Consider the following 57,671-nt stretch of genomic DNA (forward strand, 5'->3'; position numbering starts at 1 on the left):
CGTTTCAGTACACCGGATGTCAGCGGCTGAAAATTACGCGCGTCCAGTCGGTGACCCGCGTCAAAATGATTCTTGACCGCGTAGAGCAGTTCAAGGCCAAGGTTGACCTCGCGCGCCAACGCCATTGCGGCATTATTCACGTCTTTATGCAGCTCCTTACGAATCGCCTCTTGCTCTTTTTGATACAATAAATGGGCGGTTAAGGCTGCAAATCCCACACCGATCAGTGCGGTTAATACAATTACGCTCCATGCTCTTCGCGGCATCAGTGTCGTCCTTATAAAGAATAATCCACGTGATAAAACAGAAGGTTCACTGACTCTCTCCCTCTATAAGCGTAGTGGGCAGACTAATAAACGATCAAATTTTTAACAAAATGGCAGGACGTGTCGCGGGTCTGTCAAAAGGCGGCAAGAAATGCGACTCACTGTGTGCAGTGAGTCGCAGCCTAGACGTTATTTAAGCTTTAATTGGTTGGTGAGTGGGTCGTACTCACAACCAATATCATCAAATTTACTTTGCAACTGATCGTGGTCGAGGTCTAAATGCGCCATCAGTGCTTCCAAACTATCACACTCTAGACGCAGTCTTTCATTCACAATGCCATAGAAGATAGCACCATCTAATCGGCTGATATTGTGGATATCCATACCCTCTCCTTGCACTGAATTCACGCACTTTGAGTATAGATCCTAGACGAAAAACTGCCCAATCAAGCAATGACAAGCCGTGTCAAACTGATATTGGCCAACAGCATAAATCCAAAGCCAACACTCACGCGCCAAAACACAGGCGATGTTTGTTTAAGCAGGTGCCAAATCTGTGCGGCCACCCCAAGCAAACCTAGGCCTGCACCAGCCATAATGGCATTGATGTCACTCGTTGCCGATGGGCTAACCGCTGACAACAGCGCGGCCATCATCATCACGCCCATAAAGGCTAATACACTGCTCACAGGGAGCAAACGATCAAAAGCTTGCAATCGCGAGCGCGCACGCACTAACAAACTATGGCCAAGGCTCGCCCCAAGAATCACTAGTTGCAAGGCTCCCATCATCAGCATCCCGCCACCGTGCGTGGCAAGTATGACAATCCATGCAACAAAACCCAATAAATTTGCGACATGAAGCAAAGGAATGGGACCGGAGTGACGTGTTTTGCCTGTTTTTGATCGAAACGCAAAAATCCCTAACAACAAAAAGGGTAAACTGGCGAACAACGTAAATGGAACTAAGATCAACCACGCAAAAACAGGCACCCAGAAAGCACGATGGAATCGGCCCCGCTGGCCTGGGCATATTTCTCCTTTCAATAGCGCCAGTGAGAGCACCAGCTGTGCCCCTAGAATTGCCGAGGCAACCGCAGGAGCAAGTAACGTATACATAGTGAAAAGCACCTTACGTATCTCAATAAAAAATGGTCAATTATTCGTTTCATTGCATTAAAAAGTTGGCTAGATCACATTGAATGCAAGAAACACAGTCAAAACAAACAACAAACTGGCATGTTTGCACGCTTATACCAACCTTTATGACAGAAAAAAATAACATGACCGCGCAGTAGGATAATACCAAAGCGGCGGACGCAACTGGAACCTTTGCACAGGCGGGAACAACAATGGGTGCAATGATGAGTGAAACCTTAGGCCATATTATCTACAAGCTGCAAATATCGTTCCTTGAGCTGTGGAGTGCTAAAAAGCACGCAAACAGCTTTAATAATACACGCAGCACTTATCTGCGCAGCCGCTTGTGCGTGTTGTGTTATGTATGGGCCGCCCTGACCATTGCATGGTCACCCGCTGATTTTTTGTTCCTCGCTGACAAAGCGGCCGCGGCGCAGCTCTCGCTACAACGCCTTTTGTTAGCGGGTATGCTTATTACCATTGGTTACGCGGTCAATCGCGCTAATAATCTCAAATCAGCGAAACTTGGCTTGGTCGCCATGGTGCTTGTTACCAACGCCTTTTATTTATCCGCCAGCCACACTTTAGGCTTTCCCACCGACAACGCGGCATTCTCTTACAGCTACACCTTGCTGCCCATTATTCAGATTGTCATGCTGACCATCTTCCCGCTCACAATGCGGGAAAGCATACTCTTGATGTCGATTACCCTGATTTGCCACTTATGGGTTGATTCATTCAGTGGCACCATGACCAGTCCGGATAATATTGCTTCGTATTGGCTACAAACCGTTATTGCGTTCATGGTGGTATGGTCACAGCTTTCTCAACTCCACATGATTTTGCGCCTTTACCGGCAGGCGACGCTGGACCCATTAACCGGTATCTATAACCGCCGAATGCTATTACAGCTGGCCATGCGCGCTCTGGCCGTTAGTGAAGAGAGGCACTCGCCATTCTCCGTCTTGCTGCTCGATTTGGATAAGTTCAAGCGCATTAATGACAAGTGGGGTCACTACGCAGGCGATGTGGTCTTGCAATCATTTACTCGCACCGTACAAGAGCGTTTGAGAAAGGCAGATATTTTCGGTCGCTTTGGTGGCGAGGAATTTATTGTCTTCCTCCCTAAATGTAATGGCGACATCACCGCACAAGTCGCCGAGCGTTTGCTGGGTGAAATTAGAGAGATGGATGTCTATATTGATGAAAGCCGTACTCCGTTGAAAGTCACCGCGTCGATAGGCCTTTCCACGCTACAACCAGGCGATACGCTTTCATCCTTGATAGAGCGCGCCGACAGTGCTCTCTACCAAGCAAAAGCCGAAGGGCGAAATTGCATACGTACTTACCAGCCAGGCAAACAGACGGGGTTTGACGCCAGAAACTCTGTCAGCCGTGACAATATCGATATGCCCACCGAAACATCGCTTTAGCGAAGCATTCGGTCGCAAAAAGACAATCAGAGACAGGCAGGAGAAAGTACAGTCATCGCGAGACGCTCTCTTGGATGGGCGTTGGGCAACGCCTTTTTCTCCGCGCCGAGTTAACGCTTAGGATGCCACAACAGACGTTTGGCGCTGGCTTTCGCGACGTCGGCGCATGACACGAGAAAGGCCAAATACCAGTCCCAATAAAATCGTGATAAGCACTAGGGCCGCGATCACCACGCCAGGCCATGCAAAGTGTTGCCAAGCTGCGATAAGATAAAACCCACCGAGACTACCACCAATATAATAATGCACCAGATATAAGGCTGTTGCCGTTGCTTTACCCTGCGCGGCTTGACGGCTTACCCATCCATAAGCGAGTGAGTGAGTAAAGAACGCGCCACCGCTTACAATTAATAACCCCACCACCATCCAAAGCACCTGACTGCTCAAGGTCACTAAAACCCCCAGCATGGCCACCCCTGTTCCAAAAGCCATGCCTTTGATCGCGCCAAAGTGCAGCACCCAGCGCCCGCTCAATCGTGATGTCACCGTGCCGGCGAGGTAACAAACAAACACCGAAGACACCAAACTGACTGGCAATTGGTAAGGCGCAGCCACCAAGCGAAACGCCATCACCGAAAACAAATTCACGAATAATGCAAAGTTGACACCGCCAATCAGCATCGCCATCCACAATTTGGGTGTGCGAAGATGCGTGAGTACCCCGCGAGAATGGGTCAGTAAGGAGGTATTGCCAGGCGAAAAATAACGCTGACGAGGCAAAAGTTTACTCACGATGGCCACACCTACCAAGGAGAGTACGGCCATCGCCATCACCGCGCCATGCCAGCCCCACCAATCTGTCATCATCCCACCGAATACACGCCCCGAGATCCCCCCCAGTGAGTTAGCACTGATATAGCTACCCACGGCAATTGCCAGCGCCTCCGGTGAGAATTCTTCTGCCATATACGCGACCGCGACCGCGGCAAACCCACCCAGCGCAATGCCGACTAAAGCCCGTAAACCGACGATGATCCAAAAAGAAGAGGTGCTGGCGATCATAAGGCCTATCACGGGAAGCATCCAAAGGCTCACCAGCATCACGGGGCGCCGACCAATTCGCTCCGACAGCACGGCCCAAGGCACCAGTGAAAAAGAAAGACCTAAAGTGGTGGCCGCAAGTAGCCAGTTCGCCCGTGTTTCACTGATCCCATCGGCCGCGGCAAAGACAGGTAGCATAGGTTGAAACAAGTAAAGGTTACAAAAAATCAAAAACGAGCCGAACGCGAGCGCAAACGCCGTCAGTCGGTAACGTGGTGAGCCAAGCTCTATCATGAAAACCTCACCAGTGGGCTAAGATGTGATCATGCTAACAACCGCTTTATAATTAATAAAATATATTAAATATATCCTCTTCATATATTTCATTTATAGTCATGGACGTCAAACAGCTCCGCCAGGTGATTGCTGTCGCTGAGACTAAAAGCTTTACGCTCGCCGCCCAGCGTCTGCATATCGCGCAACCAGCGCTCAGTATTGCGATTAAAAAGCTTGAGAATCAATTGGGTATGCCGATTTTTATTCGTAATGAAAAGCACATTCAGCTTACGCAAGAAGGGCAAGTATTACTGCAGCATGCCTATCGCGTCGTACAGCAAATGCAAGATGCAGCCACAGCCATGGATGAGCTTAAAGGGTTGCAAAAAGGCGAGGTACGTATCGGTGTACCGGGTATGCTCGGATCTTATTTTTTTCCTGAGTTGCTGATGGGGTTCCGCCGTCGCTATCCCGCGCTAAAACTCACGGTGGTAGAGGCTGGCACTCACTCCCTGCGGCAAATGCTGCTCGACGGTGAGCTGGATCTCGCCGTGATTAACGATAGAGAGGTGCCCGATTCGTTAGAAACCACGCATTTGATTTCCTCGCAGATGGTCGCCGTTGTCGCGACCGATCATACGCTCGCCACACATCATACGCTCGATTACCACACCTTTTTCGACCATGAGTTGATCATGTTCCGTCCGGGATACTTCCACCGTGATTACCTTGACCAGGTCTGCGATACGCATGCAATAACCCCCAAACTTTCATTAGAAACCAATTTACTGGCGATGATTTTGAATATCGTCCGTCATGGGTTTGCGATCAGTGCACTGCTCGATATGGTCACCGAACATGAAAGGGGGATTGTCGGGATCCCCTTTACACAACCGATCAAGCTCGATATTGCGATTGCCTGGCGTAAACAGGGCTACTTGTCCCTCGCCGATCGCGCCTTCATTGATTATGTGCAACAACACAATCCGTCTGCCAAGCCTTCTATGACATCCTGAGCCACCTTTCCCCAGATTTACCCCTATACTCGATGCAGGATTATCGCTAAAATCGCTGGCTAATTTATCGCCCGCCCTGGCGCACGATGCGCGTATCGTTGAATCGCCTGTCCTCATTGCAATGGGCTGACCAAGAGACCATAACGTGACACCGACTGCTATATACGATTACACCCCTTATTGGGCGGCCTGCTTTGGCCCCGCGCCTTTTTTGCCCACCAGCCGTGAAGAGATGGATATCTTAGGTTGGGATAGCTGCGATATCATCATCGTAACCGGTGATGCCTATGTCGATCATCCTAGCTTTGGCATGGCGGTGATTGGCCGCACATTGGAAGCACAAGGGTTTCGTGTTGGCATCATCTCGCAGCCTAACTGGCACAATAAAGATGATTTTATGGCATTAGGCGAGCCTAACCTATTCTTTGGCGTGACGGCTGGCAACATGGACTCGATGATCAACCGCTACACCGCAGACCGAAAACTGCGCCATGATGATGCCTATACGCCCAATAACGAGGGAGGTAAACGCCCTGATCGTGCGGTTTTGGTCTATTCTCAACGTTGTCGAGAGGCGTATAAGCAAACGCCGATCGTACTGGGCGGGATAGAGGCCAGCTTGCGCCGTTTAGCACACTACGACTATTGGTCAGACAAAGTCCGTCGCTCTGTGTTATGTGACGCGAAAGCAGACATATTGCTATTTGGCAACGCAGAACGCGCCTTAATAGAAGTGGCACATCGTTTATCTCGCGGTGACACCTTAGCCGATATGACTCGCATCGCGGGCACCGCAGTGATGATGAAAACACCGCCCGAAGGTATGGCAGAAGTCGATTCCACCCGCATTGATAAACCGGGAAAGAGCATGACCATGCCCAACCCCTATGCAACAGAAACCCAATGCGAAACCAGCAAAAAAGCAGAGCCGGATGCCGCGAAACCAATCACCATTCGCCCTTCTAGGCATGATGCAAAAAACACCTTTGTTCGCCTGCCCTCGTTTGAAAAACTCAAAAACGATCGGATTTTGTATGCCCATGTAAGCCGGGTGATGCATTTGGAAGCCAACCCCTACTCCGCGCGGGCGTTGGGTCAGCAGCATGGCGATCAACTCCTTTGGATTAATCCGCCTCCGGTGCCGCTCACCACTGAAGAAATGGACTATGTGTTTGGCCTCCCCTATGCGCGAGTACCTCATCCAAAGTACGGTACAGCCAAGATCCCTGCCTACGATATGATTAAAACCTCGGTGAACATTATGCGTGGCTGTTTCGGCGGTTGTTCATTTTGTTCAATTACCGAGCACGAAGGGCGGATCATCCAAAACCGCTCACAAGCGTCGATCATTGAAGAGCTCAATGATATTCGCGATAAAGTGCCTGGCTTTACTGGCACGATTTCAGACTTGGGTGGCCCAACCGCTAATATGTATCGACTCGGCTGTGCCGATCCTAAAGCAGAGCGTAACTGTCGTCGCCCCTCTTGTGTATTTCCAAAGATTTGTGACAAGCTCAATACCGATCATCGCCATACCATTGATCTTTACCGTAAAGCACGCCAGGTAGAGGGAATCAAAAAAGTCCTGATTGCCTCGGGAGTGCGGTACGATCTGGCGATTGAGTCACCGGAATATGTGAAAGAGTTGGTCACTCACCATGTCGGTGGCTATTTAAAAATCGCCCCAGAACATACTGAGAAAAATACGCTGGATTTAATGATGAAGCCCGGTATGGGTGCGTATGATCGCTTCAAGGCTCTATTTGAAAAATACAGTAAAGAAGCGGGCAAAAAACAGTATTTGATCCCCTACTTCATTGCCGCGCATCCAGGGTGTACGGATGAAGATATGGTGCATCTGGCATGCTGGCTGAAAGAGAATGCCTTTGAGTGCGACCAAGTGCAAAACTTTTACCCATCACCCATGTGTAATGCGACTGCCATGTACCATTCAGAAACCAACCCACTGAAGCGGGTACGCTATAAAAAGCGCGAAACACTGACAGTGGCAAAAGGAGAGCGCCAGCGACGCTTACACAAGGCGCTACTGCGTTACCATGATCCCGCTAACTGGCCACTGATCCGTGAAGCCTTGGTACGTATGGGGAAACAGCATTTGATTGGTAACGGGCCCAAGTGCCTGATCCCGAAAGAAGATGCCCCCGAAAAAACAGGCCGGCAGCGCCGCTCAGGCCGCCATGGCACCCAGCGCTTTGCCACTAAGCACCCCAAACAACCCGATATACGTCGGCCAAATAACAAAGGGCGAGGCAATAACCAGCGTGGAAAACGCGCATAGGCGCCTGATTTAAAAGGATGAAATAAAAAACGCCCGTCGTGGTACACCCCGTTGCGGGCATCTTACTACGGGCGTTTCACTACGAGCGTTTCACTACGAGCGCGGCGAGTTTGTTGGCGTTACGGTATCATCGTACTCATGGCGCGTCGGATACGCCACCACTAACGGAAAAGCTCAACACCAATCACACCAAGCGCCAGGACACCGGCGATGGCTCCGATCACCCACGCAATTTTCTTTTGCGTCCCCTCGTCCAAGTACTGGGCTGCCGTAATCCCGAGTAAAACCAGCAAGATGATAACAATCGTTTTAAGCATTTGTTTTACCTTAGCTTTCAGCTCTTTATTTTACTGTATGACAAAGCCACCCAGATGCAAGCTTTATAGTGATACGTTATCAACACGCGCACGATCAATTCGCGTACACGCTAGCCGCAACAAGATTTGCAAAGGATGTTGTAACTGCGTCTCACTAAACCGCTTCACTTGGCTACGGCACGAGTAACCGGTTGCGAGCACTCTCTCGCTAGGTAGGTTGGCCAACTGTGGCGACCAACTTAAATCATAGATCGCAGCTGACGTTTCACGTTTGTCTGCTTCATGGCCATAAGTGCCCGCCATACCACAACAACCGACAGAAATCGGTTTAAGCGTCGCACCAAAGTGCGCAAATAAAGCCACCCATTGTTGCTCAGCATGAGGCAACTGTGTTTTCTCGGTACAGTGGCCGAACAGATACCAGGGGTCAGCATCACGGCTCGTCACGACCGGCATGTCAGGCACAACACTGCTCAGCCACTCATGACTCAGCATCACATTAAAGTTACCTCGGTGCTTACCTAGCGCTTCTTGATACTCATCGCGATAACAAAGCACCAGCGCCGGATCAACGCCCACCATGGGAATATTCAACGCCGCCAGCTGGTTTAAAAAGCCAGCGGTGTTACGCGCCGTCTGGGCGAAACGACGGAGGAAACCTTTTACATGCTGGGCTTTCCCGTTGGGTTTAAAGGGTACCAGCATGGGCACCTTCCCGAGTTGTCGCGCCAGTTTGATCAAATCGTGAATCAGGGGCGCTTCATAAAAACTGGTAAAAGGGTCCTGCACGATCAACACATAGTGCTCACGCTCTTGCGCGGATAGAGCCTGCAGCCATGCTAAGTCAAACTTAAGCGCATGATCGCCCGCTAGAGACTGAGCCAGCGTCGGCACCGACAACGCCGGTGTGTCTGTGTAGCCAATTAGCTTCGCAGTGAGCCCTTGGGCCCATTGAGGCTGAGTCGCTGCATTCACCCATTTTGGTGCTTTGGCCATCAGCGGGAGCAAGGTTTCAATGTTCGCCACTAAGTGGTCTTTCACCGGGCGCGGATAGCGGCTGTAATAGAGCTGCATAAAGCGCGAGCGGAAACTCGGCACATCCACTTTGATCGGACACTGACTAGCACAAGCCTTACACGCCAAGCAACCGCTCATGGCTTCCATGACTTCATGGCTAAAATCATCTGCTTCTCTGCGGCGAGTAAAATAGCGTCCGAATTTGGCCATCACTTCACGGACTGACGGCGACTGGGTCATCAATGCCTGCTCAACCGCCAAGGGGTCGACACCTTGCTCAGACAGTAAACGCAACCATTCCCGCACGATCCCAGCGCGACCTTTTGGCGAATGGCGACGGTCATAACTGACCTTCATCGAAGGACACATGGGTGAGGCGGTGTCATAGTTAAAGCACAGCCCGTTGCCATTACACTCCATTGCCCCTTTAAAGCTATCACGCACTTCTACCGGAATTTGGCGGTCATAAAAGCCACGCTTGGTATCATCAACCTTCACCAAGGCATCTTGGCTATTAATCGGCGTACAAATCTTTCCTGGGTTCATTCGATTTTGCGGATCAAATGCCGCCTTGATATGGCGAAGCTGCGCAAACAAGGTCTCATCAAAAAACGCTGGGCCGTACTCCGAACGATACCCTTTACCATGCTCTCCCCACATCAAGCCGCCATACTTGGCAACCAAAGCAACCACTTGGTCAGAGAGGGTTTTCATTACGCGTTCTTGGTCAGGGTCACACAAATCCAGCGCTGGACGCACATGCAGTACCCCCGCATCGACATGACCAAACATGCCATAGTGCAAATGGTGGCTATCGAGCAATGCCCGAAATTCACTGATAAAGTCAGCAAGGTGTTCAGGCGGTACACAGGTATCTTCGGCAAAGGCAACGGGCTTGGCTTTACCTTTTGTGGCACCCAGCAGTCCGACCGCCTTTTTACGCATCGCGTAAATTTTGTTGATTGACGCGAGATCCCGACAAATCTGATAGCCAATCACCCCTTTTTGCTTGTGAGCAATCAAGCTATCCAGTTGCTGACAAAGTGCCGTAATCTGCTGCTCTATCTCACCCGGATCATTCCCCGCAAACTCCACCATATTAATGCCGTGCATGGTTTTGCCGGGCACCGCTTGCAACAGATCACTCACCGTATGCCAAACAATGTCATTACGCGCTAAATCAAGCACTTTGGCATCAATGGTTTCAACCGACAAGGCATTAGCGTCTACCATCATCGGTGCATTACGCAATGCTGAGTCAAAGCTGTCGTATTTAATATTTACCAAGGTACGCACAGTCGGGATCGGGGTGATATTTAGCTTGGCTTCGGCAATAAACGCTAAGGACCCTTCAGCGCCACACAGCACGCGACCAATGTCGAAGGCTGTGAGTGTGTCATCATAAACATGTTTAAGATCATACCCGGTTAAAAAGCGATTTAACGGTGGAAAGGTCTCGGTAATCAAGTCACGGTGCTCACGACAGACTGAGGACACCGTTTGCAGCGCCCGGCCACTGAGATCATCGCGCGACATCGCTTGCTGAAGCTGATCCGCATTGAGAGGCTGTGTATCGAGGACGCTACCATCCACGAGCACTGCTTTTAAACCCAGTACATGATCGGAGGTCTTGCCGTAACGTAGCGAGCCTTGACCGGAGGCATCGGTATTGATCATCCCGCCAATCGTGGCACGATTACTGGTCGATAAGTCAGGTGAGAAAAAGTAACCATACGGGCGCAAGACATCATTGAGTTGATCTTTAACCACGCCTGCTTGCACACGTACCCAGCCTTGCTCCGGGTTCACTTCCAGCACCTGTTGCATATGACGCGACACATCCACCACCACATGCTGGGTCAACGACTGGCCATTGGTGCCAGTGCCGCCACCACGGGGAGAAAACTTAATCTCACTAAAAGCTGGGGCTTGGACGGTCTGACCAATGAGCTGAAGATCATCAACTGATGCGGGAAAGAGGACGGCTTGTGGTAAGGCCTGATAAACACTGTTATCAGTGGCCACCGCAAGGCGGCTCGCATAGGTCGATTCAATGTCGCCTTGAAAACCTGCTGTTTGCAAAGCGGTGATAAAATCAACAACGGCGGACGACAGGCCCGCCTCTGGATGGATTGCCGGTATCATTGCTGTTCCTGTGCGCTATCTCACCATGCCTGGTGCAATTTTTGTTGTACTGTCACTTTACCTTAACTCTTGGCACAGCCAAAGCGATCACCTAGCAAATCCTTATCACCACTCGCGCCAACCTAGCCGCTTACCCGACCATTTAGCAAGCTCTGGGCTGGCAATCAGTACCCAAGGGCCCAAACTCCATGCCGCCATTGACACGACAATAAGCACAATCCAGCTTAGGCCTGTCAGCTGTGCCACTCCCCAGGCGGTGCCAATAATGGCGGCGATACCGAAAAAAATCCACGCCAGCGTTAACAGTTTGCCATTGAGCTGGCTGGCCGGTTTATGGCTAGGAAAGAGCTTATGCCAAACCTGACCGGTATAGACACCCGCTGCTAACGCTGACAGATACACCAAATTGGGTAATTTAAGCGCCAGCGCCAACAGCGCCATGATAAGGCACGCTAAGAACCAGATTCTGCCTGTCGTTAGCATGGGCCGTTCATTACCCACCGTTACCGCATCAAGCTTGACAGTCGCCCAGGCAACGCTGCTTCCTACTAGCGCCCCGATCACTACATCACTGGCAAAGTGCACACCGAGATACATGCGGTTCAGCCCCATAAGCACTATCACCAACAGCGTCATGGCGAGCGCACTATAAGCAGGTGGGTGTGTGACCCGACGTTTTAGATACCAAGCGGTCATGACAGCCGCTGCGAGTAAGGTGTGACCACTGGGTACCGTAAAGCCGCTTGCCTGGCCGATTTGTAACTCTGGCCACAAATAAAACGGCCTTGGCATGGCAAAGCCACTTTTTAGCGTCGTCGACACTGCCGCCGCGCTTATTAACAAAAAGAGAAGTGATAATGCGGATTTATGGCCACGAAAGACCAAAAATAGCGGCAGCAGTGCAATGTAAAAAGCGGTCTCGCCCAGCGTATTGACCAATCTAAATACCGCGGTCACGGTCGAGCTCGCCGCCTCGCTCATTTGCTGTACCGCGGTTTGTATCCCCGCGACCCATCGATATTGACTGACATAAAACACAGGCGCTAAGGCACTAAAATCGGCCAAGGCACTGACATCGCTGCTTGGCGTTCTCGCCGCTAGCGACCACAAAAGATCACGACGGTCGCGAAAACGATAGCGATAATCTTGCGCATGGGCGCGCGGTACCAGCCGTGCTTGCTCGACTTCAGAGGCAAAATGGGGCGCGCGCCAAGCCGGCAAAAGACCCACTCCCTCCGCCGTAGAGACAACGGGCAATGGTGCCTGGCTTTGACAGGCAAATAACACACCACGCTCATCTTGATGATAGACATTACCGACCGTGACGCGAATAGCCGTTTCTTCAAACACTTCACGCGCTAGCGCTCTACTCGGTGATTCGGCCAAGTTAACCCGCCCACCGGGCAAACCATACCGTCCGGTCACTGTGTCTTTCACTAGCAAGAGCCGTCCGGCTGGATCGCTAATAATGCATGCAACCCCAGCGATCCCTTGCTCGGTGGAGAACGTAGTTTCATTCTCAGCCAAGGCATAGCTCGACACTAATCCGCTAAAGACTGACAATAGTACAGCGATAATCCGTTTCATGCGGCGGCTCCTGAATGCACGTGTCCTGATGAAAGATAAGGAAAAGAATGACGCAGCCAGACCCTCTTAGTCCCTATTATTACCATCATAACTTTCAAAACTTGATGGATTTAGTCTGCGAACGTGACTGGGATCTTCTCACGCACAAAGAACGACATTGGCTGACGACCTTTCAACAGCTTAGCTTCAAAGCACAGTGTTTGCTGGTGCGTTTACTGATGCGCCGTCACGACTGGTTTTTGGCCGGCTCGCTGCACTACGATGAGCTGGGTGAAACGCCGCCGCTGCTCGACACCTTGGCTGAACATCAGTTTATTAGTCTTACCCATACTGCCCCTGCAGAGGTGGTATTCAAATTACTCACCAAAACACAACTTATGGCGGCTTTTCCTGATACAGGGCTCGCCAAAAGTGCGCCTAAAAGCCATTGGCAGCAGGCGATAGAGGCTCTCTACGGCAATACACTCAACAGCCCTTATGCGTTGGTGGTCTGCCACCAGCCAGACATCTTACCGGTATTAAGCCTGCTGTATTTTGGCAATTCACGCCAGGATTTGAGCCAGTTCGTGGTGGCCGAGCTGGGTATCCAACACTTTGAGCCCTATCCCATTCGGCAAGCCGATCGCTTATTTGAGCATCGGTCCCAAATAAATGACTGGCTGCACTTATCCGCATTAAACGAGATCGTGTGGCAAGCGCGCAAAAACAAGCAACCTAAAGAAGTCTTGGCGTTAGCACCCTGTTTGCCAGCCCCTTTTGACTGGGCACCGCTCGAGCGCAAGCGGCAGCGCTTGGTTAATCGCATTGCACGCGAATTTGAGCGCCAGGATGATTTATCGACCGCATTGTCGCTGTATCAAACCACCACTCAGCCACCCAGCCAAGAACGACGCGCACGTATCTTGATAAAGCAAGGTGACATTAAAGCGGCTGCAACGATCATCGCAACCATGCTCCAAGCCCCACACGATGAGGAAGAGCTTGACGTCGCTTATCGCTTGGCGAAACAAAAACCGGTTCGCGCACTCGGCCGCTTGGTTCCCTCAGCGCGTGCTAAACCGGCTACATTACCCACCGAGACGTTAGCTTTACCGCTGAATCAGCGCGTCGAAAATGAGGTTGCTGATTATTATCGTCAGCAAGGCTGGGATGTATGGTTCAGCGAGAACAGCTTGCTTAACGCGTTGTTTGGGCTGTTTTTTTGGGATGTTTTGTTTTTGCCGGTCCGTGGCGCCTTTCTTAACCCTTTTCAACGTGGGCCGCGCGATCTCCACAGCGACGACTTTGTCGCTAAACGACAGACAGTGATTGATAAGCGCCTCGCCGAGATTGATCGAGCACGCGATTGGGTGGCGCAACACTATCAGCAAAAGCACGGCATCACTAACGCGTGGGTAAATTGGTCGGTGATAGAGTGGCCGCTGCTTGAGGCTGCGTTAGTCATGCTTACAGACACACAGCTTCGCGCCTGTTTTCAACGTATTTTGTTCGACCGTCGCCATAACCGCCGCGGCCATCCAGACTTGTTTATGTGCAGAGGCGCATCCTACCAATGGGTGGAAGTAAAGGGGCCAGGCGATACGCTACAGCCTCACCAAACACGCTGGCTACAGTTTTTTCAACAGCATGAGATCCCAGCGAAAGTGACGTATGTGACATATGTGACGCCAGACCAATAATGCTCGCACTGAGACATGTCTATCACCTGCTCTCAATCTCGCGACAGCCACCGCGTCTTTAAAGTGACGTTGTCACTCTTTTCTTCTACATGTGGGTTAAAAATATAATAGGAACCATCGTAAACCAGCCGTTTAATCAACGCCTCGCAATGTTTGAGACCGCTGCGGTCAAACGACACGCCATAGCGTTGCATGCTTCATAAATGCCACGGCACGTAACCCTATGACGGTCTCTTCTCTCACCGTTTTGTATTTTTTGGCCTTAAGTTCAGGCAAGGACTGCATCATCGTTCGCTTTTATTGTGATGGATAACTAAGGGCACCGACGTCTCAAGTCAGTGCCCGTGCGGCATTTACATCAGCATAAACATGACAAACTGTACCAGCGGTACGGCAGAGCCATCAGAGGTGATGATTTGGTTTCCCTCAATTTTGGCAGACAGCACAGTATTTTTATCTGTTTGTGTGACAAAACCCGCTTTGGTCAGATCCTGTACTTTTGCTTGCCACGGTGACTGTGTCAGCACCCCATTGGGTACCGAAACATCAAGATCGCCGCTTACCTGATTGACCAGTTGCTGCAAATTAAACACGCCAGTTGGCTCACTGCCTTTTACATCGACGTGCATGTCGACACTGATATCCCCTTCTGGCACTGTTAAGCTGGCGGGCGACAAATCAATCGATAACCCCGACTGCAACAATTGCACCAAAGCTTGATCAAAGGCCTCCATACTCACTGGCGCGCCACCTTCTTGCCACTGCGACGAGAGTAACGCGATTTGGGACATGGCACTGTAATCAAGGTGATTGGCATCGAGTGCCACTACCAAGTTACGCCACTGCGTGTTGTTCGGTAACGCAATCGTTCCCACCGTCAGTTGGTTGGTGTTATTTAGCTCGCGGGTTGACGTTGACTCAGACGTAATCAACTTGTTCCCTATCTCAAGCTTGACGTCGCCCAGCTTTAACGATTGACCGCTCACATCACTGAAGTGCGCTTGCTCGAGCGATAAAGACTGTTCACCAATCCACAGACCATCTTGCAAATAGCCGCTTCCTGACCCCGACACGCTATCCACTTTCAGTTGCTGCCCACTATCGTCGTTGAAGGCCAGCGCGGGTAAAGAAAAGGTGGCGTTCACATGTCCTTTGCGGTCGATCTCGCCTTGTAGGCTTAACTCACTCGCGGTCAGGTTACTGCTCGCCTCTGATAGCGAAAAAGGTGCGACGGTAAAGTGATAATCGGATGCCCCTGTCATCAAGGTATCTAGCTCTAAACGAACTGGGGTTGGGTTACCTGGCCACGCTTTTTGGGTGATCGCTTGTAGCTCAGGCGTCATCACTAACGTGTTGCTTGACGAGACGCCAACCACGCCATGGGAGATCTCTGAGGCGATTTCGTAGCTAACGGGTAAGCCCGACTGCGCAAGCATCGCTTTGGTTTCACCCTGAAATGAGAGATGTGTGACCGCCTGCGAGCTTAAATACCCGCGATCGTAGGTCTGCTGCTCAAGCGTGAATTCTGGCGTTGAGCGCTGATCGACTTCGCGCTCATACATCGACTGTGCGATTTGGCCAGTCGCAAACGGCCAACACGCAACAATCGCAAGGCCACCTGCGATGGCACCATACTTTCCTAAAAACATGTTTTCTTTGCCTCAGGCATGCGAAAAATCATAGTGTAACTAAAATTAGGCGCTGAAGATAACGCGTTATACTGTGAAGGCAAACTGTTATGGAAGCCATCGCACAGGTCAATAGACAATGAATAATAAGAAGGAACTTTCTCACTAATGAGGCAAGGGCGTGTATCACAGTACCGCCATGCAGAATACGGTGTATTTATTCGTGAATGTCGACCATTTCGCATCATTGCCGCGGATAAATGCATACAATCAAAGCATATTTGCAATAGATCGACAGAGTGTATGAATCCCTACGTTATATTGTGCATTGACCAAGACCCTTTCGTGGTAGAGCAGTTGTCTCACGACCTTGCGCCGTTTCGTGATGTGTTTGATCTTTGCAGTGCAGAGACCCCAGACGACGCTTATGCCATGCTCGACGACTTTAAGGCTAACGAGCAACAGGTGGCATTACTGATCTGCCATAACGGGCCGAACGATAATCGCGGTATCGATCTATTAGTCAATGTCGACAACCACTCTGCCAGTCAAGGCGCACGGACTGTTTTGCTCAGTGAGGCACCGCAATACGATATTATTTTGCAGGCGGTGAATGAAGGCCGACTTAATTATTGTATGCACAAGCCTTGGCGAGCCGAGGAGATGCAGCGTGTTGCCGAAAAAGAACTCACTACCTACGTGTTGCGCTATTGCCAACATGATTTGCTGCGTTATACCGAAGTGTTAGATCACCGCACCTTATTAGATGCTCAAGTTGAGCGCGAGATAAGCCAGTTTCAAGCGCAATTGTTAGCGCCAGGCGAGACCGACAAAGCGGCCATTGCTGATCGCGTTATCGCCGGTTTATATGCGTTTTTTGAAGGCAATGATGAGAGTCGCGCGTGCCGCACCTACAGTGCCAACCATGTGCTTACCAAAGAAAATCAAGATAATGCATTTTTGTGGTTTATCACCGATGGCGACGTTGGGCTGTATAAAACGGATGACGAAGGGCAAGAGCATCATGTCTCCACCCTGTCTTCCGGCAGTTTGATTGGCAGTATGTCGTTCGTGACGGGAGACGTTTCTTTCTCCACGGGTCGCACTCTCACTCGGACGCAGGTGATCAAAATCGATCATGCATTATTTAGTAAAATAATGACCAGCCGCTCTGAGTTGTTGCCCTTGTTTATTCAATACCTGTTGCTGCACTTTAACCAACGCTTAAAGCGCAGTATCGATACCGAAATCCAGCTGCAGCAAACGCTCGCCTCACTGGACGAGGCCAACCGCCAATTATTAGAAAAAGAAAAGATGGCACTACTGGGGCAACTCGTGGCGGGCGTCGCTCACGAACTCAATAATCCAGTGTCAGCGATTTTACGCAACAGTGACGCACTTGCAGACGCCCTAGAGGAAGTGGCAAAAACTCCGTTGACCTCAGCCAGCCGCGAACAAGCTCTGTCGCTTTTACAGACAAACCGCGAGAGTTCCCCATTATCAACCGCCACGGCTCGAACCTATACCCGTACCCTAAGCGACCTCACCGGGGATAAACGGATCGCGCGCGATTTAGTCAACATTGGGTTGTATCAGCCTGAAAACATCAAAGAATGGCAACAACGTCTGGGTGAGGCCTTTAATCACGAACTTGCTACCTGGAAGCAATACGCCCGCTGTGGGCGGTTATTGCGCTCTAATCATGTCTGCGCGGCGCGTATTGCCGATCTCGTCAAAAGCTTACGCACCTATGCCCGTCAAGACAGCGAACAACGCCAACGCACCCGTATTGTTGAAAACATTGATGATACCCTTACCTTATTTGAGCATCGACTCAAGCCTCATCAATTGGAAAAACGCTACGACTGGGTGCCCGATATTATTGCTCAGCCCTCGGCCTTAGCGCAGGTATGGACAAACCTCATTGCCAATGCCTTAGATGCGATGCAAACGCCAGGCACACTGACAGTGACAGTAAAAACACTCAATGACCAAGCCTCTGGCACGATAGAAGTGTCGGTCAGTGATACCGGTATAGGCATGACCCCTGAGCAGCAAGCAAAAATGTTTGCGTTAAATTACACCACCAAACGCGAAGGTCATTTTGGTCTAGGTATTGGCCTGACCATGTGCCAAACCATTATCCATGAGCAAGGGGGCGATATTCAGGTACACTCGCAGCCAGCTGTCGGTACCACAATGACAGTGACGTTACCTATTGAACTCCCCGCCTCTGCCAGTAAGGAGCCCCAACGATGAGCCAATACTTAGTCCTATGTGTCGATGATGAGCGTGATGTGCTCGATAGCGTGATCGATGACTTGCAAGGCTTTACCGATCACTTCGAGGTGGAAGCGGCAGAGTCAGTCGCAGAAGCACGAGAAGTGATTGCGGACATGGCCACAGAAGGTACCAAGCTGGCATTGATTCTGTGTGATCATATTATGCCCGGCGAGCTCGGGGTGGAGTTTTTGATTGAGTTAGCCAATCAGCCAGAGACAGCGTCGACGCGCAAAGTGTTACTGACCGGCCAAGCAGGCTTGGAAGATACGGTCTCTGCTGTTAATCACGCCAGTTTACACTATTACCTTGCCAAGCCTTGGCAAAAAGAGACCTTGGTCAGTGTCGTCACCGATCAGCTCACCAGCTATGTCATCGCGCACGAAGCCAATTTATTGCCGTGGACCAGTGTACTGAACACCCCTAGGATTGTAGAAGCTATCAACCGCAACAAATGGGATATGGGCGCAGAGTAGTCCCCAAACCAGTTCGTACACCCCGATAGGTCAAAAATCGGTAAAAAAGCCTGACTCACGGGCGGATGTGCTTGTTTCTGCGCGCAATCGTCTTATAGAATGATTTGAACACCAATAACAAGTGGAATTGATAATGCGTAAATCTCTTTTAGCCAGCGCGATTGTCGCTTTGGCTTCATTCAGCGCCGTGGCCAATGAAGAAGACGCCAACCTCACCACCATGAGTAACTTCAGTTACGACTATCTGGAAGGACGCATCGGTGTTAGCCCACTCACCTATGGTGCAGGATTTAGCATGTCTATCCATCCCAACGCGCACGTACGCGTAGAAGCGGATACCGAATTTGATTCCGATTGGGACACGGCTGCTGGGATTGGCTTTCATGCGCCGATTAACAACTGGGCAGACTTAACCGGTGAGCTACTCGCGCGTGGCGTCAACAAAGACAACTTTGATAGTGATGTCGGCTTAGAGGTCAACCTAGGCGTGCGTCAGTGGCTTGGCCCACAAGTTGAAGTTGGCGGCGAAATCGGCCTGCTAACAGTGGATGATGAGGAAGATACCTTTGGATCTGCCTACGGGCGATTCCATGCCACGGAGCTATTCTCACTCGGTGCAGCCTACCGTGTTAACGAGTGGTACGGCGATCAGTTTATGTTTACCACGCGTTTTAAATACTGATAAGTCCACTCGGTAATGCATTGCCATCAAGCAATGCCGTATTGCCGCCAGACGTTGAAAGTCAGATCAAAAAAACCCGCATCGCTGCGGGTTTTTATGTATGCACTCATGCACAACTAACGGATCAATAGCATAGGCACGGTCGATTCAACCAACAACTTAGTGGTATTGCTCCCCACAAAGAATTGACGCAGTTTTGAGTGCCCGTAGGCGCCCATCACGATCATGCCCACTTGATTATCAGCTTGATACGCTAAAATCGCGCGGTGCACGTCACCGGTTAACTGAGCCTCAACCACATCGACACCCGCCGTTTTCAAGCGCTCTGCCGCGCGTTTAAACGCTGCCAGCTTTTCTTGCGAGTCTTCCACCATCACTAAATGACAAGTCATCCCTGCCAACAGCGGTGTGCTCAGTGCTTTTTCCACTAGCTTTTCGCTGATATCGCTGCCATCGAATGCTAATAAGTAGCTTTCAGGTGTTGAAAACTCACCGTTAGCAACCAAGGTATGCGCTTTAATCGAGCGCACCACGCTTTCAAGCTGCGAGCCAATCGCCTTGGTGTCGTTTTGGTGTAGTTCACCTGATTTACCTAATACTAATACCCGCGTCTGTGGCTCGATATCCAGTAAGGTCTCCACCAAATTGCCATGGCGCTGCAACTTGCGCACATCGCTCAACCCTTTGGCTTTAGCGTCTTCTTCCAGCTCAGACAGCAAGGCTTTGCCGTGCTTCATGGCTAGCTTGGCGCGCTGCTCATCCAGCTCCACCAGCTCTTGTAGCAGTTGTTCACGGCTACCCACGCCCAAGTTGCCTGATAGTTCAGGCTCCGCTTGGTGTGAGGACTTATCCAGCACATGCAAAAGTGTCAAAGGGACAGACAAGCGCTTGGCAGCCCAAACGCTCAAATCTGCCACTTGCTTTGAATAATGCGGGCCATCTACGCACGCGGTAATTTGTTCCATGGTCGGTCTCCTTAGTGGCCACCCATCATTTTTTCTACTTCTTCTGGTTTATCGTGCACGCCGAACTTATCGACAATGGTCGCCGTGGCATCATTCATTCCCACGATATTCACCTCGGTACCCTCACGGCGGAACTTAATGACCACCTTATCAAGCACAGACACGGAGGTGATATCCCAGAAGTGCGCTGCCGAGAGATCGATGGTGACACGCTCCAACGCCTCTTTGAAGTCAAACGATGATAAAAATTGATCTGACGAGGCAAAAAAGACTTGGCCAACAACACGATAAGTACGCGCATCGCCATTGTCTTCAGGCTCGCTTTTAACCACCATAAAGCGACCAATTTTATTGGCAAAGAACAAGGCTGCCAGTAGCACCCCAACCAATACACCGATCGCGAGATTGTGGGTGAAGACCACGACCACCACGGTCGAGACCATCACGATATTAGTCGATAGTGGGTGTGATTTCAGGTTAACCACTGACTCCCAAGAGAAGGTACCGATAGACACCATGATCATTACCGCCACCAGCGCGGCCATCGGGATTTGGCTGATCCAATCACTGAGGAACACCACCATAATCAGCAATAGCACACCGGCGAACAAGGTAGAGAGACGTCCACGCCCACCGGATTTAATGTTAATGACCGACTGACCAATCATCGCACAACCGGCCATACCGCCCAAGAAACCGGTGGCGATATTGGCAACACCTTGACCTTTACATTCACGGTTTTTCTCACTGTCTGTGTCGGTCAAATCATCGACGATGGTGGCGGTCATCATCGACTCAAGCAAACCCACCACAGCCAGTGCCGCAGAATAAGGGAAGATAATCGTCAGGGTTTGAACGTTTAGCGGCACATCCGGCCATAAGAACACTGGCAAGGTATCAGGCAGTTCACCCATGTCACCCACGGTACGCAAGTCGAGGTTATACGCCATGGCAATACCGGTCAGAATGAGAATGCACATCAATGGAGAGGGAAGCACTTTGCCAATACGCGGTACGTAAGGGAAAAGATAGATAATCGCGAGCCCCGCCGCCGTCATCGGATACACATGCCACATTATTTCGTTGTCGCGGATGATTTCCGGACCAATGAGCTCTGGCAACTGCGCCATAAAGATCAGGATCGCGAGCGCGTTGACAAACCCAGTTACCACTGAGCGAGAAACAAAACGCATCAGGTTACCGAGTTTTAAATAACCGGCCGCTATTTGCAGTATCCCGGTTAGCACAGTGGCCGCCAATAGGTACTCAAGCCCATGCTCTTTCACCAAGGTCACCATCAACAGCGCCATCGCACCCGTTGCGGCGGAAATCATGCCTGGACGGCCACCCACAAAGGCAATGATCACTGCGATACTGAAGGAGGCGTAAAGCCCGACTTTCGGATCCACACCGGCAATAATCGAGAAGGCAATTGCTTCTGGGATCAAGGCCAATGCCACAACGATACCCGCAAGAATATCGCCACGTACATTGGAGAACCAATCACGCTGAATTCTATCTATCATGAACGTCTCTACAAAATTGGGTTAAAAAAGGTGTCGCGCTCATTTCAGGCTTGATTTCACCTGAAAATCAAAACGCGTGATCCTAGTCACTTATTGACCAAGCGTCAACTCCCCTTTTTTTGTCCAATAACGACTTAATGCCTACAAATCACATACTTAATTTGTAATTGTGATATTTTTAGCACAGATTTATTTCATTCTTTTCTCCAACCCCCTTTTTCGCTTATTTTTACCATCAGGCAAGGTTGGCTTTCGCACATTAGGCTTAGCGCTGTATCTTATATACGTGGATACACAGGCACCAACAGCACGGTAAAGGAAAGAATCAATCCAATGAGTGCATAAATCAGTTGGTTAAGCGTCCAGCCAATATCGATAACGATACCGAACACCCAAGGTGCCAATGCGGTGGAGAGGATCATCATGCCAGTCACCAAAGACCGAATGGCACCAATATGCGAGACCCCATACATTTCCGCCCATAAGGTATTAATCACAGGATTGGTTGCACCAATCGCTAAACCGAAAAGGCACATAAAAAGCGGTGCCGCAAGGGTATGATCAATGTTAGCTATCACCATTAGCCCAAGTAGCAGTGGAATGGGTATTAAGATAAGTACATTTCGCGAACGATATTTATCAATCAAGCTGCCTGATATCACTGAGCTTAGCCAATGCACGGCCCCGTAAAATACGAAACTGCCCGCTAATACGCCCGGCGTCCACCTTTTCGCTTCCAGGATAAAGTCCTGTTGGATAAAGACGCCGGTCACCAGAAACGGCGTCACCAAAGCTATCGGTATGATCATCCAAAACCGCCAGTCGCGAACAACTTGACGCCGACTCGCATCGCTGGCGTGGTTTTGATTATCTGCGTCAATACGGGTCCGCTTAAGGTCTGCTTTTCTGACTAGCCATAAAACCAGTGGTAAAAACACCACTAACAGGGTGGCACCAATGAATAACCAGCTTTCTCGCCAGCCCAAAAACGCGATTAAGCCAATGACAATTGAGGGTAAAACCACCTCGCCAATGGCAACACCACTGCCTACCAAGCTAATGGCTTTGCCTTTATCTTGCTGTGCACGCTTAATCACAGTGGCCTGCGCGATGTGAGGCAAAAAACCTTGTCCACAAAAACGCAGTAAGAAGAAAACCAGCAGCAAGCCCACCACACTATCAACGGAATACATCAACGCACACGCGACCATCAGTGACGTGGCAAAGAAGATCAGTAATTTGTCGACCCGCACCCGATCCACCACACCACCAAAGCTAATCACCAACACGCTGCTGGTCATGGTCGCAATGGCGTAAATCCCGCCGTAGGTTGCATCACTCAACAACAGCGCATCTTTAATACTGCTGCCATACCAACTGATGAAAAACGATTGACCAATGTTGCCAAAAAAGATCGATAGAAAGCCAAAAGCAATTAACGGCCATTGGTGCCTGATTAATGTCACATACGATCGCGCTAGCATACGCCTCCATTGCCCCCTGTCATTTCATTTTGAAACGTCATATATCAACACGCCTTCAAGGGTTTACTTAATGCATGAGGTGAAAGCTGACTATGACATGCCTGCACGGAAGAAGAAATGAAACCCGACCTGCTTACGTCGGTTTTGTGATGCCTTTTAATCCATATTGGCGATGAATCAATCGCTTATTCATGTTTTCACCGCTTACTGACACACAAACGGGCCGAGATGCGCTAGGCTTTGCGCCCTCTCAATATCACAGACAATAACAACAATATGAATCCAGTCATGTCAGCGCCAACCAAGATGGCGTTACGCTTCCCCAAAGGGCGATTCGCCATGTTGAGTGTGTACAGCTTTACCGGTGCGGCCATTTTGGCTTCTACCATTTTTTCCCTGCTGCTTTTCTTATCCCTTGACGACAACCCGCTTATGCAATGGTTGTTCGGGGCACTGGCAGTGATTTTTGAAGCGGGTAAGTTTTACGCATGGTACGAGTTTGGCGAGCGTCGGGCTCACGGCAACTATGTAGGCGCCTTGTCAGCCTTGGCTTTTTATCTCATTTTGGCCTTAATCTCGATTGGGGGCAGTATTGGCGGTATCAATAGTGCCACCAATGCCGCGCAAAGTGAGCAGCGCCAAGCCCAAGCGCAGATTGACGCTTATAACCGACAAATCGATGCTATCGAGCAACAAATCACCTTGAATAATCAAGCCGCCGAGCGTTATATCGAACTGGATAGAATTGCGACTGGCGTGGCGCGATTACAAAAAGAAAACAACCAATTACGCAAAGAGCAACAGCAACTCGCGTTAGAGCGCGATAGTTTACCCGCGGTGGCACAGGGCTCCATCTTGGGGTTGATTAGCAACCTTGCTAACACATTAGGCGTCAGCGCCGATCAAGCCCAATCTTGGCTGGTAATTTTTCTCTCTGTGTTGCTCGATGTGTTCGCCGCTTTCTTTGTCGGCGTGATTGGTGAAGAGCAGCGTTTCCGCCATTGGTATCGTCACCCACATGCCACGCCCCCTACGCCTGTGAACACCAAGGCGTCTCCTCGTGCCAGTGATATCAACACGGAATCCACCACGCCGGATTCAGCGTCTCCTCACGAGGATACGGATGCGCCTTATGCCAATATCAAAGCCGCGCTAGCCGCCAAAACGCTGCGTTGTAGCAAAAAAGCGGTGATGGCGGAGTATGCGCTCAGCCAAGAGGCTGTCGATGCCCTATTTACCCACTTACAACAACAGGGATTGGTCGCCAAAAAGCCGAACCACCATTATCACTGGGTGGGTTAAGCCACCAATATCAATATACCGCTGAGTATCATGGCGGGAAGCCCACTTAAAAACAGCCACAGTCCGAGCTTGTCATCGGGCTGTGACGATGAATCGATCACCATCGCGTGTTGTTGAGCCGTGAGCGCCCGCCGTGTTACTGAATCACGATACCAATAGCGGCTTTTGTAACGACTATACCTCACAAGCCCCGCTGCCGACCAAACGAGCCCCCCGACGTAAAATGCGCCATCCCCAAACGTCGTCAATGTTATCCACCCCGCCTGCCACGCCCCAACAACAGCGGCACTGGCTATTGCCGTTGACACTAACCAAACATAAAGAAAATGCACGCTTGGCGATGTAGATCCCTTCAGGCGATGTGGTGCTTTCATTGTGTTTCCTTTCTGTGTCTTAGCGAGCCACTCTGGCTATTGATAATCCCACCTCTTTGCGGCATGGCGGTGATGTGGTACAAACATCTGGTAAGTTTGTTAATCAGTACGTTACCTGACCTTTTAACACCTTACCGATAAAAACAATTTATAACCAAGCAAATACAACAAAAAGGTGATCTATGCATAAGGCTGCACAAGAGGTGCATGCGCCTGAGGCATCGGTATGGCGCGCATTAGGCGATGTCAGTCCGTTGTGCCTCGCCGTCCTGCCTTGGGGGATACTCTGCGGTTCATTAGGGCTGCAAATGGGATTCAGTGCACTACAAACACAAGCCATGTCATTACTGGTTTTTGCCGGGGCGGTGCAATTGTCGGGCACCATGATGGTGGGCAATGCGGCGGGATTGCCAGCGGTACTCGGTTCCACACTGGTGATTAGCGCACGGCACCTTCTCTATGGTGCTCACTTTCGACAGTACATCACTCCCTTGCCACTTAAATGGCGTCTCGGCCTCGGCTTTTTACTGACCGATGAAATGTATGCGCTTTCAACCGCACACACCAGCAAGCAGGGAAGATTTTCTAAACACTACGCCCTGTATACGGGCGCCGCGTTTTATATCGGTTGGAACCTTGCCACCTTGGCGGGGATTCTAGCTGGTTCTCAGCTGAAAGCCTTGGAAGCCATCGGCCTCGATTTTGCCATCGCAGCCACCTTTATCGCACTGACCGTTCCCAGTATAAAAACCCGCCCCGTAATGCTTTGTGCCTTGGCAAGCGGTGTCAGTATGCTGCTATTCACCTATTACCACATCCCTAACGCATTAATCATTGCAACTGGCGTAGGTATGGTCGCGGGGCTAATGGCTGAGTCGCTACCGACACGGAGGGCGTCAACATGAGTTATTGGTTAATCATCGTCGCCATGGCGCTGATCACCTTCTCGGTGCGTTATCTGCTACTGGTACGGAGTATTCCTGTGCGCATTGGGCCGCGATTGCAACGACTCCTGACCTACTCTGCACCGGCGGTCCTGACCGCGCTATGGGTACCGATTGTCTTCTTTCCCGAAGATCAGCTGGCTATCTCTACCACCAATCCTTATTTACTCGGCGCCTTGGTCGCTATCGGTTTAGCCTGTACCCGTCTATCGACCTTATTAGTGGTCGGGCTATCGATTGGTTTTTTCGTTACCCTTCAGCTTTGGGTGTTGAGATAAATAGCGACGATAAGCCAGTCAGTGCGATGTCACTATAGCAAGAGGCAGGGTCATTACCCTGCCTCTTTAATCTATTTGGTTGCTGGCTCCAGAGGCCAATAAGTTGATAGCTTATTGAATAACAGTGGGTTATGCCGTTTCCTGCGCCCTTTGTTGTACGCGAGAAACATGGACTAGGCCCATCAATTTGATACTCGGTTTGAGTAACAGTTGCGCACTCCCTACGATAAACAGCCAAGTCCCGCTTTCCATTAACGCATCGTTGAGAAAAAAGAAGCTACCGATCAAAAACCAAATCGCAATGAGCAAATCATTAAATGCCCCCAACGCTTCATAGCGACGCTGGATCACTAAGTGCTTATTACCAATATCAATATCCAGCTCAGGGCCATTGCGCTGTATCATCTTGCCTCCTCTGGACCTTGGTATTAACAATGAATAGCCAAATCATGGCATTAACAATCAAGGTGTTGCCGTTTAATGCCCAGCATGGTTCTCACCATGTTGACCACAAACGTGACCGCACTCAATCCTAAAAACAACCAAGCTAGCGGGATGAATGCGAAAGGTTCGTTGAGACTGCCGTTAGCAGCAACATGTGGCGTGGAAAGGTTGAAGGCGAGCAGGCAACCCGTGCCGATGAGGAAGAGGATAAACGAGGTACGAAAATGTCGCAGTAGGGTTAACATAAAACCTTTTTCTGTTGCTTCAGTAGTCTCTGAGACTGACCACAACACTAAAAGTTCCATGTCTCTCACATTTTTTTCAAAAAAACCGCTACCTTGCATGATGCGTAGGTAGCGGCCGATTCATTTAGCGTGTTGGTTGTGCGCCCTTCAAAGCTTGTATGTCGACACCTTGTCGCTCAGCTGTGTCGCTTGGTTACGCAGGTTGTCCGCCTCTTGCGAGGTATCGTTGGCACTGCTTACAAGGTGCTCAGAGACATCTTTGATGGATGTGATGTTTTGTGTGATCTCACTCGTCACATGGGTTTGCTCTTCTGCCGCTGTCGCGATCTGCGTCGCCATATCACTGATCTGATTGACCGCTGCATCAATTTCACTCAACGCGGCAGTGGCTTTATCCACATCAGAAACAGAATCACCTGCCAACGCTGAGCTGCTCTCCATGGTCGATACCGCGCTTGCCGTCGTCGTTTGCAACGTCTCAATCGTGGATTTAATTTCTTCTGTCGAGGCATGCGTTCGCTGCGACAAAATACGTACCTCATCCGCGACCACGGCAAAGCCTCGTCCTTGCTCACCTGCGCGGGCTGCCTCAATGGCTGCGTTTAGCGCAAGTAAGTTGGTTTGCTCAGCAATTCCTTGAATCGTCGATAGTACCGTCGAAATCTCCTGCGAGTGCTTATCTAGCTCGGCAACGATAGTGCTAGCCTGTTTCAGCTCATCCGACAAACGGGTGATCGATGTTTTGGTATTTTCGACCACCGCACGTCCGTTATCGGTACTAGCGGTCGATTCTTGCGCCGTATTCGCGGTATGTTCAGCATGAGAGGCGATCTCTTGTGTCGCAGACGCCAACTCGGTGACGGCGGTTGCTACCATGGTCACTTCTTGCTGCTGCTGATTAATATCATCCACGTTGCGGCGCGCACGTTCCGTACTGCTATCCGATTGTGATGTCAGCTGTTGTGCTTGCTCGCGAATGTGGCTAATCAACTGATGCATACTGCCAACAAAGGTGTTGAAGTTTTTCGCCAGTTGCCCCACTTCATCTTCACTTTCAACGTCAATACGTTGAGTGAGATCGCCACTACCATGAGCAATTTGCTCGAGGGCATTAGAGACATTGGTCAGCGGTCTAAATAGAATATTCACCAGTAGATTAAAGAGCAGCGTACACGCAATCACCACGGCAATTGTTACTGCAATTTGCCCCCACACCGCATCAAACAATGGCGCGACTAAGGAGTCATAGTTAATAACGGTGACAGTGATTAATCCAGTATCTTTAATGGGTTTGGCATATACCACACTTTCTGCCCCGCCCACGTCGGCCATCACACTCTCACCCGAATTCATGGCAGACTTCACCGTGCTGAAAGACAAGCCTAGCTGATTAATTGGCTCGTTAAGTAGCTCGGTATTGGCATGAGTAAAAATATTGCCTTCGCTGTTGGCGATAAACATATAGCCATTACCTGGCAAGATCACCTTCTCGAGACCTTCGATAATGTCGCCAATTTCAACATCCGCCCCAAGCACCAAAGTATCACCGTTAAACTGGAGCGCTTTACCTAACGACACCACATTGGCGCCGGTTGCCGCAGCAACCGTCGGATTGTCCATAAACACACTCGACGGGTCCGCTTTGGCGTTGATATACCAACCCCACTTGCGCGGATCGTCATTACCCGGCGGTAGCACAACACCATTTGCGTTATCCTGACTGCCATCTGGGTAGGCAAGAAAAACATTGTCAAAGCCACCTGCATCACGTACTTGCTTGAGATGAGTGACCATATTGTTCTCATCGGCCTCACTGGTCAGTGAGGTCATCGCACGCTCTTTTGACGCGACCCAATCAGAGACATATTGATTGTATGATGCAGTGGTACTTTCCAATCGCTGTGCCACTTCGGTGTCCAGCCGGGAGAGTGATGCGCGAAACGATAACGCTTCAACGAGCAAACCACCGATAATGATGGCTACACTTGCCGACAGCGCGAGCTTGTGTTTGAGGGAGAGTTTTTTAAACATAACGGCCTTGTTTGTCTGTCATAATGTTTTAATAATGATTTTTAGTAAAACAGCGTTCTTTGCCACCCGCAAAATAAGCGCCATACAACTGATAGGTATATCACAACAATGGTGCAAGACAATTACTCAAACTGTTGTCAGAAGGCGATAAATTGACCAATTTCATGCAACATACCTGAGTTCTAGCCTCGAGACCATCGCTTGTCTACTCCAAGGCTAGCAGCCCAATTAGCACACATACTGCGCCAGATCAGAGAAATGTAACAAACCCAAAACCAAGGGAAGTGACTTAAGTATCAATCACTCGCCCTCTCCTCGCAACTTTGAAAGTCCTAAACTACGCTTTAACTAACTGAGATAAACGCGAATAGGGGCAAAGTGAATGGACTTGTTTGCAGATCAACGCGACGGCGCATCTCCCAAGTCTAATGAGACCAATTCAGCATCTGATGCAGCGCCATGGCGGATACTGCTGATTGATGACGATGATCTGATGCATGAGGTAACACGGCTCGCGCTAACGGGGTTCACGTTTCAAGGACGCCCTTTAGAGATATTGTCTGCCCTCTCTGGGCAGGAAGCGCGAGAAGTGTTGGAAAAAGAGTCAGATATCGCGTTGGCACTCGTAGATGTGGTAATGGAAACCGAGCACGCAGGTTTGGATTTGGTACGGCATATTCGAGATGAAATGAATAACCACCTGATCCGCTTAGTATTGCGCACCGGACAAGCCGGACAAGCACCGGAAGATCGGGTGATCCGTGAATATGATATTGACGACTACAAAGAGAAAACGGAGCTCACCACACAAAAACTCAAAACCCTATTATACTCAATGCTGCGTTCTTACCGCGATCTCTGCATGATTGAAGAGCAGAAAGAAGGGTTGCGGCGTGTGATTGAAGCATCGGCCAACGTGCAAAACACCACCAATCTTCAACACTACGCCACCGCGGTGCTCGAGCAGCTCACATCCCTTCTCTATATCCACGACTCTGCGTTTTATTGTGTGGTTCAACCTCGCCCGGGAGCAGAAGAATCCCGCGCACTCACCCTGGCGGCGACCGGGGAGTATGTAAACTGCTACACCGAATGCGCCTTTGATAAACTCCCTAGCAATGTTTCAAACCGTTGCAAGCAAGCGCTTGAAGCACAGAAAAACATCCAATTCGACGACGGATTTGTGCTTTTCCACCGCGATGATGAAGATGTCGAGTTTTTGCTGTATGTCAATCATGACAAAGCCCTATCAGAGCTCGATCAGCACTTGCTAAAAATTTACATGCAAAACATTGGCCTGACGTTTGAGAACTTAAGCCTAATGGTCGATTTGCGTGAGACCTCCAAAGAGCTGGTTTACAACTTGGCAAACGCGGTGGAAGCGAGGAGTAAAGAAACCGGAGCGCATGTACAACGGGTATCTTTATTCTGTGAAAAGTTAGGGCAGCTCTATGGTTTGGACGAACACAAAACCATGCTGCTTAAACATGGCTCTCCCCTCCATGATGTCGGTAAAGTCGCTATCCCAGACGCGATTTTACACAAGCCGGGCAAGCTCGATGCGGAGGAATGGGAGACGATGAAAAAGCATGTCGAGTATGGGGTAGAAATTCTGAGCCATTCCAAACGACGCCTTATCATAGAGGCTAAAGAGATTGCAGCCACCCATCACGAAAAATGGGACGGAACAGGCTACCCCAATCAGCTCGCCGGCGAGGCCATTCCGATCAGTGGTCGAATTTCAGCATTAGCAGATGTATTCGATGCCCTAGGTTCGAAGCGCTCGTACAAAAAAGCGTGGACGGATGATGACATCCGCCACGAGCTCGTGGCTCAACGTGGCAAGCATTTCGAGCCCAAGCTGGTCGACCTACTGCTCGAGCATTGGGACGACTTTATTGCTATCCGCGCCGCGTATCCAGATTAAGTAGAACAGTGACGCCTTGAGTCTTAATCACGATATATAACAGATCAAACTGTCTATGAGCCGAAGCCACAAATTTGATCACAGCATCCGTAACCCGTTCTTCAGCTTAGTAGGAAGACGGATTTTGTTGATCATGATTTTGCTCAGTGGCTTTTTTACCATTCTCACCACCTTGCTACAAACCTATTGGGATTACGATGAAGCGTTCGATCTGGTGGACAGCCGACACTACGAAATTGAACACATTCATGCCGACTTACTCGCCAGCTCACTCTGGATTTATGACTTAACCAGTGTCCAAGAGCGCATTGATGGGTTAATCAACTTGCCACATGTTGATTATTTAGCCGTGCGCTCAGAGAACTATCTCTTTGAAGCGGGATCCCCCCTAGACGTGAGTAAAATGGTCAATGAGTATCCGCTCCAGTATGACGACCCCGATACGGGGAAAATCCAACGGATTGGTACTATCTACGTCGAGTCCAACACGAACGCTATCTATAATGATCTGATACAACACTTTTTTATCACACTGCTATTGAACGCAATAAAAACGCTCCTCGTGTGCTACCTCATTTTGTTGGTGTTTCACCATACCGTCAGCCAACGCGTGTTTACAGTGGCGCAGTTTTTACGTCAGTACAATCCGCTTGATCCCAACGAGGAAAAGCTGACCTTGCCCCGCAAACGCTACATCATGGAAAAAGAAGACGAGCTCGACTGGCTAGCAGCCGAAACCAATAAAATCACCCAGAATATGTCCACGCTCTATCGCAATATTATGCTAGAACGGGAGCGCTTGTCTGACTTTACCCATGTCTCTTCAGACTGGCTGTGGGAAACCGATGCCGATCTCAAGCTGACCTTTTGCTCCGATCCGATGCGGTTGGCGTTTGACCTTAATCCCAACCAGTATCCGCACCTTGACAAGTTGCTTTCTGCTGTCGGTTGTCACCAATTCATGGCCAATCTTCATCGACAGCAGGACTTTTCGATGTGTGAGGAAATCGTACCCGTTGAGGGTGAAAGCCGGTATTTTGTCTTTCAGGCGCTTGCCCATCACGGTATTGATGGTTTTCGCGGTTTCAGAGGCACGGGCATCGATATCACCGCGCTGAAAACGGCCCTGTTTGAACTGGAAACATTAAACCATAACCTAGAAGAAACCGTTGATGAGCGAACCCGTGAACTCCAAGAGAGTATGGAGCACTTAAAAGCGGCACAAGAACAGTTGGTCGAGTCGGAAAAGCTCGCGGCACTGGGTAGTCTAGTGGCAGGTGTTGCGCATGAGGTCAACACCCCTTTAGGCATCGCCGTCACCGCATCATCCGTGATTAAAGATATCACCCAGACGCTCAATCAAGCGTTTGAGGAACAAACGTTGACCAGCACGCAGTTTGCTTCATTGATTAAACAGGTGAATGACAGCGTGATCATGCTTGAGAACAACCTCAAGCGTGCGACCCACCTTATTCGTGACTTTAAACAGACCGCGGTTGATCAAGTCTCAGAAGCGCTCACCGAATTTGATGTCAAACAGACAATAGACGCACTCGTCGCCAGCTTACACCCAGAAACCCGTAAAATCCCGGTGACTCCCGAGGTCAGTGGCGAGCCTGACATACTCATGTATAGCTTACCCGGCGTCATCACCCAGGTCGTCTCTAACCTCGTGATGAATAGCATCAACCATGCCTTTGACGAGACCGATAACCCTAAAATAACGATCGAATTTGAAAGACAAGGAGACCACCTTTATCTCTGTTACCAAGATAATGGTTGCGGTGTCGAGCAATCCCTTCACCATCGAATCTTTGAACCGTTTTATACCAGTAAACGCGGGCGAGGAGGCTCAGGGCTTGGCCTCAATCTGGTCTTTAACCTCGTCAAACAAAAGCTAGGCGGCGAGCTGCAATTTGAATCAGCACCCGGGCAAGGCGTGAAGTTTATGTTTCTGATCCCCCTAAGCTTATCAAGCCAAATAGCCCGCTACGCGAGTGAAAGCAAAGAGTAAGGTGATACGCATATAATGGAAAAGCTAGAAAGGTTTGAACAAGGTCTCAAGCACCCACTTTTTAGTATTGTTGGCCGCCGAATCATTCTGCTGATGGTCCTACTCAGTGGTTTTTTTACCATATTAACCACGCTACTACAGCTATCATGGGATTACGAGGAAGCCTTTGACCATGTTGACCGCCGCCATGCGGAAATTCAAAACGTCCACGCCGACTTAATTGCGTCGTCTTTATGGGTGTTTGACCTTGTGAGTGCGCAAAATCGACTGGATGGCCTGGTCAACCTTCCCTATATCGACTATCTCTCGATTGAGTTTGATGGCGTGGTGTTGGATGCAGGAAAACCACTTTCCAGCAGTAATGTGGTCAGCCAGACGGAGCTCATTTATTTCCACCCCGACACCAATCGCCGCATTAATTTGGGTACCTTACGCGTCGAATCTGACGCGCAAAAAATCTATGACCTCTTGTTACAGCAATTTCTCGTTACGCTCGTTTTGAACGGGATAAAAACCCTGATTGTCTGCTCGCTGATTTTATGGGTCTTCCACCAAAGCGTCAGCCAACGTGTATTTGCTATCACCAAGCACTTGGCTAGCTTTGATCCTCTCGAACCTGTCCACGAACCTTTGCGGTTGAAACATCGTAAGTTCATTATGGAAAAAAGTGATGAACTCGATTGGTTGGCGGACGAAACCAATAAAATCACCTTGCGGATGACGAGCCTCTATAGGAATATCGCCTTAGAACAGGCGCGGTTATCTGATTTCACTAACGCCGCTTCAGATTGGTTATGGGAGACCGATGCCACGCAGCGACTGACATTTTGCTCTGAAGCGATGCAAGCGGCGCTCGCGATTTCGATTGAAAATAACCCCAAAATAAAGTCAGTACCCGCCCTGAGTCACTGCACATCATTGTTAAACTGTTTGGACACATACGATGATTTCACCATGTGTGAAGAAAAAATCACCTTGGGGAAACACACCTACTACTTTGTATTCCAAGGGATAGCACATTTCACCAAACACGGCTTCACGGGCTTTCGCGGAACCGCGATTGATATCACCGAGCTTAAAACGACCCAGTTGGAACTCGAGCAACTGAACCAGAGTTTAGAAGCGACCGTTGAAGCACGAACCCAGGATCTTGCGCAGAGTATGGAAAACCTTAAAGCCGCGCAAAATCAACTGGTAGAATCCGAAAAGCTCGCCGCGTTGGGTAGCTTGGTAGCGGGCGTTGCCCACGAGGTGAACACGCCCCTAGGTATCGCGGTAACGGCTAATTCAGTGATCAAAGACGCGGTTTCCACACTTAACCGCGCATTCGAGCAAAAAACCTTGACCAGTGAGCAGTATGCCACCGTGATGAAGCAGGTCACGGATGGCACGCATATGCTAGAAAACAACCTCAATCGTGCCGCACGATTAATTCGGGATTTCAAACAAACAGCGGTCGACCAAGTCTCTGAAAATCTGAGCCAATTCCGTCCCGTACAAACACTTGAAGCATTAATGGGAAGTTTGCGCCCCGAAACCAAGAAAGTACCGGTTGTGCCTATCGTCGAGGGCGACGCTAAGCTTGTTATGAGCAGCCTGCCCGGAGTACTTACCCAGGTTATTTCCAACTTGGTGATAAACAGTGTCCGCCATGCCTTTGACACGGTTAATGATCCTCGTATTCACATTCGTATTGCCGATAAAGGTGAGATCGTGGAAATCCGCTATACCGATAATGGTGTCGGGGTTGCGCCCGAACTTCACCAACGTATTTTTGAGCCCTTCTACACCAGTTCACGCGGCAAAGGGGGGTCGGGACTCGGCCTCAATCTCGTTTTCAATCTGGTGCACCAAAAACTGCAAGGAAAACTTCATTTCGATTCCAATATCAATCAGGGGGTTACCGTCGTGCTCAGCCTGCCTAAGTTTTTGACAGAAACATCTGCGCCACAAACTGAAAGTTCTACCGAGTAGTCCCTGTCTATTCACAAAGGCGCACAACAAAGGATAAAACGATGCAATGGTTAACAAAGTGGTTTCGTTCCGATGTGGATAGCGTTCAAACACAACGCTTGTTCCAAAGCCTATTAACACTGGCGTGGACCGTTGAGGCAAAAGATCCCTACACAGGCGGCCATCTTTGGCGGGTTTCTCAGTTTGCATCAGCGGTCGCACAAGCAGAAAGGTGGTCGAAAGAAGAGCGCGCCATCGTGACCTTAGGTGGCTTTTTGCATGATTTAGGTAAAGTCAGTGTGCCTGATGCCATCTTAAAGAAAACGGATAAACTGACCGATGACGAGTTTGCCATCATTCAAAGTCACCCCAATGAGGGGCTATATATTTTGGAGGGCCATCCATTAGGGCCAATCGTGCGCAACGCCGTCGGGTTGCACCACGAGCGTGTCGATGGCCGAGGATATCCCAACAAATTATCCGGTGATGCCATTCCTGCAGAGGCCAAGCTTATCGCGATTTGTGATGCCTTTGATGCTATGACCAGTAACCGGCCCTACCGACAAGCCATGCCCAAACAAAAAGCCATTGGTATTGTTGAAGAAAACCTTGGCAGTCAGTTTGACGCATCTCTCGGTCAGCGGTTTGTTAACCTAGCCAAAGCGGGCGAATTTGACGCCATTATTGCGCATACCGATGAAGGGATCCCCCTGCATCACTGCCCGACATGCGGCCCGACGATCACTCGTTATCGTGATGATGCGCCAGGGCAACTTCTGCATTGCCCACTTTGCTTACAGCAAGCAAAACTGGTCATCACAGACAACACATACAATCTAGAGCCCACCGGTGTCCAGCTTCCTGCCTCACAACAACGACGAAGACCTGATACGGGCCTGATTAAACGCGTTATCCAACAGACGGTTTCCACCATCCCCACGCAGGCGCTGCTTGAACGTGCTGAGGGTGCCGTTAAATGAAACGGCTCTTTAGTACGTTAATTCAACCCAGCGTAGCCATTAATGCACTCAAAATCGCATTAGTGGTCGGCACTGTACTCAATGTTATTAATCAGGGCGAGGCTATTTGGGGCGAGGCAGACTTGCGTATAGGTCACGCACTGCTCAACTATTTAGTGCCTTATTGCGTTGCCAGCTATAGTGCTGCTAAACATCAGCTAGACAAACAAAAACAATAAAGAGCCAGCACAAGACTGGCTCTTGTCGTTAACGCGTACACGGGCAGTTAGACAAGCGCCGCGTCTTTTTCCGGTGCCGGAGTATGGTCAGACAGATAGCGGTAGTATTCCGCATCTTTCGCTGGTGAAAGCGTGTGCCCCATGATCATGTCCGCTGCTTTTTCCGCCACCATAATCGTCGGCGCGTACAAGTTGCCATTGGTGATCGCGGGGAACACGGAGGCATCGACCACACGCAGGTTATTGACGCCATGTACCTTGAGTGACTCATCGACCACCGCCATGTCGTCGCTCGCCAAGCCCATTTTACAGGTACAGCTTGGGTGATAAGCACTTTCCCCTTCGCGTGCCACAAAATCGAGGATCTCCTGATCTGTTTGCGCCGCGCTCCCGGGCGAGAGTTCTTTGCCACGTAGATGATCAAAGGCCGGCTGGGCGATAATATCTCGCGACACGCGTATCGCTTCCACCCACTCTTTGCGCTCTTGTGGCGTGGAGAGATAGTTAAAGAAGATCTCTGGCTTCTCATCCGGGTTCGTGCTGCGAATTTTAACATGGCCACGCACATCGGTATTCATTGGCCCGACATGCAACTGGAAACCATGTCCTTTGTTCGGTGCCGAGCCATCATAACGGATCGCCAGTGGCAAAAAGTGGAACTGCAAGTTCGGATATGCCACCTCATCATTACCTCGCACAAAGCCACCCGCTTCAAAGTGGTTGGTGGCCGCCGCGCCTTTACGACGGAATAGCCAATCAAAACCAATTTTCGGTTGATTGTGGAACTTAAGCGCGGGATACATGCTGACCGGTTCTTTACATTCATACTGCACGTAGAGTTCAAGATGGTCTTGCAAGTTCTCTCCCACCCCAGGCAAATGATGAACAGGCTTAACACCCAAATTCTTCAACATGGTCTCATCGCCAATGCCTGAAAGCTGCAATAGCTTCGGTGAGTTGATTGCACCACCACAGCTGATGATTTCGGCGCCATACGCGGTTTTCGTCCGTCCCCATTTACGGTATTCCACGCCAATCGCGGTTTTGTTTTCGAACAGCACTTTGTCTGTTGTCGCGCCAGTGATCACTGTAAGGTTCTTACGGTTCATCACCGGGTGTAAGTACGCCCGAGCCGCGCTGTGGCGACGACCTCGATAGATATTTTGATCGAAAATACCAAAGCCTTCTTGCTGGTAACCGTTCACATCGTCCGTCAACGGATAACCCGCTTGCTGCGTCGCATCAAAAAAAGCACTGAACAAAGGGTTATCACAGTTCGCGGTGGTGATGGCCAGCGGGCCATTATTACCGTGATAATCATTTTGACCGGCCAAACGTGTTTCGCATTTACGGAAATACGGTAAACAATGGGCATAATCCCACGTTTTAAGTCCATGTTCGTTGGCCCACTTTTCATAATCCAACGCGTTGCCGCGAATATAAATCATGCCATTAATGCTACTACTACCACCGAGCACTTTACCGCGAGGCTGTGCAATACGACGATTGTGCATATTTGGCTCGGGCTCAGATTCATACAGCCAGTTGTATGTGCTATCGGTAAGCAAATAAGTTAATGCGGCAGGCATGTGGATGCGAAAATCCAACCGATAGTCTGGCCGCCCTGCCTCGAGTAGCAATACGTTGTTATCTGGGTTAGCACTTAGACGGTTCGCCAGAACACAGCCTGCCGAGCCTGCACCGACAATGATATAGTCGTAATTTTGTTGCTGTCCCATAAAACCTCCAAATTTTTTCCTTCCCGTGTGCAGGGCATTAGCCCGGAACAGTCGCAACACAGGTAATGGGTATGATTGTGTAGAGGTTTCCTTTTTGAAATTTTTATAATTAGCTTGATGTTTGTTCATCAATGCATTGTTGTAGCAACCGATAATGGTGGCTAATCGTTGCCTGCGCCTTAAACGGCTCGGCAGCGATAATGTGGTTAACGGTCTGTTGCCAGTTTTCCACGGTTTGGCGACGATATTTTGCCGCCTGATAAAGGGCGTAATCGTGCGAACTAAACCCTTGCTGAATAGCATGCATCACCCATTCAAAAATCGGGTTGCCTGACATCGCAGCAATCAGCAGGTTCAGTGCGCGATCGAGCTCTCCTAAGCGATCCAAATCCGGGGTCTTTTCAGCGGCGAGTGCCGCAAGCTCTGTGACGCTTTCACTGAGCTGTTGTTTTTGCGAGTCGGTACCACGGCTAATGGCGAGCAACACCAGGCTTTGATCAACGGTTTCACGAAACTCCGCCACCTTGTCTGCTTGTACATGGCTTTGCTTGAGAAAAAGCGCCAGTGATTCACTAATGTTATGCACATCAACCTGACGTACTACCGCACCACCTTTTTGGCCTTTACGGATTTCAATCAAGCCTTTTTGCTTGAGTGACTGAATGGCTTCTCGCACCACACCACGGCCAGTACCAAATTGTTGCTGCAGTTCACGCTCACTGGGCAATTTATCCCCCGGCTTTAACGCCTCAGACAAAATCGCCGACTCGATTTGCAATGCTACATCTTCACTCGCTCGGCCCATTTGGACCGGGTGAAACAGGCTACTGGTGGATGTCGTCATGGTTACCCCTTTGATTTGGTAGTACCAAACTAGCAATTTTTGCACTATAAAGTCAAATACCCTCTAGCGACTCTTCTTTTGGTACGACCATTAAATATCGTCGGAAAGGACACTATAGTATTGATATAATTTATAAAAACAAAAAATCCCGCTTGGTTTTCACCGAAGCGGGATTTTTACATGATATAAACGGCAACTAACTTTGGTAAACCATTCGCCACTCTCGTTCACCCGTATGGGGATCGGTTTGCTCGCGGTCGACCACAAATCCATGATGCTGATAAAAGGCATAACTAGCTTTGTTTTTCTGGTAAACGGTCAAATCAATGACGGTTTTTTGTTGCTTAGCATGCATCAACAACTGGCTGCCCACACCTTGTCCCTGCTTGTTAGGTGACACAAAAATCGCCGCTAATGTATGGTCATGAAGCGCATAAAAACCCTCAATAAGCCCTTCTCGCTCAGCGACCCATACTTCCGCCATCGGTAAATAGGCTGATCGCATCGCCTCGCGCTGTTGGTACCAAAAGTCCTCGCTGATAAAGTCATGCGCGGTTAATGACGCGTTTAACCAGATATCAAGCACGACATCTGTGTCCGCTGGTCGCATACGACGTAAACGAAGTGACGTCTCGGAAGTCGATACCATGATTCCTCCTGATTATCGGCCTGACAGCAGTGCAGGGTTGATCACGAGATTCCTTACACCGTGGGCATGATGCTCATCAAATACATTCGCGTGGCACCAGCGCTGCACACTAGCAATATCAACTTTCTTGACGTGTGGACGGACACGCCATGTAACTTGGAAAGGAGAGCCTTTGTGCGAATAGATTTTGATCAACTAAGCAGTTTGGTCATAAAGTGTAAGGCGTGATTCAACGGGTAGTCATCCAATGTCATCTGGCATTGATAGCCATGCTTTTCATAGAAAGGTTTGGCTTGAAAGCTTAAGGTATCAACGAACGCCATTTTACAACCCATCTCCTTGGCGTACTCTTCCAAATTACTCAATAAATGGCTCCCCACGTGGCGATGACGGAAGGCGTCATCGACCCAAAGGTATTTAATCAATAGCCATTGCCCCCATGTATTCGCCACAACCCCGCCGATGCGTTCATCGTTATCATTGTAAGCATAGCCAGCAAGAGAGCCTTCAGGAAGGCCAGTCAAAAAAGGGGCGTTGCTTTGCTGTAGCTGCTGTTGAATGGCAGCGATATCGTCGTCACTCGGGCTCGCATCCATGCGGTATTTCATTGGCTTAGCTATCCATACTGTTCAACACACGGCATATTATGCCCTGTGTAGTAGGGACAATCTGTGCCCATGCGCACCCTATTGGCGCTTACTCGTGCTCTATTGGCTTCGCAGCCACAGAACACTGAGTGGTGACTGTAAGTTTGGGCCAATGCGTTAACCATTGTTTATCATCAAGCCGCTGCTGAAACACTTGCCATGGGCGGGCAGGATTATGGCTAAGCTTCAATTCAAACAAAGATTGAACCCCAAAGGCAGCGATGACTTCGCAGCGTTGGTTCATATCAAGGCGAACAGCAATCGCGGTTTCTTTCTCTGGCCAAAAGCGCATCGCATCCAGTGTACTTGCATATGGAGGATCTTGGTGTTTCTCGTGCATTCGCGCCTGGTTACGTACCTGCCAAGTCATTTCTGGCATGGTCTTTTGCAGTAGCTGCTCTAAATATTGTTCGCGTTCTGTACTGGTATCTTCATGATCGTAGAAGACAACATCAATATCGTTAAGTGTACTCGACGAGTACTTGTGAAGCGCATCCCACACCAAATTACGGATAAATCCAGCGGCAATATAACACTGAGGGAGGTTTAAGGCTTGAACACAGCGAAGTGCACGCATCCTAACAGGATCTGCCTCAATCAAGTCAATCAAGGCGCGTCGGTATGTCTTCTGGCATAAAAAGAACTGGTGCTGATGACGTTTACGGATCCGACGACGCTTCATGGGTTAACCACCGCGGCGGATGTCTTCAAATATTTCACGTGATACATGGTAGTTGTACTGCCTGGCAATCTTCTGGGCAAAAAACAGCTGTGGTAATTCAAATAGCACTAAACCCGCCAAAATCAAACCAAAATAAGGCTGATTCAGTACTAAGCCGATAATGGCGATGACCAACAGCGTACATTCTACGACAAACAACCCATACTTTCGCAAGTAAAGATGATGTATCCCCCCTAAGAATCCCCAATTAAGCGCCGCGTAAGTATCGGGATCTTTAAGCTGTCTTGATTGCTCGGCAAAAAAGCGTTTTTTCTGGCTTTGAGTTAAGCCATTTACCTGTTGCTTAAGTTCGACCTCTTGTGCTTCTAGCGCTTCTATTGGTTGGGTAAAACGCATTAAGGCACCTCATCGTAAATTTTTTCTAGCGCATTGGGGTTATTGCAGCGGCGAATGCGCGCCAAACCAAGTTGCCAGCCACGGATTGCGCCGTATTTTTCGATGGCTTGGCGTGTATACTCCGAGCACGTCGGCTCGAAGTTACACTCAATATTAAACAGTTTCTTTGATCCACCTTTTGCTTGATAGCGGTGGATCAAAGAGAGCGACAAATACTTGAGCATTAGCGACCCAAAGTCACAATCACCGCTTCACGTTGCCAGAATAGCATATAACGTTTCTTTTCAATCACTTGAAAAACAACCTGCCAGCCGTCTTGTGCATACTGGTTTAGCTCTGCTTCTAAGCGTTGCAACGGTAATCCACTTGAGCCCAGTAGCAAGGTGCCGCAGCCACCTTCAACAATATGAACGACTTTATACTCGGTAAACTTACTCATCTTTTATCCTCAAACTCACAACAACATAACCAGGTGTGGTCATCGTTGAACACCCCTGCCAAAAAACCGGCACATTTTGTAAGAATTTTTTTGTTTGTTCAAAAACTTATTATTAAGGGTGTATTTTTTTGAAGCCAGTTCACGCGAATTACTCATTGTCTTGCTATTCAAGCAAAGAATTACGTTTCGCAGTTAGCACATGGTCTTGCCAACGGCCGTTGATTTTGAGGTAACGGCGAGCATAGCCTTCGCGCTCAAACCCCAGCTTGGTAAGTAGCCGCTCACTGCGCGTATTACCGGGAATATAGTTGGCCATCACACGGTGCAACCCAACCTGCTCAAACACAAAACGGATGCCTGCTTGGATGGCTTCGTGCATATAGCCCTGGCCTTGATAATGCTTGTCAGCGGCATAACCTAACAGACACGCTTGAAAGGCGCCGTGAATCACGTTGGTGAAATTGCACACCCCTATCACATCGTCCCGTTCATGATGCAAAATCACAAACTTGAAGGCTTGCTGCTGTTGAAACAAGTCTTTCGCCTCTTGCAGCGCGCGCTGCCAATAGTCTTCGCGGTAAAATGCGGCAGGACGTATGGGCTCCCATGGGGAAAGGTGAGCACGATTTCGCTGATAAAATTGCGCCATCAGGTCGGCTTTTTCTGGGGGAAGTAAAACTAATCTCGTCCTTGGCGTGCTTAGCACTTGGGCCTCCTTGCATCGATTGGCGCGACGGACAGTACTAAATTCTATAAAAATGCCGCCTTGGAGGCGGCATCAGAGACTACCAGATATTCACCCGCTGATCTTCGGGTAAATACATGCCATCCCCTTCTTTAATATCAAAGGCTTCATAGAACGCAGGCACATTACGCGGTGCACCAAGCACTCGATACTTTGGTGGCGCATGCGGGCCCAGTGACACGCGCTCACGCAGCGCATCTTCACGCATTTTCATTTTCCATATCTGCCCCCAGCTGAGGAAGAATCGCTGCTCGCCGTTATACCCGTCCATCACAGGAGACCGTTCACCGTGCAACGATTTTTGATAGGCGCGGAAGGCGGTAGTCAAACCGACTAAATCACCAATGTTCTCACCCAAGGACACTTTGCCGTCAATGAACAAGCCCGGCAAAGGCTCAAACTGGCTAAATTGCTCAGCCAGCTTTTGGGTGCGAGCATCAAAGCGCGCGCGATCCTCATCTGTCCACCAATTTGCAAGGTTACCATCCCCATCATAACGCGAGCCCTGATCATCAAAACCGTGTCCCATTTCATGACCAATCACTGCACCGATACCGCCATAGTTCACGGCGTCATCCGCATTCATATCAAAAAACGGCGGTTGTAAGATCCCGGCGGGGAACACAATCTCGTTGGCGGTTGGGCTATAATAGGCGTTGACCGTTTGCGGGGTCATGCCCCACTCTTTGCGATCAACCGGCGCACCAATCCGCGACAGCATATCTTGATAGCCCCAGCGTGCGGCACGTTTGCTATTGCCAATCAAGTCATCGGCGTTGATGGTCAGCGCGCTGTAATCTTCCCATTGCTCTGGGTAGCCGATTTTGGGCGTGAATTTACTCAGCTTATCCAACGCTTTCGCTTTGGTTTCATCACTCATCCACGATAATGATTCAATCGAGTCTTTAAACGCAGCACGCAGGTTATCAATCATGGTTTCCATACGCGCTTTGGCTTGCGGTGGAAAGTAGCGCGCGACATATTCTTGGCCGAGCGCTTCACCCAACACCCCTTCGGTGGCTTGTACTCCCCGCTTCCAGCGGTCACGCTGTTCAGGAATACCATTGAGGGTTTTGGAGTAGAACGCAAATTGACGTTCAACCAGCTCATGGTTAAGGCGCGGTGCAAAGGCATTGAGGGTACGAATGGTGAGATAATCTTGCCACGCTTGCAGGCTGGTTTGCTCAAACACCTGCCCTAACGCCTCAAAATAAGATGGCATGCGCACCACAACCTCACCGGCTTTGTCGATACCCGCGCGTTTGGCAAAACGTGCATAATCAAACCCGCCCATCAACTGGTTGAGCGCCTCAATGGGCATTTTGTTATAGGTTGCTTGCGCGTCACGGCGTTTAGCGCGTGTCCAGTGGTGTTCTGCCAGCGTTTTTTCTAACTGATAAATACGGGCAGCGCGTTGCTTGGCCTGATCGTAACCCGCTAGGCGCAGCATGTCTTCGAGATAGCGTTTATAAGCGGTGCGAATACGCTCAGCATCCTCGGTGTCGCGGAAATAATAGTCTCTATCCGGCAACCCCAACCCGCTTTGGCTCAGATACAGGGCGTTATAGTCCGGATTTTTCGCATCGGCCCACGCATAAAAACTAAACGGGATCCCAACGCCAACTTGTCGCAAATCGGCCATCGCGTAAATCAGCGCAGGCTTCGAGGAAGTCGCCGCAATACGATCGAGTTCAGGTTTTATTGGCGTCACCCCCAAGGCATCAATTTTATCTTGGTCCATATAGCTAAGATAAAAATCACGTAGCTTTTGCTCGTTGGAGCCAGGCTTGAGATCATCACGCGCCACCAGCTCATCAATGATGCTTTTTAGACGCTTTTCATTTTCTTCAGCCAAGATACGGAACGCACCATAGCTGGACATATCGCTGGGGATTTGGGTTTGATCGTACCAAGTGCCATTGACGTGACGAAACAAGTTATCTTGCGGGCGAACCGAACGATCAAAGTCTTGTAGATACAGACCTGATTCGCGCTGCACTTCAGCGTGTGTGGTGTCAGCAGCGTACACCTGGCCAGGCACCAAGCTCATTACACCTAGTGCAAGCGCGACCCCCATCGCGGCGCGTTTTAATCGCACTAGATTGACTGTTTTTTTGTTCATCATTCGTTTACCTAATTCCTTCCATAACATGGCTCAAGCGACGTAATCTTGTCGATTCCCGAAAAAGACATGCGCTGTTCACGACATAAGGTCTCGATAGAGCACCACACAGTGATAATCACGCCCCTCGTCTTGCTCGGGTTCAAAATGGGTAATACGACAAAACCCTTGCTGATACCAGAATCGAAACGCGCGAATGTTTTCGGCATAAACATTCACCCCCATGCGTCGATAGTCCCCATAAGCTTGCACGGTTTCAATCACGCTCGCAACCGCTTCGCTGCCATAGCCATGTTTTTGATATCTTGGAGAAATAGTGAGCATGGGTAGCCAAACACTCTGTAAATCGGGCGCATTGAGCGAGATTTGTAGATAGCCGATATCTTTACCATCATGGGTCTGAATACGACGAAGATAAAACGCCTCTTCCACATCAGGCGCTTTTTTCTCCGCACTGTCGGCAATCAATGATTGGTAGGTGGATAACGACCAAGGTTTAAACGTGGGATCTTGATATTGCAGATGCTGATTTTGCTCAAACATCGCTTTGACACGCTTTGCATCGCTATATTCAAACGGACTAAAACACAAACGCTTAGAGCGCCATGTGGCTGGGAACATGCTCCTATTCCTTTCAATTCAATCCCATGACTGCCATTAATCATGAGCCGCTAGCGCCCGTCGATGACTGACATCAGCGTGATTCATCATACACATACTGACTAGCATTGCGCATATCGAGATCGTAGTAAAAAGCAGCCTCACCTGGTTCACTAAACCGTCGTTCTCATTGCCCGTTGGCAGACACCGACACACGCGATCCACAAGCAATAAGCTAACACATCATAAAAACCAGTGCGTCACAAAAATGGGCGACGGTATAGGCAGTTAAGGCTAAACTCGCTACGCTATTAAAGCTCAGGGGCAAGGCTCGGTTGGGCATTGGATTGCCGCCATCGATGCCCATCACTATCGCCAACAGGCAAGAGGAAACAAACGTGAATTGGATGAAAACTTTGTCGCATCACCGTCAACGCATGAATACAGTCATGTTAGTACTGGTGACCACCCTTCTGTTTCTTCCGTTGGCCCATGCCGACCAAGCGCCGGCGCCCACCGAACCAAATGTCACATCGAGCGACACCACCTCATTAGCGCATCAAATAGCGCGCACCAAACAATATATTCAGACCCTTGTAGAAAGCCTTGAACAGGCAAAAGGCGATGACAAAGATGCAATCCAATTGCAGCTATTTACCAAAAATGAAGAGCTAAGAGAGCTGCTCGCCGACGCCATCAATCAGCAAAGCTTAGATAACCCGCAGTTGATTCAACTAGTCACAGCGCAGCGGCGGTATACCCAAGATGCGTATCAATACATCACAACCCGTCTCAATAGCCTCAATGAGCAAATCACTCAAGCCAGCCAAGAACAACGCTTACCATTGATTAATGAGTATGCAGAACTGCAACATTATTTAAGCACCACCTTTGAGGCCAGCTGGGAAAACATACGCTGGCTTGAGCAGCTCGAGCAGCCCGCACGTGAAGCGCGAAACACCTTAGAGCAACGTCTTAACCAGCGTTTACGACTTCTTTCGGCATCTATCGACTATCTGCGTCAGCAATACACGGCGCAAGAAAAGCAAATTAAATCGAGTCCTGATTCCGAAAAGCCCGGGTTACAGCTGACGCAGTTGAACACCCAACAACGCCTCACGATCGCCACCGATAGCCTAAAGCGCACCTATCAAATCGCTGATGAATTAGGGATCGAAACGGCAGAATACAAACGCCAACTCTTTGGCGTTACCGGCAACATCACTCAAGATATTCTGGATGTGGATGTCGCGTATTCGATCCTCTCCCATTGGTCCGAAAATGCCCTGAACTGGGCAGAAGACAATGCACCACAGTTGGTTTTCCAGCTCATCATTTTTGTGCTGATTTTGTTGGTGGCAAAACTGCTCGCGAGACTCACGCGCTCCGTGGTGAAATCGACTGTCGCCAACAAGAACTTTAAGTTTTCGCAGTTGATGCAAGACTTTTTCGTCTCGATGTCCGGAAAAGCTGTGTGGGTAATTGGGATCTTGATCGGTCTCTCCCAGATCGGGGTAAATCTTACTCCGGTACTCACTGGCTTTGGTATCGCTGGGGTCATTATCGGTTTTGCGCTGCAAGATACACTATCAAACTTTGCTGCAGGGATGATGCTACTGATCTACCGCCCTTTCGATGTGGGTGATTTTGTCTACGCCGGTGGCGTGGATGGCAAAGTAGGCAATATGAGCTTGGTGAATACCACGATTCGCACATTTGATAATCAAATTATCATTGTGCCGAACAGCAAAATTTGGGGCGATGTGATTAAAAACGTCACTCGAGAGCGGATTCGGCGGGTGGATATGGTGTTTGGTATCGGCTATAAAGATGACCTTCTTAAAGCAGAAGCCGTGCTCACCGAGATTGTCCAGTCACATCCTGCGGTACTTCGTACACCGGAGCCCATGATCAAAGTACATGTTCTGAATACCTCCTCGGTAGATTTTATTGTCCGACCATGGGTGAAAACCGATGATTATTGGGACGTCTACTGGGATGTCACCAAAACGGTCAAATTGCGCTTTGATGAAGAAGGCATCTCGATTCCATTCCCGCAACAAGACGTCCATCTGAATTGGGTCTCGACAGCGCCAGAGGCTCGGTCAGATTGAGCCACCTCTCTAACAATCATGACGGCTCAGTGATTCAAACGAGCCGTCATTCTTTCGTGACTTTCATCACATAAATAACGTACGTTTTTGATAAATATAACTTACACTGACATAGCGGCGCTGATGCTGTTTCATTCCACTACAACCAGTCAATTACCTTCGAGGAGTCCCTGCGTCATGCTAGATTCAAAGCTTGGGTTTACCCTGCGAAACGTCCTCACCGTGGCGGCCTGTGTCGCTATGCTCAATTCACTTACTGCGTGTAGTGAAGCGCCGCAACAGCAAGACACAAAAACTGCGCCGCGTCCAGCACTCGTCGAAATCACACAAGCGCAGTCAAGTGCAAACCTTAGTTTTAATGGTATCGTCAGAGCATCAGAGCGAGCAGAACTTGCTTTTGAGGTCGGTGGACGTTTAACCTCGCTTCAAGTGGAAGAAGGAGACGCTATCACTCAAGGACAGCTGCTTGCCTCATTAGATCAGGAGGATGCGCAAACCGCGCTCGATTCCGCAAACATCGAGCTTAACGATGCCAATATCGAGTACAAGCGCGCCAAAGCGATTTTTGAGAAGAGCCAAGCCATCTCCCAAGCGGATCTCGAGAAAATCAAATCACGGCGTGACCTCGCGCAAAACCGTGTCGACGAAGCAAAGCGCGCCCTAGCGAATACGCAGCTGCGCTCACCGTTTGATGGCATCGTCGCGCGACAACATGTCGACAATTTCAGCCAGCTGCAAGCGAATGAGCCTGTCCTCACCGTTCAAAATATCGATAACTTAGAAGCGGAAATTCACGTGCCACACCGCGTGGTAATTTCTGGTGATCAGCGCACCCGCGCCATTGGCATTCTTTCAGCTATTCCCAATAAACAATTCCCTTTGGTGTTAAAGACGTTCGCCTCCGAGCCTGACCCTGTGTCACAAACGTACCCAGTGGTCTTATCTTTTACCGATTTGAAGGGTGAGCGCATTCTGCCAGGCATGTCACTAAAAGTGATGCCTGCAATACCAACCAGTAGTAAGGATGCAAACCCATTAATCACATTACCGCTTACTGCAGTGGTGCCTGATAATCAGGGAGGACAGTTCGTTTGGGTGGTAAACAAAGACAACATCACCGAGAAACGCGCCATCAATATAGGTGAACTAAATAAAAGTCGCATCGTGGTCACTGGTAATCTATCTGTGGGCGAAAAAGTCATTATTGCAGGTGTATCCAGTGTGAAACCAGGCATGGAAGTCCGTCCTTATACGGAAGAGAATCACGGAGCGTTATAATGGATATTGCACGCTATACGATCGCTAAGCGCTTCATTGTTTGGGTACTCATTGCGCTTGTTTTGCTGGGCGGTTATATCAGCTACCTGAAATTAGGGCGGTTTGAGGACCCAGAATTTGTTATTCGCCAAGCGGTCATTATTACCCCCTACCCTGGCGCTACCGCGCAAGAAGTGTCCGATGAGGTGACAGACGTCATCGAGGGCGCGGTTCAATCGATGCAGGAACTGAAGCAGGTCAAGTCTGTCTCGCTTCAAGGACGCTCCGAAGTCACCGTCGACATTAAGCTTTCTTTCTCAAAGACCGCCGCAGAGTTGCAACAAGTCTGGGACAAAATGCGCCGCAAAGTTGTGGATGCTCAACGTCAACTTCCGCCCGGAGCCGGCTCGTCCATCGTTAATGACGACTTTTCTGACGTCTACTCATTATTTTTTGCCGTCACTGGCGAAGGCTTTAGTGATAAACAACTTCAAGATTATGTCGACACCTTAAAACGGAATCTCGTGCTCGTTCCTGGCGTTGCGAAAACGGCGACCTTAGCAGACAAAGATGAAACCATCTTTATCGAGATAGCGGGCGATAGCCTATCGAAATTTGGTGTATCCGCTCAAAACGTTTTCCAAACACTGCAAAAGCAAAATCTGGTTACCGTTGCCGGAAACATCGACGCCCAAGACATGCGAGTGCCGGTGATCCCTCGCGCAGATATTGATTCCGTCCAAGATCTTAAAAACGTGCAAGTGTCCGTGGGTGACAATAATACCGTATTAACACTCGGTGATATTGCAACGATTACGCGTGGCTATCAAACGCCACCGTCCATGCTAATGCGCTATAACGGTCAGCGTGCCATTGGTTTTGGTATTTCAAACGTCAGCGGTGGTAATGTTGTCGAGATGGGAGATGCGGTTAAAGCCCGCTTAGCGGAGTTAGATAGCCAGCGCCCCCTAGGGATGGAGCTGCATACCATTTCGATGCAATCAGACTCAGTACGTGATTCCGTCGCCAATTTTATCGATAATCTAATCGCCGCTGTCGCGATCGTTTTTATCGTGCTTTTGCTGTTTATGGGGATCCGCTCCGGCATCATTATCGGTTTTGTCCTGTTGTTAACGGTTGCCGGTACGCTCTGCATTATGTATATCGACGATATTGCCATGCAACGCATCTCACTCGGGGCGCTGATTATTGCGTTAGGCATGCTGGTTGATAATGCCATTGTCGTGACCGATGGTGTCCTCGTCCGATTGCAACAAGACACAGAAACTGACAAGAGAGCCATTGTGTCAGACGTCGTTAATAGCACGAAGTGGCCACTTCTCGGTGGCACGGTTGTGGGCATATTCGCGTTTAGCGCAATCGGCCTATCCCCGTCTGATATGGGAGAATACGCCGGCTCTCTGTTCTGGGTTATCTTGTATTCAATGTTACTCAGCTGGCTATTTGCGGTTACAATCACGCCACTACTCTGTCACGACTTCCTGAAAACCAAGCCTGTTGCTCCCTCGCAAGCACCCGGACGCATTGTAACCGCTTACAAAGCGCTGCTCGCTTGGGTCCTCGCGCATCGCGCCCTGACCAGTGGGATTTTAGTCGGAACCTTAGCCCTCGCCCTGTGGGGAACTCAGTTTATTCCCCCTGGCTTCATGCCAGAGTCACAACGCCCGCAATTTGTGGTAGATGTCTATCTTCCGCAAGGCTCAGACATTCGGCGGACAGAATCGGTTGTTGCGAGTATTGAGCAAGATGTCCAAGCCAAACCCGGCGTAACCAATATCACCAGCTTTATTGGCGGTGGCGGACTCCGGTTTATGCTGACCTACTCGCCGGAGCCCCGCAACCCGAGTTATGGACAACTGCTGATTGATATTGATGACTACACCAAGATTGCCCCGCTACTCAGCGAGCTTCAAACTGAGCTTGATAGTAAATATCCAGACGCATCCATCAAGGTGTGGAAATTTATGTTGGGCCGTGGTGGCGGTAAAAAAATTGAAGCCGGATTTAGTGGTCCTGACAGTGCCGTATTACGCCAGTTAGCAGAACAAGCAAAAGCCATTATGCTGAATGATGCGGATTTAATCGCAGTCCAAGATGACTGGCGCCAGCAAGTGCCCGTTTTACGTCCCCAGTATGCGACAACACAAGCGCAACGTTACGGGCTAACCGTACAAGAGATCAGTGAGGCCATTGCGCAAACATTGACGGGACAACGCGTCGGCGTTTATCGAGAGGGGAATGATTTAATTCCTATCGTCGTGCGTGCGCCAGAAAGCGAACGCCAACAGATCCGCGCCATCGAAAACACCGAGGTGTATAGCCGCCAAGCTGGAGAATATGTGCCTGTCAGCCAGCTCATCACCTCGATTGATGTGGAGTATCAAGATGCATTGTTGCGTCGGATTGACCGTATGCCAACCATTCTTGTGCAAGCAGACCCTGCCCCTGGTGTGCTCACCGCTGACGCATTTGACACGCTTCGCAGCAAAATCGAAGCCATTGAGTTACCGGCGGGTTACAACCTGACCTGGTACGGTGAATATAAGGCCTCTAACGATGCCAATGAGGGGCTTGCGGTGTCTGCGCCTTACGGGTTTGCCGCCATGATTCTCGCCGTGGTGTTTATGTTTAACGCATTGCGCCAGCCTCTGGTGATTTGGATGACAGCGCCGTTGGCGATCATCGGCGTCACAGTCGGGCTGATTGTCTTTCAAACACCGTTTGAGTTTATGGCAATACTCGGCTTCTTAAGTTTGATTGGGATGATGGTTAAAAATGCCATCGTGCTCGTCGATCAAGCCGATTTAGAGCGACAGAATGGTAAAGCGCCCTACGAAGCGATCATTGAAGCGGCATTAAGTCGAGCCCGCCCTGTGCTGCTCGGAGCCCTGACTACGATTCTCGGGGTCGCCCCATTATTGATTGATCCCTTCTTCAAAAGTATGGCGGTGACCATTATGTTTGGTCTCTTATTCGCCACCATTTTGACACTGGTCGTGGTGCCTTTATTTTATGCCATATTGTTCCGTGTTCGTCTTCCTGACACGGTAACTCGCTAGTAAAAAGCCGCCCGCCTTACATCAAGGCGGGCGGATGAATCCACTTTACATTGGAACCCTTTAGGTTCAACTATAACCAACCTTCAATCGGCAACCAGCCACTCAGCCAAGCGCCCATTGATCGCATCTTTCCAACATCAGGATCACTATGGAAGCGCTCTCCGGTTTGATGGTTAATCCAGATCAAATCTTCGTCCTCGAGTCTCAGCTCATAAGCACTCACCATAAGCCCTGTGCGAAGCTCTCTTAATGCTTGCCTGACATAATCAGGATGCGTTACCACCACACCCATTTCCGTGTTTAAGTCCGCAGAGCGCGGATCGAGGTTCATCGATCCGACAAAGAGTTTCTGGAGGTCTAGAAGCATTAACTTGGCATGCAAGCTTGCGCGGCTACTCCCTGTGACGCTCCATTGCGATTTTTGTTTGATAAACGGCTGGCTTTTCATTTCCCAAAGATGCACGCCACCTTTAACCAACGCATGGCGATACTTGGCATACCAGCCATGCACCGCAAAAACATCATTAGACGCTAAGGAGTTGGTTAAAATCGTAATGTCTTTGCCTTGTTTAACCGCATTGATCAACGCTTGCGTTCCCGTATCTGTCGGCACGAAGTAAGGTGACACCAGAACCATATCGCTTTCTACACCTTGAAGTAGCTCAACGATTCCCGTGGTCATATCACTTTCATTCAACGTGATTTTTTCCGGTTGATCGTACATCAGCCTAATTGGCCCCCACCTCATCGGCAGTTGATGATTTTTTAACGACTCATAGAGTGCCAGCGAGTGAAAATTATAGTTTTCGCGTGTAAATTGGTTCTCAATATTGGCTTCTTTTCGCCACTGTTCTATATCCTCACGACTCGGTGACCTGTCACTGCGCAAGATGTCTGACATCGGGTGAGCATAATCACTGTTCCAGTAATCATCGAATTGCTTTTGCGTTTGAGACACCACATCGCCATAAAGCATAAGGTCAAAGTCGCTGAACTCCACCGATGATTGATAAGAAAAGTACTCGTTGCCGATGTTACGCCCACCGACAATCGAAAAAACACCATCAGCAGAGAGAGACTTGTTATGCATGCGCCGATTTAACCGCTTTCCATCGGTTAACCATGAAAGCACACGCGAGATACGATACTGATGTGGATTAAAAAGTCTCACTTCAATATTCGGATGCGCGTCAAGGTAGGCCAAACTGCTATCGTCACGACTTTGCATATCGTCAAGCAATACTCGAACTCTTACACCGCGCTCTGCCGCCTCATAAAGTCGCCATATAATCAGCTGACTCGTTTCGTCACTGTGAAAAATATAGTACTGAACATCCAAGGATTGAGATGCCGACTCTATCATTGCTAAGCGAGCTAACAACGCATCACGACCGGTTTTTAAAGGGAGAAAACCAGCATAGTCAGCAGGAATATTTGTTGGGCGAGCCACATAGTCGCGAAGGGAAGACTCCGAATAAAACCCCAAGAAATGTGAAGGCAATTTATCATCCGAGTTCGCAATCGACTGGCACCCTGTCAATAGAAGCAAGAGACCAATAAGGATAGTTAACTGTTTCATTCTCTCCTCAACGGTTATCAACAAATAACATCACAGCGATGCATTTATATTCCTTTCGCTTCAAGCTTAGAGCACTGGCCTCGTTTATGTAGATATTGCTCAAGGGAAAAGGCAATAGACTCTTTTGCTATCGATCGTTTATCGAATAATCCATTTGCTTGGCCACGCGCTGGGCTAAATCCTCGCTGTGCAGATCAGCCACCAGCTGCAAACTCATATCAATGCCTGCAGATATGCCCGCGGAGGTGAGATATTTTCCATCCCTCACCCAGCGCTTACTTGGTACCACGCTTAATGGCGGATAGGCACGGCTGAGGTCGTCCATATCTTCCCAATGCGTGATCACTTTTCGACCATCGAGTAGTCCGGCCTCTGCCAGTATGAACGCCCCCGTACAGACAGAGGCCGTACATTGGGTGATCGCATCTTGTTGCTTCACCCAATCGATCACCGACGGGTTAGTAACTTGCTCATGGTGAACGCCGCCGACAACCAGCAGCACATCCAGTGTGGGATGGTTGACGAGATGATAGTCCGGCACGACACGCAAGCCGCCGCGCGCCAGCAAAGGTGAGTCTTGTTCAGCAATCAGTCCAACCTGCCAACTGTCCGCTCCCAAACGTTTTGCGGTGCTAAACACCTCAAAGGGGCCAGCAAAATCAAGCACCTCTGCGTGCTCATACACATAAATACCAATATTCATTGTTTGTTATTACGTCCATGTAAGTGTTGGGTTAATGATGAGGAATAAACTTATCAAAGCGGCTCTCCATACAGGCACTGATATCAGTGGTGATAAACTCGCCCTGATAATACAAACTGAAAATGGTGGCCGGTGAAGGACATGCTTGTGCTTGGCTCAATGTCTCTAAATGATGTACTTCAAGCGGGATACCGCGCTGCGCACAGCTCTGTTGTAACGAGTTCAGCACATGGTATTCCGCATAAGGACAACGATGGGAGTAATACGCCACACACCCTTCGGTTGATACCTTAGCGGTATGAACGGATGCCCGAAACTGCGGTATTTCAGCCGCGTCATTCAACGGATAATACAACAGCACAAAGCCATTAGGGGCTTCATCCGCCACGTTGAAGCCTTGGCCTTTTAACCATTTTGTATCACTCATAAAGTGGTATTTCTTTTTACCGACCACGGCGACTAGGCCTTGCTTATTTTGCTGCTTAGCCGCTTCAATGGCGTCAGCTAACAGTTGCTTGCCGTGTCCATGTCCTTTGTATTTCCCAGAGACCCAAAAGCAACCCAGAGCCAGATAACCATCCGCTTGTATGGGCTGCCAAGCGGTCTCTGCTGGGCCATATTCGATGAAGACTTTGGCGCGTTCATCCAAACGGCGAAAACGGTATCCGTGCTGATGCTCCTGCTTTAGCCACTGCTTTTTCGCCTGATAGCTAGCTTGGCACTTTTTATCCGAGAACGCACAGCAGATATGCGCATCATCCAAGGTTTCTGGGGTTAAGGTTAGGTACGCCATATTCACCTCCAAACAGGTGTATTGATGGTATACCTTTAACCTACCTTAACCTCATGGATGATGACTCCAACTTGGTCACAAAGCCATCACTTTTATGACAGCCTAATCGCCAAGCTTGCTTTTTATCTCTCTAAAACGCGAGTAAAAGAGGCAAATACGTGGCTTGCGCTTTTCTGTTTTTCGAAAAAATAAAGTCTTTAATATGGTGGCTACGTTTCGACCTCTCCAGAGGCACACCGATGGATGATAACGCTCGGCAACTGCTTAACCACCTATGCCACGGCTATGACCAATTAGCCCAACGTCACCAGACACGCGCTTTTCCAGAGCTCTCCACCGCGATCAAGCACCCACTCGGCTATTGTCTGGTTCACTGTCCGATCGGTAGTCAGCGATTCTCGATTGTGTCGCTACAATTTGCCCCCAGCGTTCGCGGCCAAGGGGTACTGACGGCGTTTATCGACTATATTCAAGCGCATCCGCATCACTACCGCGGCATTGAAGTCGCCACCATCCAAAACCTTTGCCTAGCGAGGCGATTGCTCACACTCGGTTGGCAATATAAATCTGCTTTGACCAAGCTATTTCGCGCCAACACCCCCACCTTGGTGCATGATTTCTAATCAAAATACGGAAGTGTTCGCGAAAATGGGTTCCTATTAATGATGATTCTCCATTGCACCACAGGTGTTGCGGCAGCAAACGCACAGCGTACTGCATTCTAGACGTTTTGAGGCGTAAATGCTGCTTTTTCTTACAGCCGCCATGACAGTGGCTCTTACCTCTACTACCTTTTTAGACGGTAATGCCTAAAAAGCATCTTTATAGGTGCTTTTGGGTAGGCTAGGTCTAATACGAATAAACACAATAGGGGGAAGCAACATGAAAGAGAGAGTCTCCTCAGGGATTCCTGGACTGGATCAAGTCTTGAATGGCGGCCTCCTCCCCTCAACGGCGGTATTGGTGAGAGGTGGGCCAGGTTTAGGTAAAACAACCACAGGCTTACAGTTTCTCTCTACGGCGTCACGAGAAGGCGAGAGTTTGTTTATTGGCTTTCAAGAGGCAGAGGATCAGCTCAAAACCAACGCGACAGCGATTGGCATTGACGTTGCGAACATCACCTTTCTTAGCTTGGCGCCAGACGAAACGTTTTTTAAGGAGAACGAGTCCTATGACATATTCGCCTCCAACGACGTAGAGCATGAGCCTGTCACCAAGGCCATCGTAGAAACGGTGGAAACCCTCAAGCCGACTCGAGTCTTTGTCGACTCCTTTACCCACTTGCGCTTTCTCACCGCGGATGTTTTTCAGTATCGTAAAGAGGTACTGTCGTTTATCCATTATCTCACCGAACGTGGCGCCACCGTTTTGTTCACGTCAGAACACAGTGACTCCTCGCCCGATGACGACTTACGCTTTTTATCCGATGGCGTGCTCTCACTGAGTCAAACCCCGATGGGGCAAGAACTCTGTGTAGAAAAATTCCGAGGGTCTGATTTTTTGAAGGGCTGTCATCAGATGCGCAATGGCGCTCACGGGGTTGAAGTGTTCCCACGGCCACTTCCTCCTAACGAAGAGCTGGTACCAGGACGGTTTGAACCCATCTCGACGGGCATTGCATCTATCGACAATCTGCTTGGCGGTGGACTAGAGATGGGGACAGTAACGATGATCACCGGCCCATCTGGCATTGGAAAGTCGACCTTAAGCAGCTGTATTGCCGAGCAATATAGCCATAGTCTAGGTCACGTAAATATCTACCTATTCGAGGAAGAAATCTCCTCATACCTGCACCGGGCACGACAACTCAACATCACACTGCAACACCAAGCGGAGGCAGGATGTTTAACCATCGAACAGATCGAGCCTTTGCAATATTTAGCCGATGAGTTTGCAGCCAAGGTGTACAAGGATGTTGTTCAAAATAACACTCGCCTGGTGGTGCTTGATAGCACAGCCGGTTTTAAACTGACCTTGCGCGAGGAATCGATTCAAAACCGTTTGCATGCCCTCGCAAAAGGTTTATCGAGAATCAATGTCTCGGTGATCCTGGTAAACGAAACATTTGCGCTTTACGGCGAAGACAGCATTTCTGAAAAAGGCATCAGCTACTTGTCGGATACGATTATTTCCCTGTCTTACTATGCGGACGATACCACGCATTCACAGATTTCGGTGATGAAGAAACGATTGAGTGATTTTGATCGCAAGCCTTATCAGTACCTGATCGGCCCCGATAAAGTGCAAGCCGTAGCTGTTTGAACAAGAGGTAAGCGAGGTGACGAATAAAAACGCGGCGTCATTAACGGTTTTTTTGTGCGTAAAATCATCGGGTAACCGAAAAGTGTTGGCCGATTCTCTTGAAGAAGCGGGTTATCATTGTCGACCTTTGAATAGCGAAGCCGATATGCAGGCTGCAGCGGCGATTGGCGGTAAAAAGCTTGCCCTGGTCGACACCAGCGGATTTGGCGCCAACGTGTGGCGACTATGCGAAAAGCTACAACAGATGAACACCGCGTTTATTGTTCTCTCACCACAGGATATGCTGACAAGTTCCAGCCAAGCCACCCAATATGGCGCAGTTAGTATCATGCAAAAACCCGTCGCCAAAAAGGCCTTGATGCAGCTCGTTGCTGGTTTCACGGGTGAGGAGTAACGATGACCAGTACGGTTAGAACCTTACCAATAATGGTAAACCCAGAACAAAAAGCAGAACGCAAAGACGATGGATTACAGCGTATTCAGGGTGCCAACGTTTTATTGGCTATCCATAACCCCAACAACTTGGCGCTACTGCGCGAACAACTGAGCAGCGACTTCCGAATTTATGAAAATCCAAGTGATATAGACAATATCGAGTTTGACCTTGCGATCATCGATATCCCCTCTCTCGAGCAGTATAAAGACGCATTGCAAGACAAAAAGACCCGATGCGAGCCCACACTTTTGCCCGTGATGCTCATGCTCTCTAAGCGCGACCTCAAACACAAACTTCGCCCTTACCTGGCACTGGTGGATGAATTTATTACCATGCCCGTTGATAAAGTAGAGTTTATGGAACGCGTGGTGATGCTACTTAGAGCACGTTTTTTAGCCATTAGCCAACGCGATAAGCTTTATTATCTTGCTACCCATGACAGGGTGACCGGTCTCCCCAACGAGCAGCGGTGTATAGAGCACGTCACCGACACCATCCTCTCGGCGTCAGTAGTAAATCAACCTGTTTACGTGATTGTTTTTTCCATTAATCTCGATCAGGTTTTTAAGTCATTCGGCCATTCCGGGCTCGATCAAGCGGCGGTGATATGCTCTCAAC

At 49.6% G+C, this 57,671-nt stretch carries 51 protein-coding genes and 1 pseudogene (2 of these 52 only partly in view); 22 read left to right on the forward strand and 30 right to left on the reverse strand.

Features of this window, described 5'->3' with window-relative positions; genetic code table 11:
• The 3 genes from EHW56_RS02260 to EHW56_RS02270 all read right to left on the reverse strand — a co-directional run.
• Positions 1-266: the beginning of a diguanylate cyclase domain-containing protein gene (locus tag EHW56_RS02260; protein ID WP_046073072.1), read on the reverse strand. It extends 1,351 nt beyond the left edge of the window; 266 of the gene's 1,617 nt are visible here — the first part of the coding sequence; it begins with the start codon at positions 264-266; the stop codon falls past the left edge of the window.
• 189 nt (positions 267-455) lie between these two features.
• Positions 456-650: a DUF4250 domain-containing protein gene (locus EHW56_RS02265; protein WP_046073071.1), complete on the reverse strand. Its 195-nt coding sequence runs from the start codon at positions 648-650 to the stop codon at positions 456-458.
• Between the two features lie 62 nt (positions 651-712).
• Positions 713-1,384: a hypothetical protein gene (locus tag EHW56_RS02270; RefSeq protein ID WP_077579048.1), complete on the reverse strand. Its 672-nt coding sequence runs from the start codon at positions 1,382-1,384 to the stop codon at positions 713-715.
• A 233-nt stretch (positions 1,385-1,617) separates the two neighbouring features.
• Here EHW56_RS02270 and EHW56_RS02275 point away from each other — a divergent pair, with 233 nt between their 5' ends.
• Positions 1,618-2,838: a GGDEF domain-containing protein gene (locus tag EHW56_RS02275; RefSeq protein WP_152799135.1), complete on the forward strand. Its 1,221-nt coding sequence runs from the start codon at positions 1,618-1,620 to the stop codon at positions 2,836-2,838.
• Positions 2,839-2,955: 117 nt separating this feature from the next.
• Here EHW56_RS02275 and EHW56_RS02280 read toward each other — a convergent pair whose 3' ends face one another.
• Positions 2,956-4,173 carry an MFS transporter gene (locus tag EHW56_RS02280; protein WP_077667092.1) on the reverse strand — a complete coding sequence of 406 codons (1,218 nt, stop codon included), beginning with the start codon at positions 4,171-4,173 and terminating at the stop codon, positions 2,956-2,958.
• Between the two features lie 101 nt (positions 4,174-4,274).
• Between EHW56_RS02280 and EHW56_RS02285 the strand changes: the two genes are divergently transcribed.
• Together EHW56_RS02285 and EHW56_RS02290 are read left to right on the forward strand one after the other, a co-directional pair.
• Positions 4,275-5,171: a LysR family transcriptional regulator gene (locus tag EHW56_RS02285; RefSeq protein WP_152799138.1), complete on the forward strand. Its 897-nt coding sequence runs from the start codon at positions 4,275-4,277 to the stop codon at positions 5,169-5,171.
• Positions 5,172-5,316: 145 nt separating this feature from the next.
• Positions 5,317-7,470, forward strand: a complete 2,154-nt coding sequence (locus tag EHW56_RS02290) for a YgiQ family radical SAM protein (protein ID WP_172969959.1) — start codon at positions 5,317-5,319, stop codon at positions 7,468-7,470.
• A gap of 161 nt (positions 7,471-7,631) precedes the next feature.
• Here EHW56_RS02290 and EHW56_RS15280 read toward each other — a convergent pair whose 3' ends face one another.
• The 3 genes from EHW56_RS15280 to EHW56_RS02300 all read right to left on the reverse strand — a co-directional run bounded on the left by EHW56_RS15280 (position 7,632) and on the right by EHW56_RS02300 (position 12,536).
• A complete protein-coding gene (locus EHW56_RS15280; protein ID WP_156146643.1) occupies positions 7,632-7,787 on the reverse strand; it encodes a hypothetical protein in 156 nt (51 codons plus the stop codon).
• 63 nt (positions 7,788-7,850) lie between these two features.
• A complete protein-coding gene (locus EHW56_RS02295; protein ID WP_152799141.1) occupies positions 7,851-10,949 on the reverse strand; it encodes an FAD-binding and (Fe-S)-binding domain-containing protein in 3,099 nt (1,032 codons plus the stop codon).
• Positions 10,950-11,054: 105 nt separating this feature from the next.
• On the reverse strand, positions 11,055-12,536 hold the full coding sequence (locus tag EHW56_RS02300; protein WP_152799144.1) for a phosphatase PAP2 family protein: 1,482 nt from the start codon (positions 12,534-12,536) through the stop codon (positions 11,055-11,057).
• A gap of 47 nt (positions 12,537-12,583) precedes the next feature.
• Here EHW56_RS02300 and EHW56_RS02305 point away from each other — a divergent pair, with 47 nt between their 5' ends.
• Positions 12,584-14,215, forward strand: a complete 1,632-nt coding sequence (locus tag EHW56_RS02305) for a VRR-NUC domain-containing protein (RefSeq protein WP_152799147.1) — start codon at positions 12,584-12,586, stop codon at positions 14,213-14,215.
• A gap of 353 nt (positions 14,216-14,568) precedes the next feature.
• Here EHW56_RS02305 and EHW56_RS02310 read toward each other — a convergent pair whose 3' ends face one another.
• Entirely contained in the window at positions 14,569-15,864 is a 1,296-nt protein-coding gene (locus EHW56_RS02310; RefSeq protein WP_152799149.1) for a DUF945 family protein, read from the reverse strand.
• Between the two features lie 282 nt (positions 15,865-16,146).
• On the opposite strand from EHW56_RS02310, the gene EHW56_RS02315 reads away from it, so the two are divergent.
• The 3 genes from EHW56_RS02315 to EHW56_RS02325 all read left to right on the forward strand — a co-directional run bounded on the left by EHW56_RS02315 (position 16,147) and on the right by EHW56_RS02325 (position 19,281).
• Entirely contained in the window at positions 16,147-18,102 is a 1,956-nt protein-coding gene (locus tag EHW56_RS02315; RefSeq protein WP_172969960.1) for an ATP-binding protein, read from the forward strand.
• Positions 18,099-18,599, forward strand: a complete 501-nt coding sequence (locus tag EHW56_RS02320) for a response regulator (protein WP_152799153.1) — start codon at positions 18,099-18,101, stop codon at positions 18,597-18,599. Before EHW56_RS02315 ends, EHW56_RS02320 begins: the two co-directional genes overlap by 4 nt.
• A 133-nt stretch (positions 18,600-18,732) precedes the next feature.
• Positions 18,733-19,281: a hypothetical protein gene (locus EHW56_RS02325; RefSeq protein WP_046073060.1), complete on the forward strand. Its 549-nt coding sequence runs from the start codon at positions 18,733-18,735 to the stop codon at positions 19,279-19,281.
• 116 nt (positions 19,282-19,397) lie between these two features.
• Here the strand turns inward: EHW56_RS02325 and EHW56_RS02330 are convergent, their stop codons facing one another.
• From EHW56_RS02330 to EHW56_RS02340, 3 genes are all read right to left on the reverse strand, one after another.
• Complete coding sequence (locus tag EHW56_RS02330; RefSeq protein ID WP_077607144.1) at positions 19,398-20,246, reverse strand: universal stress protein; 849 nt, start codon at positions 20,244-20,246, stop codon at positions 19,398-19,400.
• A gap of 11 nt (positions 20,247-20,257) precedes the next feature.
• Positions 20,258-21,772: a SulP family inorganic anion transporter gene (locus tag EHW56_RS02335; protein ID WP_152799156.1), complete on the reverse strand. Its 1,515-nt coding sequence runs from the start codon at positions 21,770-21,772 to the stop codon at positions 20,258-20,260.
• Between the two features lie 278 nt (positions 21,773-22,050).
• Positions 22,051-23,256: an MFS transporter gene (locus tag EHW56_RS02340; protein ID WP_152799158.1), complete on the reverse strand. Its 1,206-nt coding sequence runs from the start codon at positions 23,254-23,256 to the stop codon at positions 22,051-22,053.
• Between the two features lie 288 nt (positions 23,257-23,544).
• Between EHW56_RS02340 and EHW56_RS02345 the strand changes: the two genes are divergently transcribed.
• The gene (locus tag EHW56_RS02345) at positions 23,545-24,558 is read left to right on the forward strand and encodes a bZIP transcription factor (RefSeq protein WP_152799160.1); all 1,014 of its coding nucleotides are present in this window, start codon (positions 23,545-23,547) and stop codon (positions 24,556-24,558) included.
• Here EHW56_RS02345 and EHW56_RS02350 read toward each other — a convergent pair.
• Positions 24,555-24,932: a hypothetical protein gene (locus tag EHW56_RS02350; RefSeq protein ID WP_152799163.1), complete on the reverse strand. Its 378-nt coding sequence runs from the start codon at positions 24,930-24,932 to the stop codon at positions 24,555-24,557. The two genes, EHW56_RS02345 and EHW56_RS02350, sit on opposite strands and share 4 nt — an antisense overlap.
• 182 nt (positions 24,933-25,114) lie before the next feature.
• Between EHW56_RS02350 and EHW56_RS02355 the strand changes: the two genes are divergently transcribed.
• Together EHW56_RS02355 and EHW56_RS02360 are read left to right on the forward strand one after the other, a co-directional pair.
• Entirely contained in the window at positions 25,115-25,837 is a 723-nt protein-coding gene (locus EHW56_RS02355; protein ID WP_152799166.1) for an AzlC family ABC transporter permease, read from the forward strand.
• Positions 25,834-26,154, forward strand: a complete 321-nt coding sequence (locus tag EHW56_RS02360; protein ID WP_152799168.1) for an AzlD domain-containing protein — start codon at positions 25,834-25,836, stop codon at positions 26,152-26,154. Before EHW56_RS02355 ends, EHW56_RS02360 begins: the two co-directional genes overlap by 4 nt.
• Before the next feature lie 129 nt (positions 26,155-26,283).
• Here EHW56_RS02360 and EHW56_RS02365 read toward each other — a convergent pair whose 3' ends face one another.
• The 3 genes from EHW56_RS02365 to EHW56_RS02375 form a co-directional block, all read right to left on the reverse strand.
• Complete coding sequence (locus EHW56_RS02365; RefSeq protein ID WP_046073052.1) at positions 26,284-26,559, reverse strand: YrhK family protein; 276 nt, start codon at positions 26,557-26,559, stop codon at positions 26,284-26,286.
• A gap of 50 nt (positions 26,560-26,609) precedes the next feature.
• Complete coding sequence (locus tag EHW56_RS02370; protein ID WP_172969961.1) at positions 26,610-26,903, reverse strand: DUF3955 domain-containing protein; 294 nt, start codon at positions 26,901-26,903, stop codon at positions 26,610-26,612.
• An 87-nt stretch (positions 26,904-26,990) separates the two neighbouring features.
• Positions 26,991-28,874 (reverse strand): methyl-accepting chemotaxis protein, encoded by a 1,884-nt coding sequence (locus tag EHW56_RS02375; RefSeq protein WP_046073051.1) that lies wholly within the window; start codon positions 28,872-28,874, stop codon positions 26,991-26,993.
• A 382-nt stretch (positions 28,875-29,256) separates the two neighbouring features.
• Here EHW56_RS02375 and EHW56_RS02380 point away from each other — a divergent pair, with 382 nt between their 5' ends.
• Genes EHW56_RS02380 through nrtS form a run of 5 tightly spaced genes read left to right on the forward strand, consistent with a single transcriptional unit; the run spans position 29,257 to position 35,966 of the window.
• Complete coding sequence (locus EHW56_RS02380; protein WP_152795569.1) at positions 29,257-30,801, forward strand: response regulator; 1,545 nt, start codon at positions 29,257-29,259, stop codon at positions 30,799-30,801.
• 55 nt (positions 30,802-30,856) lie between these two features.
• A complete protein-coding gene (locus EHW56_RS02385; protein ID WP_152795571.1) occupies positions 30,857-32,815 on the forward strand; it encodes an ATP-binding protein in 1,959 nt (652 codons plus the stop codon).
• A gap of 15 nt (positions 32,816-32,830) precedes the next feature.
• Entirely contained in the window at positions 32,831-34,789 is a 1,959-nt protein-coding gene (locus EHW56_RS02390) for an ATP-binding protein (protein ID WP_152795573.1), read from the forward strand.
• 41 nt (positions 34,790-34,830) lie between these two features.
• Positions 34,831-35,748: an HD-GYP domain-containing protein gene (locus EHW56_RS02395; RefSeq protein WP_152799173.1), complete on the forward strand. Its 918-nt coding sequence runs from the start codon at positions 34,831-34,833 to the stop codon at positions 35,746-35,748.
• Entirely contained in the window at positions 35,745-35,966 is a 222-nt protein-coding gene (gene nrtS, locus EHW56_RS02400) for a nitrate/nitrite transporter NrtS (RefSeq protein ID WP_152795577.1), read from the forward strand. Before EHW56_RS02395 ends, nrtS begins: the two co-directional genes overlap by 4 nt.
• Positions 35,967-36,013: 47 nt before the next feature.
• Here the strand turns inward: nrtS and betA are convergent, their stop codons facing one another.
• From betA to EHW56_RS02460, 12 genes and pseudogenes are all read right to left on the reverse strand, one after another.
• Positions 36,014-37,705, reverse strand: a complete 1,692-nt coding sequence (gene betA, locus EHW56_RS02405) for a choline dehydrogenase (RefSeq protein ID WP_152799176.1) — start codon at positions 37,703-37,705, stop codon at positions 36,014-36,016.
• A 109-nt stretch (positions 37,706-37,814) separates the two neighbouring features.
• Entirely contained in the window at positions 37,815-38,549 is a 735-nt protein-coding gene (locus EHW56_RS02410) for a FadR/GntR family transcriptional regulator (RefSeq protein ID WP_152795579.1), read from the reverse strand.
• A gap of 196 nt (positions 38,550-38,745) precedes the next feature.
• The gene (locus EHW56_RS02415) at positions 38,746-39,198 is read right to left on the reverse strand and encodes a GNAT family N-acetyltransferase (RefSeq protein WP_227486458.1); all 453 of its coding nucleotides are present in this window, start codon (positions 39,196-39,198) and stop codon (positions 38,746-38,748) included.
• Positions 39,199-39,210: 12 nt separating this feature from the next.
• Positions 39,211-39,381: pseudogene (locus tag EHW56_RS15450) on the reverse strand (delta-class carbonic anhydrase); the annotation flags it as partial.
• A gap of 8 nt (positions 39,382-39,389) precedes the next feature.
• A complete protein-coding gene (locus EHW56_RS02425) occupies positions 39,390-39,806 on the reverse strand; it encodes a GNAT family N-acetyltransferase (RefSeq protein WP_152799179.1) in 417 nt (138 codons plus the stop codon).
• A gap of 88 nt (positions 39,807-39,894) precedes the next feature.
• Complete coding sequence (locus EHW56_RS02430) at positions 39,895-40,422, reverse strand: nucleotidyltransferase family protein (protein WP_227486471.1); 528 nt, start codon at positions 40,420-40,422, stop codon at positions 39,895-39,897.
• A gap of 108 nt (positions 40,423-40,530) precedes the next feature.
• Complete coding sequence (locus tag EHW56_RS02435) at positions 40,531-40,923, reverse strand: hypothetical protein (RefSeq protein ID WP_046073042.1); 393 nt, start codon at positions 40,921-40,923, stop codon at positions 40,531-40,533.
• Positions 40,923-41,147, reverse strand: a complete 225-nt coding sequence (gene yidD, locus EHW56_RS02440) for a membrane protein insertion efficiency factor YidD (RefSeq protein WP_077639248.1) — start codon at positions 41,145-41,147, stop codon at positions 40,923-40,925. The genes EHW56_RS02435 and yidD overlap by 1 nt, the downstream gene beginning before the upstream one ends.
• On the reverse strand, positions 41,147-41,362 hold the full coding sequence (locus tag EHW56_RS02445) for a DUF4177 domain-containing protein (RefSeq protein WP_021022754.1): 216 nt from the start codon (positions 41,360-41,362) through the stop codon (positions 41,147-41,149). The genes yidD and EHW56_RS02445 overlap by 1 nt, the downstream gene beginning before the upstream one ends.
• A 163-nt stretch (positions 41,363-41,525) precedes the next feature.
• Positions 41,526-42,068, reverse strand: coding sequence for a ribosomal protein S5-alanine N-acetyltransferase (rimJ, locus tag EHW56_RS02450; RefSeq protein ID WP_077639249.1), 543 nt, complete (start codon positions 42,066-42,068; stop codon positions 41,526-41,528).
• A 79-nt stretch (positions 42,069-42,147) separates the two neighbouring features.
• A complete protein-coding gene (locus EHW56_RS02455) occupies positions 42,148-44,232 on the reverse strand; it encodes a M13 family metallopeptidase (protein ID WP_216644438.1) in 2,085 nt (694 codons plus the stop codon).
• A 75-nt stretch (positions 44,233-44,307) separates the two neighbouring features.
• Positions 44,308-44,850 carry a GNAT family N-acetyltransferase gene (locus EHW56_RS02460; RefSeq protein ID WP_077521556.1) on the reverse strand — a complete coding sequence of 181 codons (543 nt, stop codon included), beginning with the start codon at positions 44,848-44,850 and terminating at the stop codon, positions 44,308-44,310.
• A gap of 428 nt (positions 44,851-45,278) precedes the next feature.
• Between EHW56_RS02460 and EHW56_RS02465 the strand changes: the two genes are divergently transcribed.
• From EHW56_RS02465 to EHW56_RS02475, 3 genes are all read left to right on the forward strand, one after another.
• A complete protein-coding gene (locus EHW56_RS02465) occupies positions 45,279-46,943 on the forward strand; it encodes a mechanosensitive ion channel domain-containing protein (RefSeq protein ID WP_370517133.1) in 1,665 nt (554 codons plus the stop codon).
• Positions 46,944-47,120: 177 nt separating this feature from the next.
• Positions 47,121-48,221: an efflux RND transporter periplasmic adaptor subunit gene (locus tag EHW56_RS02470; RefSeq protein ID WP_077521558.1), complete on the forward strand. Its 1,101-nt coding sequence runs from the start codon at positions 47,121-47,123 to the stop codon at positions 48,219-48,221.
• A complete protein-coding gene (locus EHW56_RS02475; RefSeq protein ID WP_152799185.1) occupies positions 48,221-51,280 on the forward strand; it encodes an efflux RND transporter permease subunit in 3,060 nt (1,019 codons plus the stop codon). Before EHW56_RS02470 ends, EHW56_RS02475 begins: the two co-directional genes overlap by 1 nt.
• Positions 51,281-51,350: 70 nt before the next feature.
• Here EHW56_RS02475 and EHW56_RS02480 read toward each other — a convergent pair whose 3' ends face one another.
• The 3 genes from EHW56_RS02480 to EHW56_RS02490 form a co-directional block, all read right to left on the reverse strand.
• On the reverse strand, positions 51,351-52,859 hold the full coding sequence (locus EHW56_RS02480; RefSeq protein WP_172969962.1) for a phospholipase D family protein: 1,509 nt from the start codon (positions 52,857-52,859) through the stop codon (positions 51,351-51,353).
• A gap of 127 nt (positions 52,860-52,986) precedes the next feature.
• Entirely contained in the window at positions 52,987-53,562 is a 576-nt protein-coding gene (locus EHW56_RS02485; RefSeq protein ID WP_152795591.1) for a DJ-1/PfpI family protein, read from the reverse strand.
• Between the two features lie 31 nt (positions 53,563-53,593).
• Complete coding sequence (locus EHW56_RS02490) at positions 53,594-54,355, reverse strand: N-acetyltransferase (protein WP_152795593.1); 762 nt, start codon at positions 54,353-54,355, stop codon at positions 53,594-53,596.
• Between the two features lie 239 nt (positions 54,356-54,594).
• Here EHW56_RS02490 and EHW56_RS02495 point away from each other — a divergent pair, with 239 nt between their 5' ends.
• From EHW56_RS02495 to EHW56_RS02510, 4 genes are all read left to right on the forward strand, one after another.
• Positions 54,595-54,978 (forward strand): hypothetical protein, encoded by a 384-nt coding sequence (locus EHW56_RS02495; RefSeq protein ID WP_152795595.1) that lies wholly within the window; start codon positions 54,595-54,597, stop codon positions 54,976-54,978.
• A 259-nt stretch (positions 54,979-55,237) separates the two neighbouring features.
• Positions 55,238-56,617, forward strand: a complete 1,380-nt coding sequence (locus EHW56_RS02500; RefSeq protein ID WP_152795597.1) for an ATPase domain-containing protein — start codon at positions 55,238-55,240, stop codon at positions 56,615-56,617.
• 16 nt (positions 56,618-56,633) lie between these two features.
• Complete coding sequence (locus tag EHW56_RS02505; RefSeq protein ID WP_152795599.1) at positions 56,634-57,011, forward strand: response regulator; 378 nt, start codon at positions 56,634-56,636, stop codon at positions 57,009-57,011.
• A gap of 2 nt (positions 57,012-57,013) precedes the next feature.
• A protein-coding gene (locus EHW56_RS02510) for a bifunctional diguanylate cyclase/phosphodiesterase (protein WP_152795601.1) crosses the window boundary here: on the forward strand, positions 57,014-57,671 show its beginning. It continues 1,124 nt past the right edge of the window; 658 of the gene's 1,782 nt are visible here — the first part of the coding sequence; it begins with the start codon at positions 57,014-57,016; its stop codon lies beyond the right edge, outside the window.

This window comes from Salinivibrio sp. VGrn1, from assembly GCF_009377995.1.
GTDB classification, from domain to species: Bacteria; Pseudomonadota; Gammaproteobacteria; order Enterobacterales; family Vibrionaceae; genus Salinivibrio; species Salinivibrio siamensis.

Excerpts from the sequence above, each read along its gene's own strand:
- EHW56_RS02265 (WP_046073071.1), bottom strand. The coding sequence starts at position 650 with ATGGATATCCACAATATCAGCCGATTAGATGGTGCTATCTTCTATGGC.
- EHW56_RS02270 (WP_077579048.1), bottom strand. The coding sequence starts at position 1,384 with ATGTATACGTTACTTGCTCCTGCGGTTGCCTCGGCAATTCTAGGGGCA.
- EHW56_RS02275 (WP_152799135.1), top strand. The coding sequence starts at position 1,618 with ATGGGTGCAATGATGAGTGAAACCTTAGGCCATATTATCTACAAGCTG.
- EHW56_RS02280 (WP_077667092.1), bottom strand. The coding sequence starts at position 4,173 with ATGATAGAGCTTGGCTCACCACGTTACCGACTGACGGCGTTTGCGCTC.
- EHW56_RS02285 (WP_152799138.1), top strand. The coding sequence starts at position 4,275 with ATGGACGTCAAACAGCTCCGCCAGGTGATTGCTGTCGCTGAGACTAAA.
- EHW56_RS15280 (WP_156146643.1), bottom strand. The coding sequence starts at position 7,787 with ATGCTTAAAACGATTGTTATCATCTTGCTGGTTTTACTCGGGATTACG.
- EHW56_RS02295 (WP_152799141.1), bottom strand. The coding sequence starts at position 10,949 with ATGATACCGGCAATCCATCCAGAGGCGGGCCTGTCGTCCGCCGTTGTT.
- EHW56_RS02300 (WP_152799144.1), bottom strand. The coding sequence starts at position 12,536 with ATGAAACGGATTATCGCTGTACTATTGTCAGTCTTTAGCGGATTAGTG.
- EHW56_RS02305 (WP_152799147.1), top strand. The coding sequence starts at position 12,584 with ATGACGCAGCCAGACCCTCTTAGTCCCTATTATTACCATCATAACTTT.
- EHW56_RS02310 (WP_152799149.1), bottom strand. The coding sequence starts at position 15,864 with ATGTTTTTAGGAAAGTATGGTGCCATCGCAGGTGGCCTTGCGATTGTT.
- EHW56_RS02315 (WP_172969960.1), top strand. The coding sequence starts at position 16,147 with ATGAATCCCTACGTTATATTGTGCATTGACCAAGACCCTTTCGTGGTA.
- EHW56_RS02320 (WP_152799153.1), top strand. The coding sequence starts at position 18,099 with ATGAGCCAATACTTAGTCCTATGTGTCGATGATGAGCGTGATGTGCTC.
- EHW56_RS02325 (WP_046073060.1), top strand. The coding sequence starts at position 18,733 with ATGCGTAAATCTCTTTTAGCCAGCGCGATTGTCGCTTTGGCTTCATTC.
- EHW56_RS02330 (WP_077607144.1), bottom strand. The coding sequence starts at position 20,246 with ATGGAACAAATTACCGCGTGCGTAGATGGCCCGCATTATTCAAAGCAA.
- EHW56_RS02335 (WP_152799156.1), bottom strand. The coding sequence starts at position 21,772 with ATGATAGATAGAATTCAGCGTGATTGGTTCTCCAATGTACGTGGCGAT.
- EHW56_RS02340 (WP_152799158.1), bottom strand. The coding sequence starts at position 23,256 with ATGCTAGCGCGATCGTATGTGACATTAATCAGGCACCAATGGCCGTTA.
- EHW56_RS02345 (WP_152799160.1), top strand. The coding sequence starts at position 23,545 with ATGTCAGCGCCAACCAAGATGGCGTTACGCTTCCCCAAAGGGCGATTC.
- EHW56_RS02350 (WP_152799163.1), bottom strand. The coding sequence starts at position 24,932 with ATGAAAGCACCACATCGCCTGAAGGGATCTACATCGCCAAGCGTGCAT.
- EHW56_RS02355 (WP_152799166.1), top strand. The coding sequence starts at position 25,115 with ATGCATAAGGCTGCACAAGAGGTGCATGCGCCTGAGGCATCGGTATGG.
- EHW56_RS02360 (WP_152799168.1), top strand. The coding sequence starts at position 25,834 with ATGAGTTATTGGTTAATCATCGTCGCCATGGCGCTGATCACCTTCTCG.
- EHW56_RS02365 (WP_046073052.1), bottom strand. The coding sequence starts at position 26,559 with ATGATACAGCGCAATGGCCCTGAGCTGGATATTGATATTGGTAATAAG.
- EHW56_RS02370 (WP_172969961.1), bottom strand. The coding sequence starts at position 26,903 with ATGGAACTTTTAGTGTTGTGGTCAGTCTCAGAGACTACTGAAGCAACA.
- EHW56_RS02375 (WP_046073051.1), bottom strand. The coding sequence starts at position 28,874 with ATGTTTAAAAAACTCTCCCTCAAACACAAGCTCGCGCTGTCGGCAAGT.
- EHW56_RS02380 (WP_152795569.1), top strand. The coding sequence starts at position 29,257 with ATGGACTTGTTTGCAGATCAACGCGACGGCGCATCTCCCAAGTCTAAT.
- EHW56_RS02385 (WP_152795571.1), top strand. The coding sequence starts at position 30,857 with ATGAGCCGAAGCCACAAATTTGATCACAGCATCCGTAACCCGTTCTTC.
- EHW56_RS02390 (WP_152795573.1), top strand. The coding sequence starts at position 32,831 with ATGGAAAAGCTAGAAAGGTTTGAACAAGGTCTCAAGCACCCACTTTTT.
- EHW56_RS02395 (WP_152799173.1), top strand. The coding sequence starts at position 34,831 with ATGCAATGGTTAACAAAGTGGTTTCGTTCCGATGTGGATAGCGTTCAA.
- nrtS (WP_152795577.1), top strand. The coding sequence starts at position 35,745 with ATGAAACGGCTCTTTAGTACGTTAATTCAACCCAGCGTAGCCATTAAT.
- betA (WP_152799176.1), bottom strand. The coding sequence starts at position 37,705 with ATGGGACAGCAACAAAATTACGACTATATCATTGTCGGTGCAGGCTCG.
- EHW56_RS02410 (WP_152795579.1), bottom strand. The coding sequence starts at position 38,549 with ATGACGACATCCACCAGTAGCCTGTTTCACCCGGTCCAAATGGGCCGA.
- EHW56_RS02415 (WP_227486458.1), bottom strand. The coding sequence starts at position 39,198 with ATGGTATCGACTTCCGAGACGTCACTTCGTTTACGTCGTATGCGACCA.
- EHW56_RS02425 (WP_152799179.1), bottom strand. The coding sequence starts at position 39,806 with ATGAAATACCGCATGGATGCGAGCCCGAGTGACGACGATATCGCTGCC.
- EHW56_RS02430 (WP_227486471.1), bottom strand. The coding sequence starts at position 40,422 with ATGCGTGCACTTCGCTGTGTTCAAGCCTTAAACCTCCCTCAGTGTTAT.
- EHW56_RS02435 (WP_046073042.1), bottom strand. The coding sequence starts at position 40,923 with ATGCGTTTTACCCAACCAATAGAAGCGCTAGAAGCACAAGAGGTCGAA.
- yidD (WP_077639248.1), bottom strand. The coding sequence starts at position 41,147 with ATGCTCAAGTATTTGTCGCTCTCTTTGATCCACCGCTATCAAGCAAAA.
- EHW56_RS02445 (WP_021022754.1), bottom strand. The coding sequence starts at position 41,362 with ATGAGTAAGTTTACCGAGTATAAAGTCGTTCATATTGTTGAAGGTGGC.
- EHW56_RS02455 (WP_216644438.1), bottom strand. The coding sequence starts at position 44,232 with ATGATGAACAAAAAAACAGTCAATCTAGTGCGATTAAAACGCGCCGCG.
- EHW56_RS02460 (WP_077521556.1), bottom strand. The coding sequence starts at position 44,850 with ATGTTCCCAGCCACATGGCGCTCTAAGCGTTTGTGTTTTAGTCCGTTT.
- EHW56_RS02465 (WP_370517133.1), top strand. The coding sequence starts at position 45,279 with ATGTTAGTACTGGTGACCACCCTTCTGTTTCTTCCGTTGGCCCATGCC.
- EHW56_RS02470 (WP_077521558.1), top strand. The coding sequence starts at position 47,121 with ATGCTAGATTCAAAGCTTGGGTTTACCCTGCGAAACGTCCTCACCGTG.
- EHW56_RS02475 (WP_152799185.1), top strand. The coding sequence starts at position 48,221 with ATGGATATTGCACGCTATACGATCGCTAAGCGCTTCATTGTTTGGGTA.
- EHW56_RS02480 (WP_172969962.1), bottom strand. The coding sequence starts at position 52,859 with ATGAAACAGTTAACTATCCTTATTGGTCTCTTGCTTCTATTGACAGGG.
- EHW56_RS02485 (WP_152795591.1), bottom strand. The coding sequence starts at position 53,562 with ATGAATATTGGTATTTATGTGTATGAGCACGCAGAGGTGCTTGATTTT.
- EHW56_RS02490 (WP_152795593.1), bottom strand. The coding sequence starts at position 54,355 with ATGGCGTACCTAACCTTAACCCCAGAAACCTTGGATGATGCGCATATC.
- EHW56_RS02495 (WP_152795595.1), top strand. The coding sequence starts at position 54,595 with ATGGATGATAACGCTCGGCAACTGCTTAACCACCTATGCCACGGCTAT.
- EHW56_RS02500 (WP_152795597.1), top strand. The coding sequence starts at position 55,238 with ATGAAAGAGAGAGTCTCCTCAGGGATTCCTGGACTGGATCAAGTCTTG.